This is a genomic window from Methylobacterium goesingense, from assembly GCF_022179225.1.
GTDB lineage: Bacteria > Pseudomonadota > Alphaproteobacteria > Rhizobiales > Beijerinckiaceae > Methylobacterium > Methylobacterium goesingense.
On the sequence record NZ_BPQL01000017.1, the window covers coordinates 57158 to 108376 of the forward strand.

Sequence of the window (51219 nt, forward strand, 5' to 3'; positions counted from 1 at the left end):
AGGCGAAGCGCGGACCGCATAACCTCACTGATGCTGCGGTAGCGGCCGGACGCGAGGAATGCGCAAAGGAGCGCGTCCTGTTCCGGGGTGATCGAGACGGTAACGGTTCGGCGCACGGACATCGATAAGCCATGCCTGCCGGGGCTTGTTCTTACAAGCGCGACACGGCCACGGATGCACCTACAGCACTTTAGGTTTCCAGTCCCGGCGCAATCCTGGAACGTCCGCCAACCGCCGCCAGCTGAAGTTGCTGGTGGGCTGACGAACGGCTGCTTCGAAGAAAGCGCCGGCGACGGTCCTAGCGGCTGGGTCGGGTCGGAGACGGAACTTACACTTCGGAGCGGAAGTCCAGGGGCCGACTGCCACCCGCTCGCCCGCGTCCGCCCCCAGCCGCGATCGTCCCTACCGCCCAACCACCGGCCGCACCGACCACGTCCCCCAATAGACAGGGCGGCCGAACACGCTGGAGGCGCCCGTGCCGGCCTGTCCCGGTGCGAGGCGGTCGAGCCAGGTCACGAGGCCGGCCTTGGCGCGGTAGTTCGTGGGCGTGGCGAGGTTGCCGTAGCGGTCGGTCATCCAGAAGTGCTGGCTGCGCCCGAAGCGCCCGGAGCCGTCGCCCCCCGAGCGCAGGCCGAGATACGCGGTGGAGCGCATGATCGCCTGCGGCTCGGAGAACCAGGTCAGGCCCGCCAGCGAGCCCGGCGCGAGGTCGGCGGTGTACTGCACGCAGATGTCCGAGACCGGGCCGTCCATGGTGTTGGCCGGGCGGTTGCAGCGGTAGGCCACCACCCAGCGGTCCATGTCGCGGGCCTTGGCCACGCGCACGAGGCTCTGGTTCGGCAGGGGCTGCGCGATGGTGCGGGCCGCGGACCAGGGCCGGTCGGCGGTGAGGTCGCGGCTGGTGCGCAGGTAGAGGCCCATGCGCCGGGTCGCCACCGGCTCGTTGCAGTCGGAGGGCAGCACGTCGGTGTAGAAGTAGTGGTAGACCTGATCGACCACGCTGATCGAACCGACGAGGTCGGTCCGGTCGAAGCCCTGGCCCTGGCAATGGCCCACCACCGGCGCGCCGGTCTCGTCCAGGACGACGCCGGGATCGGGCTCGGCCTCCGTCCGCCCGCGGCGACGGCGCCCGCGCGGCTCCGGGTCCGTCTTGCCCAGCGGCGTCCAGGTCGTCCCGGCCTCCGCGCCGCCGCGGATGTCGAAGCGGGTGAAGTCGAGGGTGCGGGCCTGGAGCAGGGCGTGCCGGTTGCCGTTCTCCGTCGGCATCGCCGCGAGGAAGAACACGTAGCTGTAGGCGTCCCCGCCCCAGTCGCGGCCCGCCACCGTGATCGGGTGGCGCGCGGCGATGCCCTCGGCCGTGGTCTCGGGCGGCGGGGCGGCCTCGCGGCGGCGCCCGCGTCGCGCGCGCGCCTCCCGGGGCCGCTCCGCCGCGCGGGTCACCTCCCAGAGGCGCCCCTGGACCGGCGGCATCGTGGTGGCGAGCTGCTCGGGCATCGCGCCCGCCCGCACCGAGCCGCCGTCGAGGGGGTCGCCGGCCCGGCGCGGCGCGCAGGTCTCGGCCCCGCGCCGGGACGGGCCAGCGAGGGGCGTCTCCGCCTGGTAGACCGCCTGGAGCGGCCCGGTGCCGGGCGTCGTGCGCAGGATCTGCACGCCGCTGACGGATTCGCAGGCCCGCGGGGCCACGAACACGCCCTCCGCCTCGTTGCCCCGGCAGATCTCCAGGCTGCCGCCGCCGGTCACGTAGCAGCTGGTGTCGGTGGTCTGCGCGCCGGCCACCGTGCCGCCGGCGAGCAGAGCCGAGGTGGCGAGGAAAGCGGCTGCGCAGGCCGTTGCGAAGGCGCTCGGGCGCGCCGCGAGGGGGGAGGGCTTGGGATCGATCACGGGACACAGGGGTAACGCGCGCGGAGCATTCGGCAAGGCTCGGGCGCCGCGCCATCCACACCGCGCGGGGTCACGATCGCGCGGGGAAGTACCGAGGCCCCGGCCTCACGACGCGGCGCGGGCTTCCGTCCCGCACCATTCGGCGACGAACAGCGCCATCGCGGTGGTGATCCGCTGCACGGAGGCGAGGCTCACGCACTCGTCGAAGCCGTGGATGTTCCGGCTGAACGGTCCGTAGCAGAGTGCCGGCACCCGGTCGTAGAGGGCATAGACCCGGGTATCGAGGTAGCTCGGCGACATGAAGCTCTGGAGGTCCGCGCCGGTGGCAGCCCGGTGCGCGTGGCCGAGCACGGCTTCCGCCTCCGAGCCCTCGGGGAGGGCGTAGCCCTCGGCGAAGAACCCGTTGAAGGCGACGCGGGGCGGCGTGTTCGACAGGAAGGCGTCGTCCCGGGCGAAGTCGGCCACCGCCTGCTCCACCGCGCGGGCGGCCTGCGCCGCCGAGACGCCGGGATAGAGCGCGATGCGGCAGTCGATCCGGCACCAGGCCGGCACCGAGGAGGCCCAGTCCCCGCCCTCGATCCGGCCGACATTGAGGTTGATGGCGTCGGGCTCATCGGCGAAGTGCGGATGGGCCGCTTTCTCGGCGTTCCAGCGCGCTTCCAGCGCCCGCAGGGCGCCGATGACCCGGTAGGTGGCGTCGATGGCGTTGGCGCCCGCCCCCATCTCGCGGACATGGACCGGGCGCCCGCGCACCTCCACGGTGAACCAGAGCACACCGACATTGGCCCGCACCAGCTTCTCGTCCTCGGGCTCGGGGATCAGCACGGCGTCGGCCCGGTAGCCGCGCAGGTGGGTCATCAGGGCGCCGTTGCCGGTGGATTCCTCCTCGACCACGGATTGCAGGGTGACGGTGGCGGCCGGCTGCAGGCCGATACGCGCCAGCGCGTCGAGGGCGAACAGGTTGGCGGCGTGGCCCGCCTTCATGTCGGCGGCCCCGCGACCGTACATCCAGTCGCCGTCGATGACAGGCTCGAAGGGCGGGTGGGTCCAGAGGTCGGCGGGGCCGGGCGGCACCACGTCGACATGGGCCTGGAGGATCAGGGAGCGCCCGGTCTCGGCCCGTGGCCGGTGGATCCCGACCACGAGGGGGGCTTGCGAATGCGTGTCCGACATCGCCGCCCCGCCCGGATGGGCGGCGAGTGCTGCCCCGTCCATGGTGAAGCGGTCCAGCGCGTAGCCCCGCGCGCGAAAGGCGCGGAACACGAAGTCCTGGATCGCATGCTCGGCGCCCCGCGTGGAGCCGAACCGCACCAGAGCCTGGGTGTGGGCGACCTGCTCGGGAAATCCCACCGCGACGGCCTCGGTGATGCGGGCGGCGAGGGCGGGATCGAGGGGCATCGGTGTGTCCTGGCTGAGGCCGGCCCAGGGTAGCGGCGCTGCTCCGGTTAGGCGAGGAGGGCGGCGGCCAGGGCGAGCGGCAGGGCGAGGATCGCGGCGGGCCGGACCCAGCGCGGGCGATACGAGACCAGCCCGACCACGAGGAGCGCCGCCCCGGTGAGCGAGCCGATCCACTGCACGGGCCCGAAGTTCCAGTCCGAGGTCAGGATCGCGGCGGCGAGCGAGACCGCGATGACGGCCCAGCCGCTGAGGCGCAGGGCTCTTGCCCGCGCGCGGCTCTGCGGCAGGCCCGCGATGGCCCGGTGGTGACGGTCCATCGAGAGACAGAGCGCGGCGAGCCCGGCGAAGCTCAAGGTCAGGTTGAGGGCGACGGAGAGCGGCGTCATGCTTGGGCGAACCCCTTCTGTGCGAGGCCCGCGTCGCGTCCGGCCGGGCGCGCGGCGCGGCGCCGCGCCTCGTAGAGCCCGACCTTGCGGCCCCCGAGGGCCAGGACGAGGCCGAGAACCAGCATGGCGGCGTCGAACCACAGGAAATCGAGGCCGCGATCCGTGGTCAGCCAGCCGACCACCGGCACCGCGCCGAACAGGGCGCCCGCCGCCAGCCCCATCTCGGCCCAGGCCCTGCGATGCGGCCGGGCCAGTGGCACCAGGGCGGCGAGCCCCCAGGCGCCGAAGAAGGCCGCGCCCTCCCAGGTGGCCCGGTGCGCCAGTTCCACCGGCAGCAGCCGGTTGGCCAGGAACAGCGCCGCGATGCCCATGGGCAGGCCGAGGATCGTGCCGATGTTCAGGCCCCGCACGAGGCGCAGGCCGAATCCCGGGACCTCGCCGGCCTTCGGCGTCCGGGCGACGGTCCAGAGGACGAGGCCCGTAGCGATGGTGGCCGAGCCCAGTACGCCGCACAGGAAGAACAGCAGCCGCAGGGCCCCGCTGGCGAAGTGCGCCTCGTGCAGACCCATGAAGCTGGTGAAGGCGTGCGCGCCCGGCCGCATGCCGCCGACGCGCTCGACGATCGCGCCCGAGGCCGCGTCGAAGGCGATCTGCGGGTGCTGGTGGGCGAGGCCGTGGGGCTCCTCGAACACCGCGACCACGGTCGCGTTGGCGTCGCCCGGATTGTTGACGATCACCATCTCGAGGGGCTCGGAGACCTCCGCCTGCGCCCGCGCGAGGAGGGGCGCCAGTGGCATGGCCTCACCGGGCCGTCCGGCGGCGGGGCGCCAGGTCGTGCTCTGGGCGGACTCGACGTAGAAGCGCATCTCGTCGCCCTTGTAGGCGGCCGTGACGCCCCAGGGCATGTACATCACGCCGAGGGTGACGATGCCCGTATAGGTGATCATGAGGTGGAAGGGCAGCGCCAGCACGCCGGTGACGTTGTGCGCATCGAGCCAGCCGCGCTGGGTCGATCTGTCCCGCCGGAAGGTGAAGAAGTCCGCGAAGATGCGCCGGTGCGTGACGATGCCGGAGATCAGGGCGACGAGGAGGATCATCGCCGCGAGGCCGACGATCCAGCGGCCGAGCACCGGCATCATCTGAAGCTCGTAGTGGAAGCGGTAGAGGAAGTCGCCGCCCTGGGTCGCCCGCGCCCGGGTCGGCTCCCCCGTCCCGGCATCCAGCATGGCTTGGCCCAGCGGCGCTTCCAGGCTGTCCATCCAGTAGACCCCGAGGAGCGGCCGGTCCGGTTGCGGCAGCGAGACGTACCAGGCCATCGCCTTCGGGGCATGGGTCTTGAGGTAGGCGAGCCCACGCTCGGCGGCCGGTGCGGGTTCGCTCGGGCCTGCGCGCAGTTCCGGCCGCATCCAGAGCGAGATGTCCGTGCGGTAATAGGTGGCGGTGCCGGTGACGAAGACCGCGAACATCACCCAGCCGGCCACAAGCCCCGACCAGGTGTGCAGCCAGCCCATGGATTGGCGGAAAGCCTGCCTCATGCCGGCGGCCCCATCGGCGCGAGGGTCATCGCCGCCCAGACGCCGAGGCCGAGCAGTGCCGCCGGCAGGACCAGGCCCAGGGTGGCCCGGGCCAGGGTGCGCGCGGCGAAGACCCAGATCACGGCGCCGACCAGGATCGCGAAGCTGAGGAGGGTCGCGGTCGCGACGGCCTCCGAGCGGACCATCGGCAGGGTCAGGGACAAGAAGGCGGTGGCGAGCGCGGCCACCGCGTAGCCCCCGAAGGCCGCCAGCAGCACCCGGCCGGCCACCGCCGCGCGGTAGCGCCAGCCGCGCCTGAAGCGTTCCCGGTCGATGGGGCTCTGGTTCGTCACGGGCAGCACCTCCGATGCGGGCGGCGCGGATCCAGGCATGGCCGGACCGGCAGCAACAGGGACGGGATCGACCCGGACAGATCTCCGGAAACCGCAGCATAACGGCCCGAACACCATCGCGCCGGACGATGACGACCTCGCTATAGCGAGCCCGGTCTTGGGGCCGCAAACCCTATGTTGTGGAATGATTCCAAGGCGACGGTTGCGATCCCATCGCCGGCTTCGCCGAACCCGGCCCGGCTTCGCATTTCCGGATAGCCGAACCCAAAACCTGTGCGTGCAGGCCCGGCTTGCGGTCGCGCCTGGGTCGCGGCTAGTACCGGGGAGACCCTCGAGGAACCGGCAGGATGGGCGAGACGGCTGAGGCGCCTCAGGCCGGGATGGCGACGGCGCCGGACGCGGCGTGCCGCATCGCCTGCGACGCCCTGGCGCGGATCGGGGTCCCGCAGCTCCGCGCGGGCCTCGGGCCGATCCGCTCCCTCACTCTGACCTGCGAAGCCGGGGCGGACCTGCCCGCGCTGGTGCTCGCCCTGACGGCCGAGCCGCCGCTCCTGCGAGCCGAGCCCCTGCGGATTCCGGGCTTGGAGGCCGGCGCGTCCCGGGCCTGCTGCGCGCCGCCGGCGATGATCCTGGACGAGGCCGCCCTCGACGCCCTGCAGGCGGTGACCGCCTGCGTGCTGACCCTGGTCGCCACCGTGGAGGGGCGCCCCGTCGGGCGCGCGACGGTGTCGCTGGACCTCCTGCCGGCAACGTATTGGGCGGGCATCGAGACCGCGCCGGATGCCCTCGCCACCTTCGTGCGCCCCGGCGATCCGGCCATCGACGCGCTCCTCGCCCGCGCGGCCGAGCACCTTCCGCCCGGGCGCGATCGGCTCGCGACCTATGCGGACGGACGGGCGCGGGTCTGGGAGACGGCCCAGGCCATCCACGCGGCCCTGCGCGACCAAACTTTCGCGGAAAGCGCCCCGGTCGCCGGTCCCGAGCGGATGCGGAGCCCGGGCGCGGTGCTCGGGGACGGGTGGGCCGGACCCCTCGACCGGGCCCTGATCCTGGCGGCCTGCTTCGAGCGGGCGGGGCTCGACCCGCTCCTCGTCCTCGGCGCGGCCACGGTCGCGGCCGGGCTCCGGCTCGTCGATGCGCGTCCGGCCGAGGCCGTGGATGCGCAGGGCCTGCGCAAGCACCGCGACCTCGACGAACTGATCTTGATCGCCACCGGTCCCGCCGCCTTCCCGGAGGCCCTGGCGGCCGGCACGCGGATGGTGGAGGCCGGCGCGGCCCTCGACCTTGTGCTCGATCTGCGCGCCGCCCGCCTGCGCGGTCTGGCGCCGCTGACCCCGGAGGCCGCCGAGGCACCCCGGCTACCGCCGCGCGGCGCGTATCCCCGTGCGCCGACCCCCGCCTTCGCGGAGGATCGCCCGCCCGCGATCCCGCCGCGCCCCGCCGAGGCACGGCCGCGCGACCGCCTGGAGGCCTGGAAGCTGCGCCTCCTCGACCTGACCCTGCGCAACAAGCTCCTCAACTTCCGGCCGGGCAAGGCCAGCCTCACCCTCTGCGTTCCAGACCCGGACGCCCTGGCGGCGCTGCTCGTCGAGGGCGCGGCGATCCGCCTGCTGCCGAAGCCGGAGGTGCTGAAGCAGGAGGGGCCGGAGCCCGAGGATGCCGCCGCGCGGGACGCGCTCCGGCGGGAGGCCGCCCGCTCCGGCGAGATCGTCACGCTCGCATCCGCCGACGATCTCGACGCGCGCCTCACCGACCTTTTCCGCCTCGCGCGGACGGCGCTGGAGGAGGGCGGCGCCAACGTGCTCCACCTCGCCGTCGGCTTCCTGTCCTGGACGCGGGGCGGGACGATGGCCCCCGTGCGGGCGCCGCTCCTCCTGGTGCCGGTGGCGCTCACCCGCGCCAGCGTGCGCGCCGGCTTCCGGCTGGTGCGCCACGACGCGGAGGCGCGGGTGAACCCGACGCTGATCGAGATGCTGCGCCAGGATTTCGCCCTGACCCTGCCGGACCTCGACGCCGCTTTGTCCGGGGACGGCCTCGACGTGTCGGGCCTCTGGCGGATCGTGCGCGGGCATGTGCGCGACCTCAAGGGGTTCGAGGTCGAGACGGACGTCGTTCTCTCCACCTTCGCCTTCACCAAGGTCCTGATGTGGCGCGATCTGGCTGAGCGCACCGACCTCTTGAAGCGCAACCCGGTGGTGCGCCACCTCCTCGAGACGCCGACGCTCGCCTACGGCGACGCCACGGGCTTTCCGGCCCCCGAACGCCTCGATGCCGCGCATCCGCCCCAGACCGTGTTCACCCCGCTTTCCGCCGATTCCTCGCAACTCTGCGCGATTCTGGCGGCGGGCGCGGGCAAGGATTTTGTCCTGCTCGGCCCGCCCGGCACCGGCAAGAGCCAGACCATCGCCAACATCATCGCGCATGCCCTGGCCCTCGGGCGGACGATCCTGTTCGTCTCGCAGAAGGCGGCGGCCCTCGACGTGGTGCGGCGGCGGCTCGACGCGGCCGGGCTCGGGGCCTGCTGCCTGGAGGTCCATGCGGCCCGGGCGCAGAAGGCCCATGTCCTCGCGCAGCTCCGCGAGGCCTGGGCGGCACGCGGTCCCGAGACGGTCCCCTGGCACGAGGCCGGGGCCGATCTCGAACGCCGCCGGGTCGCGCTCAACGACGTGGTGGCGCGCCTGCACGCTCCCCGCGCCAACGGCCTCAGCGCGCACGCCGCCCTCGGCCGCATCATCGCAGCGCGCGCCGCCGGAGCGCCGCGCCTCGCCCTGTCCTGGCCCGATCACGCCACGCACACCCCCGAGACGCTGGCAGAGCTTCGCGCCCACGCGGCAGCGCTCGCCGCCCTGCTGCCCCTGGTGGGCGATCCGGCAAGCCATCCGCTGCGCGGGATCGGCCCGGCGGATTGGTCGCCGCTCTGGCGCGCCGAGATGGAGCGGGCGCTGGCGGACCTCGCGGCCGCGTTGCCGGCCTTCCGGGCAGCCGCCGATCGGCTCGGCGCCACCCTCGGCTTCCCCGGGGCGAGCGAGACCTGGGCCGGCACCCGCGCCCTCCTCGCCCTGGCGAGCGGGCTCGCCCGCCCGGAGGCGGCCGCCGGCCTGCGCTGCCTCGCCGCCGATGCCGGCTCGCTGCGGCAAGCCGTGGAGGCGCGCCGCCAGCACGAGGCCGCCCTGGCACGGGCCGCCGCGCGCCTGCATGGGCGTTACGCCGAGGCCCTGTTCGCCACCGACCTGTCCGCCACCCGCGACGCCTGGCGCGCGGCGCAGGGCGCCAATCTGCTGGTGCGCGGGGCGCGGCTCCGGCGCCTGCGCCGGATGCTGGAGGCGGACGCCCTGGCGTCCTTGCCGGAGGATCTCGGGCCGGATCTCGCGACCCTGCTGGAGATCCAGCGCCTGCGCGCCGCCGGCCCAGCCCTGGCCGGGACCCTGGAGGCGGCCTTCGCCGGACTCGGCCCGCCCTGGAACCGGCCGGACAGCCCGGCGGAGGCCTTCGCCGCCCCCCTGGCCTGGGCCAGGCGGATCGCCCCAGCGCTCGCCGCCCTCGCCGGGGCCGGGGCCGGGGTGGAGGTCCTGCGCCGGCGCTGCCTCGACCGTCTGGCCCCCGGCGGGGGAGGGGTGGGCGCGACCGTCACCGAGGCCCGCGCCGCCCTCTCACCGCTGCGCCTGCCGGCCCTGCGGGCAATCGAAACCCTGGGGCGCCTGTCCGCCCGCCGACACCCGGACCGGCCCCTCGCCACCGGTCCCGGCTGGGTCGCCGGCACCCTGGACGAGGCCGCGCGCTGGGCGTCCGCCCTGCCCAAGGCGCAGGTCTGGCTGCGCTGGCAGGGCGCGGTACAGGCCGCGCGGGAGGCCGGGCTCGGCCCCCTGGTGGCGGCGGTCGAGGCCGGCGCGCTGGAGCCGGATGCGATCTCCGAGGCCTTCGAGCGCGCCTATGCGGGCTGGTGGATCGACCACGTGGTTACGCACGACCCGGTCCTGCGCGGCTTCCAGGGGCCGGACCACGAGGCGGCGATCGCCGCGTTCCGGGCGGCGGATGCCCGGGTCTGCGCTCTGGCGGGTGCGGCCGCGCGGGCGCGCCTCGGCGGGGTGCCGTCCCCCGTGGCGTTCGGGCAGCAGGCCGAGTGGGGCCTCCTCGCCCGCGAGATCGCCAAGCGCGGGCGCCACCTGGCGCTGCGCCAGCTCTTCGCCCGGCTGCCGGACGCGCTCACCCGCCTCACCCCCTGCGTGATGATGAGCCCGCTCTCGGTCGCCCAGCACTGGCCGCCGGATGCCCCGCCCTTCGATCTCGTGATCTTCGACGAGGCCTCGCAGATCGCGCCCTGGGACGCCATCGGCGCCATCGCGCGGGGGCGCCGGACCGTGATCGTGGGCGACCCCGAGCAACTGCCCCCGACCAGCGTCGGCGAGCGCGAGGGCGACGCGGACGACCTCGACGTGCCCGATCAGGAGAGCATCCTCGACGAGTGCCTGGCCGCCCATCTTCCGCGGCATCGCCTCGCCTGGCACTACCGCAGCCGGCACGAGAGCCTGATCGCGTTCTCGAACCGGCACTATTATCGCGGCGGCCTCATCACCTTCCCGTCCCCGGTGACATCGGATCGGGCGGTCCGCCTCGTGCCGGTGGCGGACGGCCTCTACGAGCGCGGGGCTGCCCGGGTGAACCGCCCCGAGGCGCGGGCGGTGGTGGCCGAGGTGCTGGCGCGCCTGCGGGCGGATGCGGAATCGGGCTCCCTCGGAATCGTCACCTTCAACGGCGAGCAGCAGCGCCTGATCGAGAACCTGCTCGACGCCGAGCGGCGGGCCGACCCGGATCTGGAGCGCCACTTCGACGCCCGCCTCACCCCCGAGCCGGTCTTCGTGAAGAACCTCGAGACCGTGCAGGGCGACGAGCGCGACGCGATCCTGTTCTCGGTGGCGGTGGGGCCGGACGGCGCCGGGCGGATCACCGGGCAGGTCAGCTCGCTCAACCGGAGCGGAGGCCATCGCCGGCTCAACGTAGCGATCACCCGGGCGCGGCGCGAACTCCTCGTCTTCGCGTCCCTGCGGCCGGAGCAGATCGACCTCGGGCGGGGGGCGGCGCGCGGCATCCGCGACTTCAAGCACTTCCTCGAGTTTGCCGCCCACGGCGCTTCCGCCCTGGAGACGGCCGCAGCGCCGACTGGACGCGACGTCGAATCCCCCTTCGAGGCCAGCGTGATGGCGGCCCTGGAGGCGCGCGGCTGGCGGGTGGTGCCGCAGGTCGGCGTCGCCGCCTTCCGCATCGACCTCGGCATCGTCCATCCGGATGCCCCCGGCCGCTACCTCGCGGGGGTGGAATGCGACGGGGCGAGCTACCACAGCGCCGCCACCGCGCGCGACCGCGACCGCCTGCGCCACGGGGTGCTCACCGATCTCGGCTGGCGCCTGCACCGGGTCTGGAGCACCGATTGGTGGATCGACGCGGACGGCGCCCTCGACCGCCTGGACGCGGACCTGCGGGCGGACCTGGAATCCGACCGGGCCAAGCCGAAGCCGGAGCCGGCGCCGCTACCCGAAGCGCCGTCGCCGAGCCCCTCCGTCGCCGCCGACACCGCCGGCTTCGCCCTCGACGCGTCCCGCCTCCACGCGCCGGATTACGACGCGGTCCTCGACGCCCTCGTCGCGCACGTGATCGCACGGGAGGCGCCGCTGTTCGCCGACCGCCTCGTCGCCCGCGTGGCGTGGGCCCATGGCATCAACCGGACCACGGCCCGCCTTCGCGCCCGCATCCTGGCGCGCGTCGGCGCGGAGGTTCCCCGCGCCTGGGAGGATGCGCGCGAACTGCTCTGGCCGGTCGGGGTCGATCCGCAGGCCACGGTGCCGTTCCGGCCCGCCACGGGCGAGCCCCGCGATCCGGCCGACATCCCGCTCGCGGAACTCGCGGCGCTCGCGGCGCATCTCGGGGGCGCGCCCGCCGACCTGCCCGCGCGTATGGCGCGCCACCTCGGGGTCGCGCGACCGCGCACGGCGCTGGCCCGGCGCCTCGCCCGCGCGGCGGCGCAGGCACATCCGGACCCGGAGGCTGCGGCGGATTAGCGTGGGGGCGGCTCCGCGCGAAAGCGCGCGGGACTTTCTTCCGCATCGCGGACCTGCGTCTGTCCCCCGGGGCACAGGTTCGGATAAGGTGACCGAACGCGCCCGCGTTCCGTCCGGCCGCCCGAGAACCGCGAAGACACCCCACCGTGACGCCAAGCTCCTCCCGTCCCCCGATCCGTTTTCGCGGCCGCTCGTTCATGGCCCTGGTGCTCGCCCCGGTGCTGCCCGTCGCCGACTGGCTCGACGAGCTCGACGCCCTGGCCCGGCGCTCACCGGCCTTCTTCGTCGGTCGGCCGGTGATCCTCGATGTGGCCGGGCTCGGCCTCGACCGGGACGGGCTCGTCGGTCTCGTGGCGGATCTGGCCGCCCGCGACGTCGCCGTGATGGGCATCGAGGGCGCGGCTCCCGGCCAGCTCGGCGCCGGCCTGCCGCCGCCCCCGGCCGGCGGTAGGCCCGTGGAGGAGGTCGCAATTCCCGATCCGGCCGTGGACGCGCCGGTGGTACCGCCGGCCCCGGCCCCGTTCCGCTCCCTGATCGTCGACGCGCCGGTGCGCTCCGGCCAGACCATCCTGCATCTCGAGGGCGACATCACCGTGATGGGTTCTGTGGCCTCCGGCGCCGAGGTGATCGCAGGCGGCTCGCTCCACGTCTATGGCGCGTTGCGCGGCCGGGCGATCGCGGGGGCGGCCGGCAACCCGGAGGCGCGCATCACCTGCCGCCGCTTCGAGCCCGAACTCATCGCCATCGACGGCCTCTACCGCACCGCCGACGACCTCGGGCCCGTGCAGCGCGGGTTGCCGGCCCAGGTCCGCCTGGAGGGGGACGCGATCAAGGTAGCGGGGCTGGACTAAGGGCGGACGGCCGGGCCTCGGCACCGCTCCACCTACGGCGCGGCGGGGCCGAACCGATGTGGCCCTTCCGACCGAGGCGGCGCCGTTCGAAAGCTGCGCGCCTCCGTCCGAAAGCGCGACGGCTGCTGTGTCCCTTCGGCCCCGTACCGATTGCCCGGGGGGATGCCGTGCTGGATGTCGGTGCAGGGTGGGGAGCGGTCCCTGACCCTTCGCCCTTAAGCGGACGTTCCGCCTCCGACCCAGCCTCGTTTGCTAAAAACGGTTTGCGCCTAATTCAAAGCAAAAATTCGCGTCTAGGACTGGAGATGACGAGGAGATCTTTTCGCTGACGGACCTGTAAGAAACGAAGTTACTTGGCTGCAACCGCCGTTTCATTTGTGAGAAAATTGCTTTCGGCAGGTAGAAGTTGATCTTGTAATGCGCATTCCGCTTTTTGAAGGAGGATCAGCGCCGCAGCCCGGGTCTGGCGGCAGAGCAAACGGGCCTGCTCCAGCTGCTGCTGAAACACTTCCAGCCCCTCATTGGCCACGCGCTGCTCGTTGACGCCCTCCAGGGCGCGGCAGGCGTCAGAGAGCGCCAGGAATCCGAGCATCCCGGTGGACGTCGTAAGGGTATGAGCCTCGAAGCGAAGCTGTTCGCGGTCCTCGGCCGAGGCGCTCCTCCCCAGGAACGCCTCAGCAAGTTCGTCGCCGAGGGCCTCCAGCAGGCCGAACAGCCGTTCGGGGGTGACGAAGGCTGCAGTCTCGTCGTAGGTCCGCTGGTCGAGGAGGCCGGTCTGGTTGCCGGCATCGGCTGCTGCCGTTCCAGCTCCCCACGCCAGCCACTTGTCGATCAGCCGGTAGAGTTCCGCACGCTTGAATGGCTTGCCGATATGGTCGTCCATGCCGGCCGCGCGGAAGGTCTGGACCTGATCGGCCAGCACGTTGGCAGTCATGGCGATGATGGGTATGGTCGAGGCGGTCGTGCCGAGGGCTCGGATGTGCCGGGTCGCCGTCATGCCGTCCATGCCGGCCATCTGCACATCCATCAGCACGAGGTCATAGCGGTTCAGTTCCACCGCTCGGATAGCGGCCTCGCCGTCGGCAACAACGTCGACGGTATGCCCCCCGACCTCGAGGACTGAGCGCGCCAGCTCCTGGTTGATCACGTTGTCCTCGACGAGGAGCAGGTGGCCGGAACGCCGCGCCGCGGGTGCGTCCGTGACCAGGGCGATCGTCCGCGCCGCCGCGCCGCGCGGCAGCAGCACCGAAAACCAGAAGGTGGCGCCGACGCCCGCTTCGGAGAGGACGCCAATCTCGCCACCCATGAGGTCGACGAGTTGCTTACAGATGGCGAGACCCAGGCCGGTGCCGCCGAAATCCCGCTCGATCGAGCCATCGACTTGGCTGAAGCGCTTGAACAGCCGGTCCTGGCGGTCGCGCGCGATGCCGATGCCGGTGTCGGAGATACTGAAGCGCAGGCGCTCGCCGGCCTCGTCGGTGCCGCCGTGCTGGATGCTCAGGGTGACGGAGCCTCGCTGGGTAAATTTGATCGCATTGTTCAGGAGGTTGAGCAGCACCTGCCGCAGGCGCGCCTCATCGCCGACCAGCACCTTGGGCACGGCGGGGTCGATCACCGCCCTGATCTCCAGGCCCTTCTGGTCGGCCGCGCCACGCACGATCGCGAGGCTGTTGTAGATCAGGGACCGCGGATCGAAGGCCTGCCGGTCGAGTTCGATGGCGCCGGCTTCGGCCTTGGAGAAGTCGAGGATGTCGTTGACCACCGTAAGCAGGGACGTCCCGGAGGTGCGCACGAGTTCGGCTTGTCGCTGCAGGTCCTGGGGCAGGCGGCCGGAGGTGACCATCAGTTCGGTGAAGCCGATGATGGCGTTGAGCGGCGTCCGGATCTCGTGGCTCATGGAGGCCAGGAAGTCGGTTTTGGCCGCGCTCGCCCGCTCCGCCTCCAGCCGCGCCGCCTCGGCGTCGCGCGTGCGGGCCGCGACGCGGTCGCTCAGCGTGGCGTTCAGTTCGCGCAGGGCGGCCTCGCTCGCGCGCAGGGAGCATTCGGCGGCATCGCGCCCCGTGTCATCGCGCATGGTCAGGACGGCGCCGATGGGGTGGCCGTCCCGTCCGACCAGGGGCCGCGCGGAGCCGATCGCCAGGACCTCGACGCCGTCCGGCCGCCGCACCCGCCAGCGGGCGTCCTGCACGCTCTCGCCCCGCACTGCCCGCGCCAGGGGCAGGTCCCGCGGGACGTAGGGATCTCCATCTTCGGTGTAGAGGTGGTAGGACGCGCTGTAGTCGTCCGGCTCGACGTCCAGGCGCGCGACGCCGTGGATCGCGGCGGCGGCCTCGTTCACGAGGGTGATCCGGCCCGCCGCGTCGGTAACGATGACGCCCTCGGCGAGCTGAGCCAGGATGGCGTTGTGCGCCGTCTCGGCGACCTCCCGGTAGCGGACCTCGCTCTCCGCCGCGGCGCGCTCGGCCCGCTTGCGGGCGTCGATGTTCCGCAGGGCCGCCACGTAGCCGGTGGCGCGGCCGTCGACGGGATCCCGCGTCAGGGTGAAGGAGATGTCCGTCCAGATCCAGGTGCCGTCCTTGCGTCGGTAGCGTTGCTGACTGACGGTCCGCTCCACCCGTTCGGACGTCAGGCTATCAAGCACAGACTGGTAGGCCTCGGCATCGTCCGGATGCACGCAATCCATCGGGCGCAGGGCGATCATCTCCTCCGGGGTGTAGCCGAGGAGGTCGCGGCAGGCTGGCGAGACGTAGCGGCGAGTGGTGTCGAGGTCGCTCTGAATGATGACGTCGGAGGTGTTCTCCGCCAGCAGGCGGTAGCGCGCCTCGCTCTCGCGGATATGCTGCTCGGCCTCGACCCGAGTGGTGATGTTCCGGGTCGAGGCGACGCAGCCGACAGCCTGTCCGTTGTGGTCGTGAATGATCCGGTAACCGACCTCGACCCAGACGTAGGTGCCGTCCTTGCGTCGGTAGCGCTGGCGCTTCAGCGCCTCGGTACGCTTGCCGTTCCCGAGTTCCGCGAGCAGGGCGGCTACTTCGGGCCGGTCATCCGGGTGGACCATGTCGATGGGCTTCGTCCCGATCAATTCCTCGGGCTCGTAGCCGAGAAGGACCCGACAGGCTGGCGAGACGTAGCGGCGAGTGGTGTCGAGATCGACCTGGACGACCATGTCGCTGGTGTGGTCGGCCAGAAGCCGGTAGCGCGCCTCGTTCTCGACGACGGCCCGCTCCGTCTGGCGTAGGTCGGTGACGTCCATAACGGTGCCGAACACCGCCGTCGTGGCGCCATCCGCGTCCTGCTCGCATAGGCCCCGGCAGACGACGTCGCGCGGGCGTCCGTCAGCCGTGACGATGCGGGCCGAGAAGGAAAAGCTCCGGCCGGTCTCGATCGCCTCCGCAACGCAGCGCGCGACCTCATCCCGGTCGTCCGGATGATAGGCCGTGATCGCCGCATCGAGGGAGGGCTGCCCCTCCTCGAGTGAGCGGCCGTGGATGCGAAACACCTCGTCCGACCAGTACAGGGTGTGCCCAGGCAGGCCGATGCGCCAGTGCCCGATATGGGCGATCTGCGCGGCGAGGCTGAGCAGGCGGTTGGCCTCCTGCGCCTGCGCCTCGGCCTGGCGGGCAACGAGTTCCTTCTCGGCCAAGGCCGCCCGCTGTCGGCTGCCGCGCTCCAGGCCCCGCATCAGGATGAGGAGGAAGGCCAGCAGCAGGAGCGTCACGATGATCCCGGCTGCTCGGGCGCGCAGGCGCTCGTCGGCCAGGGGGGCCATGACCTCGTCGAGGGACTTGCCGACGTTGATGATGAGCGGCAACGCTCCGATGGAGCGGTAGCCGTAGATGCGGGTGACGTGGTCGTAGGGGCTCGTCATCCGAAACGCGCCCGAGGTCTTCTGCTGGAATTGCTGAAAGAGGTCGCCGGGCAGATCGAGGGTGCGAGTGTTGAGCTCGTACATGCCGGCAACACCGGGCGAGCGGGCTCGCAGGAACCCGTCCTTGCCGATCAGGGCGATGCTCCCCTGCGCCCCGAGGTCGAAAGCCTTGAACTGGCCGGCGAGATGATCGGGATCGATCGCAGTGACGATGACGCCCGCGAAGCGTCCATCGGGATGGTTGAGCCGCCGCGCTGTCTGGAAGGCATCGCCGCTGATCATGCGGCCTTTGACGGTTCGCCCGATGTAGAGGCCTCGATCAGGGCTTGCCGCCAAGGCCTTGAAGTAATCCCGATCCCGAACGTTGACGTGCGTCGTGCCGGGCGGCCTCGGCGTGCGCGAGGCGATGAGATCGCCATTTTCATCGAACATAGCAATCTGGTGTACGACCTCCGTGAGGGATGTCGCTTCCTGTAGCCATACGCTGAAATCGAACCCCTTCGGATCACGGTGGAAATCATCCGCGATGAAGCGCATGACCTGATCGACACCAGCGATCAGCCGCTCGACATGCTGCTCGACGCCGATCGATAGATTGACCACGTCCTTCGTCGCCTGCTCCTGAACGGACTGCTGGCGCAGGTGGAGATGATACTGCAGGCCGACCCATACGAGGGCGACCGTCAGCAGGCCAGCCACGAGCACGAGGATCTGCAGAGCATCGGATGCCGGTCGCCGCCTCGGGAACATGCCCTCAGGACGTGACCGTTGCGAGGAAGGCGGCATAGGGCGGTCCGGTACCAATCCAGCTAGAGCATTTTCAAGCGAGGTGGATGCCGGCTCGCGTGAAGAAAATGTGACCCTTCAATAAGATAGAGCATTTTCGGTGATCCAGGGATCACCGAAAATGCTCTAGCACCCGCCCGTAACCTGATCGTGTCAGGCTCATGGATCGCGCGTTTCCGCTGTCAGAACCAAGGGTTCTCGGCGAAATCCAATCACTTCTGCCAATTCGCACCGATCCCAGGCTGATGTTGCAAGGGCGGAACACATTCGCCTTGCAGGTCTGACCACTCGAAGCGGATCAGCAGCAATCCACCCGCCCCGGACGTGTTCATCCTCTACCGAGCGGCCGCGAAGCGGACCTTCCGAGGGTCGGCAAGGGGCCGGCAGCGGACGGAAAAAAGCGCCAGGTCTCCACCCTTGGACGATCCTACGGATCGACGCCCTCGACGATCACGACGTCGACGGTCGCCGCACCCTCGCGCAGGCGCGCCACCTCGGCATAGTCCGGCGAATGCCAACAGGCCCGGGCCGTTTCGTAATCGTCGAAGACGATCACGACATTCCGCGGCCTCGCTTCGCCCGCGACCGCCTCCAAACGCCCGCCCGCGACGAGGAAGCGTCCCCCGAAGCGCGCGACCACCGCAGGGAGGGCCTGCGCGTAAGCGCCGTACGCCTCCGGCTCCGTCACGGTGATACGCGCGATCAAGTAGCCGTTCGGCATGACCCATTCCTTGCCCGGCCCGGCCCGGCCCGTCCCGTCGCGGCCGATCCGTCGTCGGCGCGAGGGATAGCCCCGGGCGCGGGCCTTGTCACGGTCCCGGAGGCGGGCGGGCCGGACCGTCGGGGCCCGGCCACGGGCCTTATCGGCCGGTCCAGTTCGGCGGGCGCTTCCCGAGGAACGCCTCCATGCCCTCGCGAAAATCCGCGCTGGTGTAGCAGAGGCGGATGAGGTCGTCGCCGGGGCGGTCGTCGCCCTTTGTGTCCTCGCCCGCCGCGTCCTCGCCCTGGAGGCGGCGCAGGCCCTCCTTGGTGGCTCGGAGCGTCAGGGGCGCGTGCCCGGCCATCAGGGTCGCGAGTTCGCTGGCGCGGGCCGCCAGAACCTCGGCATCCGCCACGACCTCGCCGACGAGGCCGATGGCCAGCGCCTCCTCGGCCCCGACGAGGCGGGCGGTGAAGATCATGTCCTTGACCCGCGCCGGGCCGATCAGGGCGGAGAGCCGGCGCAGGTTGCCGAGCGACAGGCAGTTGCCCAGCGTCCGCGCGATGGGGAAGCCCAGGCGGGCGTCGCGGGTGGCGACGCGCAGGTCGCAGGCCGCCGCGATGGCCGCGCCCCCGCCGGTGCAGGCGCCCGCGATCGCCGCGATGGTGGGCACGGACAGGCGTTCCAGGGCACCCATCACCCGGTCCATGAAGCGCTCGTAGTCGATCGCGTCCTGCGCGGTCGCGAAACTCCGGAACTGAGCGATGTCGGTGCCGGCCGCGAACGCCTTGTCGCCCGCCCCCGTGACGATCACGGCCTTGACGCTCCCGTCCGCCGCGATGCGCGCGCAGGCATCGATCAGCCCCTGGTACATGCCGAAGGTGAGGGCGTTGCGGGCCTGCGGCCGGTTGAGGGTGAGGCGGGCGATGCCGCCCGCGACCGTGAAGAGGAGTTCGTCGGTATGGGGCATGCCGGATCCCTGTAGGCGCGGCGTGGGAAGCCCCACCCTCTCGCCCGACGGGGCCGCCCGGCGCAAGCGGCCCGCGCTCGTCCCGCGCTTCAGAACACGGAGGGCACGAACATCTCGGGCGGCACCGGGTGGCGGGTGTAGTCGTCGTGGCGCTCGCGCTCCGGCAGGTGGACGGGCGGATGCTCGACGTCGCCATAGGGGATCTGCGTCAGGAGGTGGCTGATGCAGTTGAGGCGGGCGCGCTTCTTGTCCACGGCCTCGACCACCCACCAGGGCGCTTCCGGGATGTGGGTGCGCGCCAGCATGTCCTCCTTGGCCTTGGTGTAGTCCTCCCAGCGGCGGCGGGACTGCACGTCCATCGGCGAGAGCTTCCACTGCTTCAGGGGATCGTGGATGCGCATGTTGAAGCGGAATTCCTGCTCCTCGTCGGTGATCGAGAACCAGTACTTGAGCACGATGATGCCCGAGCGGGTCAGCATGCGCTCGAACTCGGGCACGGAGCGGAAGAACTCCTCGACGTCGCCCGCCGAGCAGAAGCCCATCACGCGCTCGACGCCGGCGCGGTTGTACCAGGAGCGGTCGAACAGCACGATCTCGCCGCCGGCGGGCAGGTGGGTGACGTAGCGCTGGAAGTACCATTGCGTGCGCTCGCGCTCGCTCGGCGCGGGCAGCGCGGCCACGCGGCAGACGCGCGGGTTGAGCCGCTGGGTGATGCGCTTGATCACGCCGCCCTTGCCGGCCGAATCCCGGCCCTCGAAGATCACCACCACGCGCAGCTTGTGCGCCTGAACCCAATCCTGCAGGCGCACCAACTCGTGCTGCAGGCGGAACAGTTCGCGAAAATACACCTTGCGGTCGAGCCCGGGCGGACGGGCGGGCTGCCCGAGCTCGTCGGCGAGGCGCTCCAGGCGCTCGTCCTCCATCTCGAGTTCGAGCTCCTCGTCGAAGTCGTCGGCGACCTCCCGGCGAATCGCTTCGACCTCCGCTGCCCGCTGCGCGCTGTCCATCTCGAAGCCCCGTCCTGCCGAAATACCGGCCCGGCTTAGATCACGGGTTCATGACAGCCTCGATACGGCACGGCACATGCGGGGGGCGAGGGAACGGGGGCGGCCCCCCGCGGGTTGATGGGCAAGCTGCGCCATTTCGCGGGCCGGGAGCCCGGCCCGCCCGGCGCCCCACACAATCAGAGGGTCCACCCATGAGCCTGATCGGACGCATCGTCACCAAGCTCCTCGGCAACGAGGACCGTCCCGTGGTCCGCGACGACCGCAACTACGATTCGGGCACGCCGCTCGGCCGCCTGGTGACCAAGATCCTGCGCAAGTAAGATTTGCCGGGTCGGGCGGTTCAAGCCGCCCGGCACCCGGTGCGTATTCTGCGGCTCAGGCTGCCCGGCGCTTGGCCTTCTTCTCGCGCCCTTGTCCGGGGGCGCGCTGGCCGGCGCGGGTCCGGTCGAGCACGAATTTCGCGTAGTCGTCCATGTCGCCGGCGAAGGGCTTGACCGTCTTGTCGGCCGCCAGCCACAGGCGATCCGCCACCAGCTCCATCAGTGAGCGGTCGTGGGTGATGAGGATGACCGCCCCGCCGTAATCGTTCAGCGCGTCGAGGAGCGCCCGCCGGCTGTCGATGTCGAGGTGGTTGGTCGGCTCGTCGAGGATGAGCAGGTGTGGCGCCTGCATCGCCACGAGGTTGAGGAGCAGGCGCGCCCGCTCGCCACCCGAGAGCGCATCCACTGTCGTCTCCTGCTTGTCGAACGCCAGACCGAAGCTCGCGAGCTTGGCCCGGCGCGCCGATTCGCTATCGTCCGGGCGCTCGCGCCGGATGATTGCGAGCGGCGTGTCCTTCGGGTCGAGGGCCTCGATCTGGTGCTGGTGGAACCAGCCGACCTGCACCCGGCCCTCGCGCACCATCCGGCCGTCCCGCACCTGGAGCGCGCCCGCCGCCATCTTGGCGAAGGTCGACTTGCCCGCGCCGTTGACGCCGAGGAGGCCGATGCGGTCGTCGACGTCGAGGGTCAGGTTGAGGTCCCGCAGCACCGGCGCGTCGTCGCCGTACCCGATGGTAGCGTCGGTGAGATGCATCAGCGGCGGGGCGAGGGGGCGCTTGGGCGAGGGCAGGTGGAACGGCGCCACATGCTCCTCGATAGTGGTGGCGATCGGCTCCAGCTTGGCCAGCCGCTTGACGCGGGACTGGGCCTGCGCGGCCTTCGAGGCCTTGGCCTTGAACCGGTCGATGAAGCTCTGGAGATGCGCTCGCTCGGCTTCCTGCTTCTGCTTGGTCGAGGCTTGCAGGCGGGCCTTCTCGGCCCGGCGCTTCTCGAAATCGTCGTAGCCGCCCGTGTAGAGTTCGAGCTTGCCCCCGGCCACGTGCAGGATCGCATCGACCGAATTGTTCAGCAATTCGCGGTCGTGGCTGATGATGAGGGCCGAGTGGGGATAGCGCTTCAGCCGCGCCTCCAGCCAGAGGGCGCCCTCGAGGTCGAGGTAGTTGGTCGGCTCGTCGAGGAGCAGCATGTCGGGCTCGGCGAAGAGGGCGGCGGCCAGCGCCACCCGCATGCGCCAGCCACCGGAGAACTCCGCCATCGGCCGGGTCAGGTCCTCCACCGAGAAGCCGAGGCCGGCCAGGATCTCGCCGGCCCGCGCGGGCGCCCGGTCGGCGTCGATCTCGATGAGGCGGCCGTAGATCTCGCCCATGCGCTCCGGCGCGGCGGTCTCGAGTTCGGCGTTCAGCGCCTCGCGCTCCAGGTCCGCCGCCAGGATCGTGTCGATCAGGCTGACGGGGGTGGCGGGGTGCTCCTGGTCGACGGAGGCGACGCGGGCGGTCTTGGGCAGCAGGATGGCGCCGCCATCGGGCTGGAGCTCGCCGAGGATGATCTTGAACAGGGTCGACTTGCCGACGCCGTTGCGGCCGACCAGCCCGACCTTGGCGCCCGGCGGCACGGCCACGCTGGCGTGGTCGAAGAAGCGCCGACCCCAGGCGCTGAAGGTGAGGTCTTCGATCTGGATCATACTGGGGCTCGCCGGAGGCGCGGGCACCGAAACGACCCATACGCGCGACGAACTCTACTGCACCGCACCATCCGGCGCGAGGGGGCGGGACGCAACCGGCCCCCTCGTCAAACGCGACCGCGCGTGGCCCTACTGAGCGACCGTGACGGAGGCCTTCACCAGGGGTGCCACCGGCACGCTCTTACGCCAGAACGTACCGGTGCGGCCGCTGGCGTAGCCCGCCTCGTAGAGGCTGCGCATGTAGCCGGTGTCGAAGCCGCGCGCGTTCGAGGTGCTGGGCGCGGTCTCGTCGATATAGGCGAGGTTGAAGCCGATGCCGTTCGCGCGCGTGAAGGCGTAGGTGGAGGCGAGGGTGGCGCGGCTGCGGGCACGGCTCGCCGTGGTGAACGAGCGCTCGACGATGGAGAGGGTGTTGTTCTGGGCCAGATCGAATTCCGGCTCCAGGCGCCCGTTGATGATGACGTAGATGTCGGACTTCGCCCCCGCCTTGAAGCGGCCGTCGCGCAGCAGGAACGATTGCGGAAGCGTGAAGACCGGCGTCACCACGGAGCCGTCGACATGCATCTCCTGGAAGGTGCGCTGCGCGGCCTGCACGTCGATGAGCTGGGGCGGGAACACCGCCGGGATGCTGGCAGAGGCCGTCAGCACGTCGGTGAACAGGTCGATCGCCGCAGGCCCGCCGCTGGTGGCGATGGCGCCCATGTTCCAGATCACGGCGCGCTGGGTGTCGAGGTTCGTCGTCACCACGAGGAGGCGCCGACCCTTGGCGTGCTGGGCCGCGATCGCAGCCAGCAGGTCCGGCGTCACGTAGCGGCGCACGAGGTTGCGCAGGCGCCCATCCCCGAACAGGCCGGAGCCGAACAGCACGTTGGCGAAGCTCGGCGACTGCACCAGGGTCGAGGCGATGCCGCTGGTGTAGATGTCTTTCAGGTAGGCGTCGTATTCCGGGCCCACGAAGGCGAAGGGCGCGATGAGCGCACCCGTGGACACGCCGGAGACCAGAGAGAATTCCGGGCGCTTGCCGGATTCGGTCCAGCCGTTGAGGAGGCCGGCGCCGTAGGCCCCGTCACCGCCGCCGCCCGAGAGTGCGAGGTAGGCGAAGGGCACCCGGCCGTTCTGCGGGCGCGCCGACATTTCCGTGAAGGTCTGTTCCGAGGCGTCCGCGTAGGCGCGCACCGTCGGGTCCAGCCCCACCGGCACGGCGGCGGCCGCCTCGCCGGCGGTATAGGGGATCCGTGGCGTCGACCCGCAGGCGGCGAGTTGGCCGGCGAGGAGCAGGGCGACGAGGCCCCGCGACCATCCGAGACGACGCATGTTCGACATGTCCACTGCCAGGAATTCCACTGCCAAGAATTCGAATCGAGGAATTCGTACGCCCGCCTGCTTGGAGCGTAGCACGGAAAACGAGCTTGGCCGTTCGTGCGTTCCGGCCACGCTTCACGACGGTGCGGGATGTGGCGCGCGGGCCACAAACGCCGGCGGTCGCGGGTCGCCGCCCGCCGACATGTGCGACGGATCCGCCGCAGCGTCTGGTTTCAAAGGAGAATGAACCAACTGGACGGATCGCCAGTTGACAGGTCCGAACGGCGACGGTTGCGGGTCGCCATCCTCATCCGACATCCCGGTTTGTCACCGCGGGCCTTGTCCCCGTCGCGCGCCCGCACCCTTGCGTGGGCTGCGCCACCTGCTCGGGGACGGCCTGCGGTCGTGAGCGGCGCGGGCGTGAATCAACATCCGTGCGCGGCACGAGGAGGAGACGGAGGCGATGGAACGAGACGACGCGTGGCACATGACGGACGACCTGATGGTCGAGGACGGCAAGGGCGATCCCTTCGCCGCCGCCATCCGCGCGACGCGGATGCCCATGATCGTCACCGACCCGCGCCGAGACGACAACCCCATCGTCTTCGTCAACGACGCCTTCCTGCGCCTCACGGGCTACGAGCGCGACGAGATCATGGGCCGCAACTGCCGCTTCCTGCAGGGCCCGGATACCGATCCCAACGCCATCCGTCAGCTGCGCGAGGGGGTGGATGCCCGGCGCGACGTCGCCCTCGACATCCTGAACTACCGCAAGGACGGCAGCCCGTTCTGGAACGCCCTCTACATGAGCCCGGTCGTCACAAAGGGGGGCGATCTGCACTACTTCTTCGCATCGCAGCTCGACGTGACGGACCGGGTCGACGCGCAGATGCGGACGCAGAACGAGAAGGAGCATTTCGAGCGCGAGGTCGCCAAGCGGACGCGCGAGTTGTCAGAGGCCCTGGCGGCCAAGACCATGCTCGTCCACGAGGTCGACCACCGGGTGAAGAACAACCTGCAGATGGTGGCCTCCCTCCTCACGATGCAGACCCGGAGCATCACCGACCCGGCCGCGCGCGACGCGATGAAGTCGATGCTGACCCGGGTCGAGGCCCTGGGGACGGTGCATAAGCGCCTCTACCAGTCGCACGACGTCGAGCGCTTCGATGTCGCCGAGTTCGCCCGCGAACTCGCCACCGATCTCGTGCGTGGCTCCGGCCGGGCCGGCATCACCCTGCATCTCGACCTGGAACCCGTGGAGGTGCCGGTGGAGAAGGCTCCGCCGGTGGCGCTGATGATGAACGAACTCATCACCAACGCCCTCAAGCACGCCTTTCCCGACAATCGGCCCGGCCGCCTCTCGATCACGGTACGGCCGGACGGGCGCCACTTCGCCATCCGGATCGCCGACGACGGCGTCGGCATGCCCCACGACATCGTGGGCGCGCGCTCCTTCGGCAAGCGCCTGATCGAGAGCCTGGCACGCCAGCTCACGGCCAACATCGCCTGGAAGCCGAACCACCCCGGAACCTCGATCGACCTCCGCCTGCCGCGGGAATCCTCGGGCGCGAAGGCCGGCCCGTGAGCGAGCCTCTCCGGGTCCTGATCGCGGAAGACGAGGCACTTATCCTGATGCAGCTCGAATTCCTCGTCGAGGATGCGGGGCACCGGGTAGTGGGCACCGCCGCGACCTCCGACGAGGCGATCCGCGTCGCCCGGGAGACGCAGCCGGACCTCGTCTTCGTCGACCTGCAGCTGCGGGGCGGCTCCTCGGGGATCGACATCGTGCGAGGGCTGCGTGACGATCCCGGCCTGACCCTGGTCTTCGTCACCGCCAACGCCCAGCACATCGCGCAGGATCTCGAGGGCGCGGCCGGGGTAATCCCCAAGCCCTACACGGAGGCCGTGGTCTTCGACACGCTCTCGTATTTCGAGGAATGCGTGCGGCGGCCGCCACCGCGCCAGCCCGTGCCCCTCGGCCTGCGGCTGGCCCCGGCCTACCGGGCCGCCCTCGCGCGCGGCCGGGACGCCGAATAGGCGAAGCCCCGATGCGCGGGGCGCATCGGGGCTTCGCGTCGGCCCGTCAGGCCCGGGCGGCGCCGACCGCGAGGGCATCGACCCCCGTCGGCGCGGTTCCCGCATCGGTGGGCTCCGCCCCGGTCTCCTCGCCCATCTCGCCCTGCCACTGCGCCACCGCGGCCGTCGCCAGACCGTTGCCCAGCACGTTCGTCACGGTGCGGCCCATGTCGAGGATCTGGTCGACGCCCATGATGAGCAGGATGCCGGCCGCGGGCAGCCCGAACATCGGCACGGTGGCGGCCACCACCACGAGGGAGGCGCGTGGCACGCCGGCGATGCCCTTGCTCGTGATCATCATGACGAGGAGCATGGTGAACTGCTCGGCGACGCCGAGATGGATGCCGAAGGCCTGGGCGATGAAGAGGGCGGCCATCGCCTGATACATCATCGAGCCGTCGAGGTTGAACGAGTAGCCGAGCGGCAGCACGAAGCCGGTGACGCGGGGGCGCACGCCGAACTTCTCCAGCACCTCGACGGTGCGCGGGAAGGCGGCCTCGCTCGATGCGGTGGAGAAGGCGAGGATCATCGGGGCGCGCAGGAGGTCCAGCAGCCGCACCACCCGGTTGCCCAGCGCCAGCCAGCCCGCGCCGATCAGGATCACCCAGAGGATGGCGAGGCCGAGGTAGAACGCGCCGATGAACTTGCCGTAGTCGATGAGAACGCCGAGGCCCTGGACCGTGATCACGGCCGCGATGGCGGCGAAGACGGCGAGCGGCGCGAGCCGCATCACCGCGTCGGTGACGGCGAACATCACCCGGGCCAGCCCGTCGATCATGTGCACCATCGGGTCGGCGTAGCGCCGGTCGATCACGCTGAGGCCCGAGCCGAAGAAGATCGAGAAGACCAGGATCTGCAGCACCTCGTTGGTGGCCATGGCCGAGACGATGCTGGTCGGAAAGACGTGGGTGAGGAAGTCGCGCAAGTTGAGGGAGGCGGCCTTCAGCCCGGTCTGCGCGCCCGCATCCGGCAGGGGCAGGGCGAGGCCGGCGCCGGGCTGGAACAGGTTCGCGACGAGGAAGCCCAGCGACAGCGACACGATGGAGGCCGTGAGGAACCAGCCCATCGCCATGGCGGCGACCCGGCCCACCGAGCGCGTGTCGCCGAAGCTCGCGATGCCCGACACGATGGTGGCGAAGACCAGGGGGGCGATGATCATCTTGATCAGCCGCAGGAAGATGTCCGTGCAGAGGGTGAAGTACCCGGCGATCTCCTTGGCTTCCGCCGGCCCGGCCGCCGTGCCGTGCAGCACGGCGCCGACGGCGATGCCGAGGATGAGGCCGATGCCGGTGTAGAGGGTCAGGCGGCCGGGCTTCTTGCGGTCGTCCTGTGTTGCTGCGATCTGTGCCATGGTGTTCCTCCCAAAATGGCGATGTTGGCGTCCGTGACGGCGCGCGCGGTCAGGGGTTTCGGTATGGGTCATGGCGTGACCCGGATCTCGCGCGAAGGGCCGCGCGGGTTCCCCTCTCCCCGCTTGCGGGGAGAGGATCACAGGCACCCCGTCGTGCCTGCGATGAGCGGAGCGAGGGTGAGGGGGCGATTTCGGAACGGGCTCCTACGGGATAAGCCCGCTCACCGTCGGCTGCCGCCTCGACGCGCCGACGACGAGGTCGTCGCGTCCCTCTCCCCGCAAGCGGGGCGAGGGAATGCGCACGCATTGCTGCGGTCCCACCGGGTCCCTCGTTCCGCGATTGCCCGCCCTCAGGCCGCCGCGAAGGCCTGCGGCCGGGTCAGGCGGTCCGGCTGGAGCACGGCGTCGAGCTGCTCCTTGGCCATCAGGCCCTTCTCGAGCACGAGCTCGTAGACGCCCCGCCCGGTGGCATGCGCCTCCAGGGCGACGGCCGTGGCATTGCGGTAGCCGATATACGGGTTGAGGGCGGTGACGATGCCGATCGACTGCTCGACGCTGGCGCGCAGGCGCTCGCGGTTGGCGGTGATGCCCCGGACGCAGTGGACGTCGAGGGTGATGCAGGCCGCGCGCAGGTGCGTGAGGCTGTTGAACAGGCTGTAGGCGATGATCGGCTCGAAGGCGTTGAGCTGGAGCTGGCCGGCCTCGGCCGCGAACGTGATGGTGACGTCGTTGCCGATCACCTCGAAGGCGACCTGGTTGACCACCTCGGGGATGACCGGATTGACCTTGCCGGGCATGATCGAGGACCCGGCCTGGCGCGCCGGCAGGTTGATCTCGTTGAAGCCGGCGCGGGGGCCGCTGGAGAGGAGCCGCAGGTCGTTGCAGGTCTTCGAGAGCTTGACGGCGACGCGCTTGAGCACGCCGGACAATTGCACGAAGGCGCCGCAATCCTGGGTCGCCTCGACGAGGTCCTCGGCCGTCTCCAGGGGAATGCCGGTGATCTCGGACAGCCGCGCGCAGACGAGGGCCGCGTAGAGCGGATGCGCGGTGATGCCGGTGCCGATGGCGGTGGCGCCCATGTTGATCTCGCGGATCAGCAGCGCCGCCTCCCCGAGCCGGGCCTCGTCCTCGCGCAGCATCAGCGCGTAGGTGCCGAATTCCTGGCCGAGCGTCATCGGCACGGCGTCCTGCAACTGGGTGCGGCCCATCTTCAGGATGTCGGCGAATTCCGTGGATTTGGCCGCGAAGCTGGCGCGAAGGCCCGCCATGGCGTCGATCAGCTGGCGGATGGCGCCGGTGGCGGCGATCTTCAGGGCGGTCGGGTACACGTCGTTGGTGCTCTGGCCCATGTTGACGTGCTCGTTGGGGTGCAGGTGCTCGTAGGCGCCGCGCGGATGCCCCAGGATCTCCAGCGCCCGGTTGGCGATGACCTCGTTGGCGTTCATGTTGGTGGAGGTGCCGGCCCCGCCCTGGATCAGGTCCACCACGAACTGCTCGTGCAGGGCGCCGGCGCGGATCTCCTCGCAGGCCGCCACGATGGCCTCGGTGCGGGTCGGGTCGAGGAGGCCGAGTTCGCGGTTGGCGAGCGCCGCCGCCTGCTTGATCGCCGCGAGTGCGTTGATGAGGTCCGGGCAGTCGGCGAGCGTCCGGCCGGTGATCGCGAAGTTCTCGACCGCCCGCAGGGTGTGGACGCCGTAATAGGCTTGCGCCGGCACCTCCCGGTCGCCCAGGAGGTCGTGCTCGGTGCGGGTGGGGCGGGCGCTGGCGGGAACCTGGGTCACGGGTCGCTCCTCGGGCGTGCGGATGCGATCCGGCACGCGGTGCTGGTTGAAAACGGGCACGTGGACGCCTCGGCGCGCTGCCGCTGGCGGCCGCACCTCGGGTCTTCGTGAAAGGTCGGATGGACGTCGCCCCCGCACCGCGGTGCGGGTCGGCCGCGGCTCAGATCGCCGCTGGGGAGGGGATTACGCTCAAGTCGCGCGCACCGCCAATGCTAGTTGCGACCGAGACTATTCTTGAAGTGCATAGTTTGGTTCGTCGAGGGCCGCCGCTGCCCAAACATGGTCGAGAAAGGGCCGCGCCCGCTCGGCGCTGCGGTAGAGCCGGATCTCCATCAGCATCTCGGAACTGACCACGTCGAGGGCGCCCGAGGCGATCTCGGCGGCGACCAGACTCACGGGCAGCCAGGCCACGCCATGGCCGGCCAGCGCCATCGAGCGCAGGGCTTCCGCCATCGAATTCTCGTTGGTGTGGATCGGGTAGGTGACGGGTGCCCCCTCCTTGGACTGGGCAATGGCCGCGAGCAGACCGAGGAACGAACCGCGCGAATATTGGAGTAGGGGCCGCCGGCCTTCGGAATCCGGGGCGAGGCCGTGGGGAGCGGCCACGGCCACGAGGCTGTCGCGCCCGATGATCCGGTAGGGGTAGCGCGCCGGGTCGAGGGGCATCGGGATGCCCGGATGGTGATAGGTCAGCAGCAGGTCGTAGCCGCCTTCCACCAGGGCCTGGACGCAGATGTTGAAGTTGTCGGGGAGGACCCGGCTCGCCATCGGCCCCACCGCCTCGCGGATGCCGTTGAGCCAGCGGGGCAGCACGGACAGGCAGAGGGAGTGGAGCGCCGCGATCGTCACCACCGGCAGGCTGGAGCGCTCGCTGCGATTGCGGAAATCCGCGCGGCTCAGGGTGAGGAGGCGCAGCACCTCCTCGGCGGTCTCGAGGAACTGGCGGCCATCCGACGTGAGGGTGATCGGGTAGGTGCTGCGGTCGAGGAGCACCGTGCCGAGCCAGACCTCCAGGGAGCGGATGCGCCGGCTGAAGGCCGATTGCGTCACGGCTCGCAGCTCCGCCGAGCGCGAGAAGCTGCGGGTCTCGGCGAGGCTGAGGAAATCCTCGATCCACTTGAGTTCCATCGCCGCTCCCACCGGATCGTAAGATGAGACAGCTTATACGCTTCGCGGGCGCTTGTGCCGGTCTTCGATCCTGCGCGGCGTCCGCGACCCGGTTCAGGCCCTGGATCGCACCAGGAGGTAGACGACGGCCACCGCGAGGACGAGGGACACGAGCTTCCAGAACAGCACCGGATCGCGTTCCAGGAGTGCCGCCCGCCGGACCCCCGGCAACGAGGGGTTGGGGTGCCGCAGATCGTGGACGAAGGCGGAGAGCGCGTCGTAGCGCTGGGCGGGCCTCGGATGCACCGCCTTGCGCAGGGCCGCATCGACATAGGCCGGCAGGCCGGCGCGCGCGGCGGCGACGGAGCGGTAATGCAGGCGGTCGGCCCGCGCCGGGCTGAAGGCCCGCGCTGCCTCCGTGCCGTAGGGCAGATGCCCGGTGAGCATCTGATAGGCGATCACGCCCACAGAAAAGATGTCCGAGCCCGGCGTGGCGGGACGTCCCGCGAGGCATTCCGGCGCGGCGTATTGGATCGTCCCCTGCACCGATTCGTCGATGACGGGATCGTCCTCCGCGAGCCCGCCGATCCGGGTGGAGCCGAAATCGATGATCCGGACGGTGCCCGCCGCGTCGATCAGGATGTTGTGGGGGCGCAGGTCCCGGTGCACCATCTCGCGCCGGTGGAAGGCCCGCACCCCGACCGCGATCTGCTCGACGATGCCCCGCACCGCCTCCAGCTCCGGCCTGGGGTTGTCGCGCATCCACTGCGCCAGGGTCCGGCCCTCGACGTAGTCCATCACCGTGTAGAGGTGGCTGCGCCGCCGCGTCTGCGGCGGGGCCGACAGCACGTGTGGGCTGTCGATGCGCCGCGCGACCCACTCCTCCATCATCAGGCGCCGCAGGCCGGCCGGATCGGCCTGCAGGTCCGTCGACGGCACCTTCAGGGCGACCGGGCGCCCGCTCTCCGGGTCGGTCGCGAGGTAGACGTGGCTGCGGTGGCTGGCGTGCAGCGTGCGCAGCACCCGGTAGCCGTCGAAGGTGGTCGGCGGATCGAGGACGGGGGCGGGGGGCAGGTCGTCGACCCGGCCCGAAAGCTCGGCCGCCTCGCCGTCCGGCAGGGCATCGATGCGCACGATCTGGACGGTGAGGTTGTCGTCGCTGCCGTTCTCGTAGGCATGTCGGGCGATCTCCTGGGCAGCCCGGTCGAGATCGTCGCCGTGGCGGGTGATCTCCGCGACGATCGCCTCGGGCCGTATGTGCTCGTGCACGCCGTCCGTGGTCAGGACGAAGACGTCGCCCGCCTCGAGGGCGACCGTGCGATGATCGATCTCCACATGGGCGGCGGCGCCGAGCGCGCGGGCGAGGTAGGATTCCTGGGCCGAGACGACGACGCGGTGGTCCTCGGTGAGCGCCTCGAGGGAGCGCCGGACCACGCGCGAGACGCGGGCGTCGCCCACGTGGAAGATGTGGGCGGTTCGCGACTTCAGGACGAGGGCCGTGAAAGTGGTCACGTAGCCGCGATCCCGCGATCCGTCGGGATCGTGCAGGTGACGGTTGCGCCGGGTCTCGGCGTGGAGCCACGAATTCGTGGCGGCGATGACCCGGCTCGCCGCCGTCCTGACGGACCAGGAATCGGGCGTGTCGTAGTAATCGGCGAGGAAGCTGCGGACCGCCGTCTCGCTGGCGACGTGGCTGACGGGGCTGCTGCCGATCCCGTCCGCGATGGCGACCACGCCGCCCTTGAGCAGGAGCGCGGCGCGCTCGGGCACGAGGGCGCCGTGGAAATCCTGGTTGGTCTCCTTGCGGCCCCGGGTGCTGTGCTGGCCGAGGGAGAGCGTCAGAGTCGCGGGCATCCGTCGCTCCCGGCGGTCGGGTCCGGCGCCCCGCGGCGCGGGGCCCGGCCGGTCGCGTGTCAGGCGGCGAGGCGGCGCTCGGCCTGCGCGGCGTTCCGCTTCGGGGCCGTGCGGACGTGGGTCGTGTAGAGGGTCAGGCCGGTGAAGGCGAGGCCGCCGATGAGGTTGCCGAGCACGGTCGGGATCTCGTTCCAGAAGAAGTAGTCGGCGATCGAGAACTGGCCGCCCATGAGCAGGCCGAAGGGGAACAGGAACATGTTCACCACGGAGTGCTCGAAGGTCATGTAGAAGAACACCATGATGGGCATCCACATGGCGATCACCTTGCCGCTGACGGTCGTCGAGATCATCGCGCCGACGACGCCGGTGGAGACCATCCAGTTGCACAGCATGCCGCGGATGAAGATCGTGAACCAGCCGCCGACCCCGTGCGCGGCATAGCCGACCGTGCGCCGCTCGCCGACATGGGCGATGAACTCGCCGACCTTGTCGGCCGGTGCCGTGAAGCCGAACGTGAACACGAAGCCCATCATGAAGGCGACGGTGAGCGCGCCGAGGAAGTTGCCGAGGAAGACGAGCCCCCAGTTGCGCAGCACGCCGCCCCAGGTCACGCCGGGCCGTCCGTCGAGGAGCGCGAGGGGCGCCAGGACGAAGACCCCCGTGAGCAGGTCGAAGCCCAGGAGGTAGAGCATGCAGAAGCCGACCGGGAACAGGGCGGCGCCGAGGATCGGGATGCCGGTCTGCTGCGTGATCGTGACCGCGAAGACCGCCGCCAGCGCCAGGATCGCCCCGGCCATGTAGGCGCGGATGATGGTGTCGCGGGTCGACATGAAGATCTTGGCTTCGCCTGCATCCACCATCTTGGTGACGAACTCAGCAGGGGCGAGGTAGGCCATAGTGGTTCCTTTTCGGCTTGGCGTTTTTGCGGCGCTCGCCGGACGGGCAGGGGCAAGCCCACCTTCCGGCCGCGCTCCATTGCGCGGCCCGCAGCAGGGGATCGGTGAGGCGCCGGCACGGCGGCCGGCACGCGTCATCTCGCAAAGTTCGAGTTCGCGTCCTTCAGGCCTGCAAGATCCGGACCGCTCCGCGCCCACCCCTCCGCACCGGATCGATACCCGTTCGGCATCGATCGATCCCTTGATCGCATTGGACGAATTATAAGTCCCATCATAACCCTGGTCGCCAAAGGACGCTGGGCTCGACGCAGCGCCGACACAACAATGCTTCCGGGTGGAAACGATGGCGCTGGCTCTAACGCTGGAGGCGCGCGCGCAGGGTCGCGTGCGCTGGGGCATCCTCCTGATGCTGTTCGTGACCACGGTCGTGAACTACGCCGACCGGGCCATCATCTCGATCGCCGGCACGCCGATGTCCCAGGAACTCGGGCTGACCCCGGTGACCCTGGGCTACATCCTCTCCGCCTTCTCCTGGTCCTACGTCGCCGCGCAGATGCCCGGCGGCTGGATGCTCGACCGCTACGGCTCCAAGTGGGTCTATGCGGGGGGCATCTTCTTCTGGTCGCTGTTCACCCTGGCTCAGGGCTGGGTCGGCTTCCTCGGCGGCGGCGCGGTTGCCGCGCTCTTCATCCTGCGATTCCTCGTCGGCATCGCGGAGGCGCCGTCGTTCCCCGGCAACGCCCGCATCGTCACCGCCTGGTTCCCCAGCGCCGAGCGCGGCAAGGCCAGCGCGATCTTCAATTCCGCGCAATATTTCGCCCCCGTGCTGTTCGCGCCGCTGACTGCCTGGGTCACGCACGAATTCGGCTGGCGCTACGCCTTCATCGTCATGGGTGTCATCGGCATCGTGCTCGCGGTGCTCTGGGTCCGCGTCATCCACGATCCGGCCGACCACCCGACCGTGACGCGGGCCGAGCTGGACCACATCGCCTCCGGCGGCGCGCTTCTCGCCCTCGATGCGGCCAAGCCCGCCGAGAGGAAGGGCTTCGACTGGGGCGTGGTGCGCCAGCTCCTGTCCAACCGTATGCTGGTCGGCATCTACGTGGCGCAGCACTGCATCAACGTGATGACCTACTTCTTCCTGACCTGGTTTCCGATCTACCTCGTCAAGCAGCGCGGCCTCACCGTGCTCCAGGCCGGCTTCGTCGCCTCGCTGCCGGCGCTCTGCGGCTTCCTCGGCGGTATCCTGGGCGGCGTCATCTCGGACGCGATCCTGAAGCGCACCGGCTCGCTCACGAAGGCCCGTAAGATCCCGATCGTGGCCGGCATGCTGCTTTCGATGTCGATCATCGCCTGCAACTACGTCGATTCGCCGGCCTTCGTGATCGGCTTCATGGCGCTGGCCTTCTTCGGCAAGGGCATCGGCGCGCTCGGCTGGGCGGTGATCTCGGACACCTCGCCCAAGGAGGCGGCGGGCCTCAGCGGCGCCATCTTCAACATGTTCGGCAACACCGCCGGCATCACCACGCCGATCGTCATCGGCTACCTCGTCCAGGCGTCCGGCTCGTTCAACGGCGCCCTGGTCTTCGTGGGCTGCAACGCGCTGATCGCGATGATCGCCTACCTCGTCATCGTCGGCGAGATCCGGCGCGTCGAACTCCGCAAGGCCTGAAGGGACACGACCATGCTCGGCGAACCGGCCGCCATGACTGAGAACACCGGGGACACGCCCCGCACCCTGCGCCTGCGCGCAGACGACAACGTCGCCATCGTGGTCAACGCCTTCGGGTTGCCCGCCGGAACGGTCTTCGCCGACGGACTGACCCTGCTGGAGTTCGTGCCGCAGGGGCACAAGGTGGCGCTCGTCGATATCCCGCAGGGCGGCACGGTGGTGCGCTACGGCGAGGTGGTGGGCATCGCGCTGCGCCCCCTGCCGCGCGGGTCCTGGGTCGAGGAATCCAGCGTCGAGACGCCGGTGGCGCCCGACCTCGACGCCTTGGAGAAGGCGACCCGCGTGCCCGCCCCCCTGCCGCCGCTCGACGGCTACACCTTCGAGGGCTACCGCAACCCGGACGGCTCGGTCGGCACCAAGAACATCCTGGCGATCTCGATCAGCGTGCAATGCGTGGCCGGCACCCTCGACGTCGCCATCCGGCGGATCAAACAGGAGCTGTTGCCGCGCTACCCCAACGTCGACGACGTCGTCGGCCTCACCCACGCCTATGGCTGCGGGGTCGCCATCAACGCCCCCGAGGCGGTGATCCCGATCCGCACCCTGCAGAGCCTCGCCCGCAACCCGAATTTCGGCGGCGAGGTCATGGTGGTCGGCCTCGGCTGCGAGAAGCTCGTCTCCGAGCGCCTGCTGCCGGCTGGCGACGTCGCCGCCGATACCGGCGTGGTGCGCCTGCAGGACGAGCGCCACGCGGGCTTCGGGATGATGCTCGACAGCATCATGACCATGGCGGAGGCCCGCCTCGAAGTGCTCAACCGGCGCACCCGCGAGACCTGCCCGGCCGCCGACCTCGTGGTCGGTCTGCAATGCGGCGGCAGCGACGCCTTCTCGGGCGTCACCGCCAACCCGGCCCTCGGCCACGCCGCCGACCTGCTGGTCCGCTGCGGCGCCACCGTGCTGTTCTCCGAGGTGACGGAGGTGCGCGACGCCATCCACCTGCTCACCCCCCGGGCCGCGAGCCCCGAGATCGCCGATGCGCTGATCCGCGAGATGGCCTGGTACGACGATTACCTCGCCAAGGGCGGCGCCGACCGGCGCGCCAACCCCTCGCCGGGCAACAAGAAGGGCGGGCTCAACAACATCGTCGAGAAGGCGCTGGGCTCGGTGGCCAAATCCGGCACCTCCGCCATCACGGGCGTGCTCGCGCCGGGCGAGCGGGTGCGCGACAAGGGCCTGATCTTCGCCGCGACCCCCGCGAGCGACTTCGTCTGCGGCACCCTCCAGTTGGCGTCCGGCATCACACTCCAGGTCTTCTCCACCGGGCGCGGCACGCCCTACGGCCTCGCGCACGCGCCGGTCATCAAGGTCGCGACCCGCACCGAGCTGGCGGAGCGCTGGTCCGACCTCATCGACCTCGATGCCGGCCGCATCGCCACGGGGCACGCCACCATCGAAGAGATGGGCGAGGAACTCTTCCGCCTCATCCTCGACGTGGCGAGCGGGCACAAGCAGCCCTGGTCCGATCGCTGGGGCCTGTTCAATGACCTGACCCTGTTCAACCCGGCGCCGATCACCTGAGGGCGGCCCGTGCCTTGCGGAGCCCTGGCGCGCGGGATGTGGGCGGCTAAGCTGCCCCTTCGCCCGATCCCGCTGCCCCAACGTCCCGGTTGAGCAAGGTCCCCATGAGCCCGACGCCCGACGCCGCCCCACGCCAGCCCGCGCGGGCCGCCATCGCGGCCTTCGTCGGCACCACCATCGAGTGGTACGACTTCTTCATCTATGGCACCGCCGCCGCCCTGGTGTTCGGGCCCCTGTTCTTCGCCGAGGCGACGCCCTTCGTGGCGACGCTCGCGGCCTTCGGCACCTTCGCGGTGGGCTTCCTCGCCCGCCCCCTCGGCGGCCTGGTCTTCGGGCATGTCGGCGACCGGCTCGGACGCAAGAAGGCCCTCGTCGTCACCCTGGTGATGATGGGGCTCGCCACCACCGGCATCGGCCTGTTGCCGACCTATGCCAGCATCGGGATCTGGGCGCCCATCGCGCTGGTGTGCCTGCGCATCCTCCAGGGCATCGCGGTGGGCGGCGAGTGGGGCGGGGCGGTGCTGCTCGCCGCCGAGCACGCGCCGACGGGGCGCGCGACCTTCTTCGCATCCTTCGCCCAGCTGGGGAGCCCGGCCGGGCAGATCCTGTCGCTGCTGGCCTTCCGCCTCGCCGGGCTGATGGACAAGGAGAGCTTCCTCGCCTGGGGCTGGCGCCTGCCGTTCCTCGTCAGCGTCGTCCTGCTCTTCGTCGGTCTGTTCATCCGCCTCGGCGTCGGCGAATCGCCGGACTTCGAGAAGAGCCGCGCGGCGGGGCCGGCACCGGCGCCGATCCGGGAGGTTCTGGCGACCGCCCTGACGCCGCTCGTGCTGGCGGCGGGCGCCAACACCTTCGCGATCGGGTCGGTCTACCTCTTCAACACCTTCATGATCACCTACACGACCCAGTATCTCGGCCTGCCCCGGGCGACGATCCTCGACGCGCTGCTGGTGGCGGCCTGCGTCCAGCTGGTGATGACGCCGGTGGGCGCGCGCATCGCCGAGCTCATCCGCAACGAGCGCCTGTTCCTCCAGGGCACCCTGATCTGGGCGATGCTGGCGCCCTATCCGCTGTTTCTCCTCGTGGATCTCGGCTCGGTGCCGGCCCTGATGCTGGGGCTCGCCCTCAACGTCGTCGGCAGCGCCACCTTCTACGCGGTGATCGCCGGCTACGTCGCCGGCGCCTTCCCGACGCGGGTGCGCTACACCGCGATCTCGGTGGCCTATCAGGTCTGCGGCGCGGTGGCGGGCGGGCTCACCCCGATCATCGGCACCATCCTGGCCGAGCGCTTCCAGGGCCATTGGTGGCCGATCGCCGTCTTCGGCACCACCCTCGCGGCGATCTCGTTCGTCTGCGTCACCGCCCTCGGCCGACACCGCGCCCGCGCGGCCGTCCGCGCCTGACGAGGCCCGAAGGCATGGAGGCCCTGCGCCGGCGCCCCTTGCCCCGGAGGCCCACACCTTATATTGCGACGCGATAGCTCGATCCCGTGACCCGGCGCAGCCGGCCGCATTCCTGCGGCCCGTCGCGTGACGGGCTCTTCTCGCTTCCGGATACCCTATGAAGCTTCGCAACATCGCCATCATCGCCCACGTCGACCACGGCAAGACGACGCTCGTCGACAAGCTGCTGTCGCAGTCCGGATCGTTCCGTGAGAACCAGCGCGTCGAGGAACGCGCCATGGACTCGAACGATCTCGAGAAGGAGCGCGGCATCACCATCCTGGCCAAGGCGACCTCGGTCGTCTGGAAGGACACCCGCGTCAACGTCGTCGACACCCCCGGCCACGCCGATTTCGGCGGTGAGGTGGAGCGCATCCTCTCGATGGTGGACGGCGTGATCGTGCTCGTCGACGCCGCCGAAGGCCCGATGCCCCAGACCAAGTTCGTGGTCGGCAAGGCTCTCAAGATCGGCCTGAAGCCGATCGTGGCGATCAACAAGGTCGACCGTCCGGACGCGCGCATCACCGAGGTGGTGAACGAGGTGTTCGACCTCTTCGCAGCGCTCGACGCCACCGACGAGCAGCTCGACTTTCCGATCCTCTACGGCTCGGGCCGCGCCGGCTGGATGGCGACGGCGCCGGACGGCGACCAGACCCAGGGCCTCGCGCCGCTCTTCGATCTCGTGCTTGAGCATGTGCCCCAGGCGAAGGTGGAGGAGGGTCCGTTCCGGATGCTCGGCACGCTTCTCGAAGCCAACCCCTTCCTCGGCCGCATCATCACGGGCCGCATCGCGTCCGGCACGGTCAAGCCGAACCAGGCCATCAAGGTCATGGACCGCACCGGCAAGCTGGTGGAGACCGGCCGCGTCTCGAAGATCCTGGCCTTCCGCGGCCTGGAGCGCGCGCCCATCGACGTGGGTGAAGCCGGCGACATCGTCTCCATCGCGGGCCTCGTGAAGGGCACGGTGGCCGACACCTTCTGCGATCCCCAGGTCGAGACCCCGATCCAGGCCCAGCCGATCGATCCGCCCACCGTCACCATGTCGTTCATCGTCAACGATTCGCCGCTCGCCGGCACCGAGGGCGACAAGGTCACGAGCCGCATGATCCGCGACCGCCTGTTCAAGGAGGCCGAGGGCAACGTCACGCTCAAGATCGAGGAGGCGGCCGACAAGGATTCGTTCTTCGTCTCGGGCCGCGGTGAGTTGCAGCTCGCCATCCTCATCGAGACCATGCGCCGCGAGGGCTTCGAGATCGCGGTCTCGCGTCCCCGCGTGGTGCTCTCCAAGGACGAGAACGACGGCGTGCTGGAGCCGGTCGAGGAGGTCGTGGTCGACGTCGACGAGGAGTATTCCGGCGTCGTCGTGCAGAAGATGTCCGAGCGCAAGGCCGAGATGATCGAGATGAAGCCGTCGGGTGGCTCCCGCCTGCGCCTCGTCTTCCATGCGCCCACCCGTGGCCTCATCGGCTACCAGGGCGAGCTCATGACCGACACGCGCGGCACCGCGATCATGAACCGCCTGTTCAAGGCCTACGAGCCCTACAAGGGTGAGATGCCCGGCCGCCGCAACGGCGTGCTGATCTCCAACGACAAGGGCGAGGCCGTGGCCTACGCCATGTGGAACCTGGAAGATCGCGGCCCGATGATGATCGAGCCCGGCGCCAAGGTCTATCAGGGCATGATCATCGGCGAGCACAACCGCGAGAACGACCTCGAGGTCAACGTGCTCAAGGGCAAGAAGCTCACCAACATCCGCACCACCTCGAAGGACGAGGCCGTGCGCCTGACGCCCCCGATCCGCATGACCCTGGAGCGCTCGCTGGCCTGGATTCAGGACGACGAGCTGATGGAAGTCACGCCGAAGTCGATCCGCCTGCGCAAGACCTACCTCGACCCGAACGAGCGCAAGCGCTTCGAGCGCTCGGGCGGGGTGGCGTAAGCCACCGCGTTTTCAGGATCGATCGAGGAGGCCGGGCATCGTCCCGGCCTTTTCTTTTTGCGACTTGCGGCTTGGTCAAAGGGAGAGGGGGACGACGCGGCTTCCGGGAGAAGCCACACGTTTTCCGGTTCGCTGAATTCAGGCCAACGGGTGGAGCGGCTCTTCACTCCGTCTTCGCCCGCTCCCGCAGCAGGTACTTCTGCACCTTCCCCGTCGAGGTCTTCGGCAATTCGCCGAACACGATGTGGCGCGGGAGCTTGTAGCCGGCCAGCCGCTCGCGGCACCAGGCGATCAGGGCGTCGGCCTCCACGGTGGCGCCGGGCTTCAGCTCGACAAAGGCCATCGGGGTCTCGCCCCATTTCGCGTCGGGGCGGGCGACGACCGCCGCAGCGGAGACGGCCGGATGGCGGAACAGGGCGTCCTCGACCTCGATCGAGGAGATGTTCTCGCCCCCTGAGATGATGATGTCCTTCGAGCGGTCCTTGAGCTGGATGTAGCCGTCCGGGTGCTTCACCCCGAGGTCGCCGGAGCGGAACCAGCCGCCTTTGAACGCGGCCTGGGTCGCCTCCGGGTTCTTCAGGTAGCCGCGCATCACCACGTTGCCGCGAAACATCGCCTCGCCCATGGTTTCGCCGTCCGCCGGCACGGATTCGCAGGTCTCGGGGTCCCGGATGTCGAAGCCTTCGAGCACGGGGTAGCGCACGCCCTGGCGCGCCATCTTCTCCGCGCGGGCGTCCGCGTCCAGGGCGTCCCAGTCCCGGTGCCAGGCATTCACCACGGCCGGGCCGTAGGTCTCGGTCAGGCCGTAGAGGTGGGTGACGTCGAAGCCGGCCGCCCCCATGGCGCCGAGGACCGCCTGGGGCGGGGGCGCGGCGGCGGTGAGAAAGGCGACCCGGTGGGGCAGGGGACGGCGCTCGGCATTGGACGCGTTGAGCAGGAGCTGCATCACGATCGGCGCGCCACAGAGATGGGTGACGCCGTGCTCGGCGAGCGCTTGGTAGAGCGCGCCGGCGCGGACCTGGCGCAGGCACACATGCGTGCCGGCCACCACCGACAGGGTCCAGCAGAAGCACCAGCCGTTGCAGTGGAACATCGGCAAGGTCCAGAGATAGACCGGGTGCTGCCCGAGCGCGCCCGTGATCACGTTGCCGAGGCAGAGCAGGGCGGCGCCGCGATGGTGGTAGACCACCCCCTTCGGGTCGCCGGTGGTGCCCGAGGTGTAGTTCAGGGAGATTGCGTCCCACTCGTCGCCGGGCATCGCCCAGTCCCAGGCCGGGTCGCCCTCCGCCAGCAGGGCTTCGTAGCCGAGGCTTCCCACGGCCTCGCCGGGTCCGGTAAATTCCGGGTCGTCCACGTCGATTACCAGGGGCTTCACCCGGGCCTGGGCCAGCGCCGGGGCCACGATCTTGGAGAATTCCCGGTCGGTGATCAGGACCCGGGCCTCGCCGTGGTCGAGGCAGAAGGCGAGGGCGGCGGCATCGAGGCGGGTATTCAGGGTGTTGAGGACGGCCCCCGTCATCGGCACCCCGTAATGACACTCGATCATCTCGGGCGTGTTGGCGAGGAGGACCGCGACGGTGTCGCCCCGCCCGATGCCCCGCGCCGCCAGCGCCGCGCCGAGGCGGCGGCAGCGCGCGTCGAGTTCACTGTAGCTGCGCCGCAGAGGGCCGTGGATGATGGCGGTGTGGTCGGGAAACACCCGTGCCGCCCGGTCAAGGTAGCTGAGCGGCGTCAGCGGCTGATAATTGGCCGGGTTCCGGTCGAGGTCCCGGTCATAGATCGAGGGCGCGGCCCTGTCGGCCGTCGTCGAGGTGGTCATCGGCGTGTCTCCCTGACCGACAGAGTACCGCGTCCCGGCGATCCGACAACTCCGGCGTCGCGCCGTGCGCGGATGCCCGCCTCGCCTGCGCGACGTGTCTGTGTCAGGATCGGCCCGCGGCGTGATCGCGGGGCGCGCCGGGCCGGCCTCGCGCAGGCCCAGCGATGGGCAGGCCAGCGAAGGGCAGGCCCCGCGAAGGGTATGTGATGCGGAACGCGACGTCGGCCGCGGAGACGGAAGCGGGCTTCACCCTGGTGGAGGTCCTGGTGGCCTTTGCCATCGTGGCCATCGGCCTCGTCACGGCGCTCCAGGTCGCGGGCAGCACGCAGTTCGGCCTTGGTCGGGTCGCGTCCGCGGACATCGTCAGCGACGAGGCGCCGGGCATCGTGGCGCTGCGCGCCGCGCGCGGCCTGCAGGCCGGGATCGAGCAGGGCACCTTCTCCAACGGCGAGCCCTGGACCTTGAGCGTGACGGATATCGGCCCGCAGGCCGGCTGGCAGCGGGTGCCGCCGCTCTGGCGTGTGCGGCTGACCCGGGGCGGCCCGGAGGGGCGTCCGGTCTACGTCACGATCATGGCCGGAACGGCGGGCGGCTGAGGCACCGGGATCGCCGCACGCAGAACCGCGCTTCCGGGAGCAGGCCAGGGGCCGCCGGTTCGGTATCTTGAAAAATGCGCCTTCACCGGCGCACTGCTCGGCGGATCGAGCCGGTGAGCCGGTGAAGTTTGCGCGACGTTAGATCAGATCGGAGAGAACCCGGTCGGACCAGACCAGGGATGCGGAGGGCCGCGGTGGGGCGTCGTGCGGTTCGGCGCGGGACGGCCTCGCGCCACGTGGGCCGGGCGTAGTCTTCGCGCGCCGCTGCGGCTTCTGGGGGCCGCCGACCGCGTCGTGTTCGAAGAGGAGGCATGCGCCGTCCTCATCCGAAATCCAGCCCCGGTCCGCCCAGCCGATGAAGCGACCGTCATAGGCATAGACTTTGTCGTCGAGGATGAAGGCCGCCGCCTTGCCGTTCCAGAGATACAGGGAGCGGCCGTCCTGGCAAAACGCGGCCTCGGAGCCGGCGCGGTCGAAGAACTCGATCATCGACGCCTCACGCTCCGATTGCACCGTTGTGGAGGGTGCGCAGATCGACGTAGCTCATGGTCTCCTTGCTCCAGGTCGGCCCGTCGCAATCGTGCAGCCGCTTGGGCAGGGGCTTGTGCTTGTCGCCCTGGTAGAAGCCCATGACGACGGTCTGACCGTCGGTGTCGTCGCGCTCGATCCGGTAGGCCGGGCGAACCCCCACGCCGAGGCGGCTGAGGCGGACGCGCAGGGTCGGATTGCTGGCCTGGTCGGGGACCATGTTGAGGTAGACGCCCTTCAGGTATTCGAGGCGATCCGCCCTGCGGCCCGCGAGGTCCGCGATCGTGACGTTCTCGGCGAGCATGTCGGTCTGGCTCATGATGGGTCTCTCCGGGTTGGGATGGGGCGCCGCTCGGCGCCAGGGTGTTGGAGTGGGGCGCCTCTCGGCGCCGGGGCTTAAGGAACGCGCGCGGCGCGCGTCAGGCGATGGGCGGGGCTTCCTCGGTCGTGACCACGAACCGGGTCAGGGTGTTGGCCCCGAAGGTCAGGGTGAGCGGCACGTCGGCGGCATCGCGCCCGTAGGCGATCAGGATGCGGCCGATCCGCGAGGCGTTGTTGCGTGGATCGAAGGTGTGCCAGCGGCCGTCGAGATGGACTTCCATCCAGGCCGCGAAGTCGCCCGGGGCGTGCGGCAGCGGTAAGCCGATGTCGCTGACGTAGCCGTTGCAGTAGCGGGCCGGGATGTTCAGGCAGCGGCAGAACGCGATGGCGAGATGCGCGTAGTCGCGGCAGACGCCGCGCTGCTCCTCGAACACGTCGAAAGCGGTCCGCGTGGCGCGCGCATGCTCGTACCCGAAGGTGATCCGGTCGTGCACGTAGTCGCAGATGGCCTGGACGCGGCTCCAGCCCGGAGGAAGATGGCCGAACAGGTCCCAGGCGATCTGCGAGAGACGGTCCGTCTCGCAGTAGCGGCTCCCCAGCAGGAACAGCAGGCTGTCGGTCGGAAGCTTCGCCACGGGCGTCTCCGGCGCGTCGACGCAGGGCTGGTCCCCGCGTCCCGCGTCGCGCACCACCGTCTCAGTCTTCAGCGTGAAGGTGCCGGCCGGCGCTATCATGCGCTGGCACCAGTTGCCGAAGCTGTCGCGGTAGCCCTCCAGAGGCACGGAGGGGCTCGTGACGAGGTGGTCCGGGCGCTCGAGGTCGGAGACCCGCGACGCATGCACGTTGAGGGTCGCGATGACCGGCGTGGGCTGGGGAAACGCGTAGGTCATCTCGCAACCGACAAGGATGCGCATAGGCTTTCTCCGAAGGTATCATCACCGCGGTGATGTCCGCGCATGGCCGTGGCGGGCGGGCCCCGCGTGTTCGAGCGACTGTCGCCCGCCGCTGCTCAGTGCAGCGTCGGGGGCGGCTCCAGGAAGGCGCGCATGCCACCTCCCTCCTCGACGGCTTCCGTGAAGGCGTCGAGGGTATCCTCGTCGGACACGAAGGTGGTGCTCCAGATCGTCGACCATCCCGCCGGATCGATGATCTCCAGGGTCCAGGGGTCCTGCGTGCCGGCGAAACGGTAGACGTTCACCGTGACCGTGATGCCGTCCTGGGTCGCTCGTCCGGTCAGGTCCGAGAATTCCATGTTCGGCTTCTCGTGGGTCATGAGGGGTCTTTCTCGTCGGGCGAGTTCACCGAAGGGATGCGGACGCGTCCCTCTCTCATGAGCCGAAGGGATAGCCTTAGCAGAGTTCTTGCTGAAACGGGTCGAAAAAGCTCGATTCCCGTGCCGGACATCGTCCTCACTCTCCGGCCATTGATCATCGCTCAGCGGGAATGCCGGAAATAGGCCCGGTCCGCCGACGAAAGCCCTTTTCCGGCGGGACACGGACGGGGGAGCCGCGAAGGACGCCTTCGCCGAGACACGCGAGGGCCTGATTCTAAAGGCCCTGGCCGTGCGGGGACAGCTTGGCGACGAGGAAGAGCCCGGCGCCGACCGCGAGAAGGCCTCTGGACAGCCATGAGAAGGCGACGACACCCGCGCCATCGTCCAGCGAGCGCAGGTGGGCGACCTGCGCGAACATCGCGGCCCAATAGGCGGACCACAGGGCGAGGACGGAGGTGAACCACATCGGCCCGTTCGATCCCCCGCCGCCCTAGCTTCCGGTGCGTCGCTCGTGCCGCCAGAGCGCGACGGCCTGCCGCCGTGCCTCGAAGGCGCGACGGATCGGCGTTCCATCCTCGCCCCGGCCCTCCGCGCGGTATCCGAATTCCAGAACGCCGTCCGGACCGAACCGCCGCGTCATCTCGGAGCGCCAGACGCTATCGGTGCGGGCAAGGCACGCTTCGGTCTCAGCCAGTCGGTTCATGGGCATCGTGGCTATCCTGGCATGGCGGGTCATGGAGTTCAACGCGATCCCGTGCCATTCGCTCCCCGAACGCTGCCGGCCACGCGGCCATCGCGCTTCGGCGTTCGAACCGAGGCTACGGCGCGCCGTCGCGTGCACGGGCCGCTCGCCGCCGCACTCGCGTTCCAGGTGCGCGGTCCCGTAGTGGCGTGGCACGAGATTGGCGGAGGCTGGGAGGCGTCGTATACAGGTTCTTCACTGGCGCATTGGCGACAGAATAAAACTGCGCATCGCACGCCGGCCCGACGAGCCCGCCAAATGCTCACAATTCTGTAGGGAAATGGCGCACCCGACACGATTCGAACGTGTGACCTTTGCCTTCGGAGGGCAACGCTCTATCCAGCTGAGCTACGGGTGCTGACCGTGTCGCTCTGGTAGCCCATGCGGCGGCCTTTCGCAACGGGGCAGTGGGGGCCTTTGGGCTCGAGGGGGCTGCGCGGGCCCCAAAGATTCCGGTTGCGAGGTCGATGCGTGACGGGCCCCGGGTGGAGAGGGGGCTGACGGCATGTCGCTTGGCCTGGGCGCAATCGCACCGGGCGCGGAACATTGGCCGACCTCGTCGGTCCTCATGGGCCGGTCCAGCGACCGGTCGTTCCCCATCCGCGGAGTTCCTCCTTGTCGACCAAAACTCGGATCTACACGTCGCCGTCGGCGTTCCCGAACCCCCAGCGCCTTCGCCTGTTCCTGCATGAGAAGGGCATCGCCGATGCCTTTGAGGAGGTGATCTACGACATGGCCCCGAAAGGGGAACAGCGCGGCTGGCGCCATCTCAAGATGAACCCGTGGGGCGAGACACCGACGCTCGAACTGCCCGACGGCACCTACCTGTCGGAATCGTCCGCGATCGTGCGCTACCTCGATGCGCACCACGCGGGCCGCAGGATCACCGGTGAAACGCCCCTCGCGCAGGGGCTCGACGCGATGTGGGACAATCGTGTCTGGGTGCAGATCCTCTATCGGCTCACGACGCAGTTCCACGTCCTGCATCAGGGTCTCGGGCCGAAGCTCGAACTGACGAGCAATCCGCAATGGGGCGAGCATTGCCGCAAGGAGGCCCTGTCGCACGCCGCCCTCGTCGACCGGCACCTGGCCGAAGGCCGCGACTGGCTGCTGGGCGGCGAGCACCCGACCTTCGCGGACATCACCCTCTGCACGGCCATCGCCTTCTCGAAGTTCGGTCCCGTCGCCACGCCGCTCGACGAGCGGTTCGAGCACCTCGACCACTTCTGGCAGCGCTGGAAGGCCCGCGACAGCTTCCGAAAGGCCTATGTGGATGGCGGCGGCCTCGCGGAATTGGCAGCCCTCTCGCAGTAGCAGCGGGTCGATGCGGGGCGCGTCCTTCCTACGGGCGGGACGCGTCCTCACCGCTCCGTCGCCGAACCCTGCGAGGATCCGCTTCGCCTGTCCGCGCCCGATGAGCGCGCGGGCTATTGGCGGTTTCGATGGAACGGGAGGTCCGGTTCGGCGGCCAAAGCAATTTTTCGGCCCTGCGTCGAAACCCAGAACCAAAATTCTAACACGTGCCAGGAAAAGTGGTGCCGGTTGCGGGACTTGAACTCGCGACCTACCGCTTACAAGGCGGGTATATCCGAAATTTAAATTGTTGCCGCGGTTGAGGATTTTACGGCGTTATCATTGCCGTGTTGCGCTTGTGTTGCAGGTTCAATCGATCCCAGGACGGAAAGCTCACCTGCCGTAGCGGCACGGCGATCCGCACGGCCGGCCGAAAACAAGTGTCCATATACGCGTTGCGTGAACTCAGGGGACTCGTGCCCGGCCCACTCGCTCACCTGTTTGATGTTGGCGCCCTCGTCGATCCAGAGAGACACTGCGAAGTGTCGAAAGCTGTGAGGAGTCCATCGAGGTGAGCCATCCACAGCAACGATCCCAAGCGCGATTTGGAGAGGGCCGATTTGGCGATTGACGATATTTGGATAGCCCAGAGGTGTCGCCGCATCTGAAGGGAAAACCAGGCCTTCAGACCTGCCGTTGATCGCCCTCCAGTTACCCAGGATCGTAGCGAGTTGTGGCCCGATCGGGATGTTGCGCAACGCCGCAACCGTCTTCACCCGATCCAGGCTGTTGAACCGATCGACGCCCTCACGCACCTCGAGGTGTTCCGGCATCACTCGTCCCCACGCCAATCCTCTAGCTTCTCCAATGCGCAGGCCTGCAAGGGCCATCGTTGCCAGCATTGGCCGAAGCCATGGCGTTGGACGAAACGCCTCTACCTCGGCTCCCACATGGTCTGCTCTGAACGCACGCAGAGCTTTGATGGGATGACCGGGCACCACACGGCGGACCTCAATTGTTCGGAGCCCCGAGGTGGAGCGCTCTCGAGCCACGAGAAACAGTCCCTCTACGTCCGCTGCCGCCGCCAGCAGCGCCCGCACGGACTCGCGCTCTGGGACGCGGATCGTATCCTCAGCGTCGCGGATCTCCGCACGGCGTGTCTTCCTCCGGCTGCGAAGCGAGCGAACAGGATTGGTAAAGGCCAGCCGCCGTCGAATTGCCTCGTCAAAGACTGCCCCGAGCACAATGCGTGCCCGCCGGCACGTGTCGTCTGTGCGGCCATCGACTCTCAACCTCTCCAGCCAATCTCCGACATCAGCAGGGTGAAGCTTTGGGAGAAACCGCGTACCCAGAAAGGGACGCACATGGCCACCGTAATAAGTCCGATAATTCTCGATCGTTGATCTTGCGGCCTCGTCTGCCTTAAGCGCTGTGATGAGCAACGCGTAGGCCTGATCAACCGTGCTCGCGGTTCGGTCCGGCACATGGCTCCCGGCTGCGACCTCACTCTTAGCTCTGGTGAGGAAGGCATCCGCCTCTTTTTTGGTTGGGAACTGTTTGAACCGCCTTTTCCCTTCCCCGTCGACGTACCCTGCCAACCAAACCGACTTACCGCTTGGTAGCGTCCGCTTTCGAATTGTCGCCATCCTATTACATCCATTGCATAAATCTGGCGCATGGCTTCGTAAACCACTACGAAACACATCGCCATGTAAGATTTTTACATATGGCGCTTGACGCGTCCACCGAGTCATGTAATTTTTTTCGACATGGGGCTGCGCGATGGCGTTCTTTAATGATCTCGTCAAATCAATCGCGGCGATTGAGGAGATGGACGAAATAACCGTCAGAGGAATTGGAATCAATGTTCGCGAAAAGGGGCTTATTTCAAAAGGAGGTAGGGGGCTTTCCGCTGCAAAAATGTCAGCTCAGGATGCCGCAAATCTTTTAATAGGTGTCAACGCTTCGGCCTCATCGAAGGAAGCTGCGGACTGCGTTGAAAAATACGGGATGTTCAAACTGAAGAATGCGAACGGCCTGTCTGTAAAGGGACGCGATCTTCTCAACGAAATTTGGGAAAACGACATTTCCTTCGGTGAGTTTTTGGCGCGGTTGATTGTTATGTCTGGACCCGAGCAAGAAAAAATAGAACCCTTAGGAGAATTCATCTTCAATAATGTTGATTTTCCGAAGGGTGGAATTAGCAAAGCAGATATGTGCCTGAAGATCGACAGGCATATCAGTCTAGAGATTGTCTTCATCAAAGGTCAATCAAAAGCTGGTTTGAGGTTCCGGGACTTCCAAACGCGTAGTACCTACGCACAGCTTCTGTTTGTAGGTAGTGGCGAAGATTATCAAGGCGATCGCTTCGATACCACTATTTTCACACAGCGGACATTGAGAGCTGTTGGAAATACAATCGCAAAATAGCGGAGATTATCAAAATGGCCAATGTATCAACACGCCTGCTAGGCGTGAACGATCCCGGCTTACAACTCGCCGAGGATCTTATGACGGGCGCCGACGCCATCGCCGCTTTCATGTTTGGTGATGCAACGGAGGCAAATCGGCGTCGAGTTTATCACTCGGCCGACAAGCTGGGGCTTCCTTGCTTCAAGCTCGGTGGCACCCTCTGCGCTCGGCGCTCAACGATCCTCTCTTGGATCGAAAAACAGGAGAGCGCAGCATGAGCGGGGTGATCCTCCCATTTCCGCGGGTACAGGATCGCCGCTTCATCCAGCGCCATGCTGCTCACATGGCGGCTGCTTCCAGCACTGCGAAAGCCGAGGCGCATTTGCAGCGTCAGTTGAGCATCCAAAGGGCAGCCCTCGAGCGTCGCGGGATCGATCCAGCTGCCGTGTCCGCGGAGATCCAGGCCATAGAGTGCAGCATTCGAGCAGCATGCTGGACTTTCCTTCTCGCACCTGGAGGAGCGGCATGAGCGAACACGTCACAGCTAGGAGGGCCGACGCCACAGGACGCTCGACGGGCAAATTCCTCGACTCGAAATTCAGGAAATCGAACAGCGTCCCAAAAGGCCAAGCGTTCGTTTGGTTCACCCGCGAAATGCTGGAGAGCCCAGCATGGAGGGCGATGTCTCAAAATGCTCGCCTTGCTGTCGATCGAGTCTGTGTGGAGCACATGAGCCATGGTGGCGGACAGAACGGTGCTCTGCCCGTCACCTACGATGATTTTGAACACGCTGGCATTCGGCGGGGTAGCATTCGCAGAGCAATTGCTGAGGCCCTTGCCCTCGGCTTCATAGAGATGACGCGGAAAGGCACTCGGGGTTGGGGAGAGTTCACCGGAGAGCCGAGCCATTTCCGATTGGCTTGGCTGCCAACCTCAGAAAATGGCGCTGTCACCATCCGGTGGAAACGCTTCGAAACTTTGGCGGAGGCCGAACGGGTCGCAGCCGCCGCACGCGAGGAAGCATCAAGCCGGCGTAATTTATCGGAAATCAAAGACCAGCGAGACCCGGTAATTCGGCGGGTTCGTAAATTCAAAAGCCAGTGACATTTCTGACTTTTTGCCAGTGTCACTTGTAGCGCTGATCCAGTGCCAGAAGTGTAACCACTGAGGCCAGTGTCACTTCTGTAACTACTATTAATATCTTGGCTGGGTTCACGGTCGCTGACTTCATGACGCCCCGGTCTCCGCCTCATCGAAATCCCGAGATCTGCTGCCGATGCAGCGGAATGACCTGGCATGATCCAGGAGGAGAACCCTCATGTCCAAAATCCATGAAGCTCGTGAGGCGCTTGCTGACGTCCTCAGGGACACCGCCCGCTGGCGTCGAGAAAGAGCAGAGCAACTCCCCGAGAACTTGCATAGGCCGTGGACCACAAACGGGGTCAAGTCCAACATGGCTCGAAGCCATACCTTAAGGAGGACCACTTTTCAGGGGGGAGGCAAATCGACTGCTTCTCCCCTAACCGACTCAGGTCTGTGCCCGTCACAGGGCTGATGTGGCCACGTATCAGGTGTTTGGAGAGCGGGGGGTAGGGGGGTCCGAAGTCTTCCGGGGTAGGGTCGGCCACCGCATGGGGTCTCAGGCGGGGACTTTTTTTCGCGGAAGCCAGGAAATTTCAGGCGGCTGATATTAAGGAGGCCCGGAGGCCAGGGGTATTCGAGGGGCCAGCAGGCCCGGAGGCCAGGGGTATTCGAGGGGCCAGCAGGCCCGGAGGCCAACGATCTTCGAGGGCCAGGAGGCCTAGACTGATCCTCCCCCGATTCCACGGACAGGAGGTTAGCTCGCGTTCCGCTCGGCGTGCTCGGGGGTGATGTAACCGAGTGCCGAGTGGATGCGCTGCCGATTGTAGTATCCTTCGATGTAAGCGAACAGGTCGCGGCGAGCCTCGTCCCGGGTCATCCATCGTCGCTGGTGAACGAGTTCGACCTTGAGCGTGTGGAAGAAGCTCTCCATGGGAGCGTTGTCGTAACAGCAGCCCGTCCGGCTCATGGAGGGCGTCGCCTTCATGTCGGCGAGCTGTTTGCGATAGGCCTCGGCGGCGTATTGGCTGCCACGATCCGAGTGACAGATGAGCCCGGCACCCGGTCTTTGTCGTTGGGTAGCCATCATAAGGGCGGCCGCCGTCAGCTCGGTCCGCATGTGATCGCGCATGGACCAGCCGACGATCTTGCGGGTGGCGAGATCGAGCACGGCAGCCAGGTAGAGCCAGCCCTCGCCAGTGGGCAGGTAGGTGATGTCGGCGAGCCAGACCGTATTGGGCCGCGCGGCCGAGAAGATCTGCTTCAGGAGGTTGGGCGCGATCGGCAGGTCATGATGGCTGTCGGTCGTGCAGGGCCGGAATCCGAGGGATTCGAGGCCTACCATCGGCTCTACGGCCTTGCGGCAGACGTAGATCGGACCGAAGGGCGGTTCGGCGCTGCAGTCCGAGTGCTGCATGTCCCGCGCATGCAGGTGTTCGAGCGCCAAGTGAGCGGCCTTCAGCATGGCCGGACGACGGCGCGGGCGCGGCGGGACGGATTCGACCACTTCGCCCTGCATATGCTGAAGTCCGGCGAACTCGTGGCCGGGCCGGCCGGGGCGGAGCGTCGCTTGAAGCCCGGCGAGGTATCTATCGTCGATACGTCCCATCCGCATCGGTCGCGCATGGAAGGTGCCCATCTCTACACGGTCCAACTTGCGCGGGAGCATGTGCAGGCCGTGCTGGGCACCGTCGACCGGATCCACGGTGCTGTCCTCAACGCGGCGACGGCCGGCCTGCTGGCGGACTTCACCGCCTCCTTGATCCGGCATGACCGGCAACCATGTCCCGGCGAAACGGACCATGCGGCCAGGGCCGTGACCGAACTACTTGCCCTCAGCCTGTCCGGCGAGACGGCATCCCCGCGTAGGCTGTCGGTCGATTCGGAGAAGATCCTGCGCCGCTCGCAGGCCGACGCGTTCATCGCCAAGCACCTGCCGGATCCCCGCCTCAACGTCGACGCCGTCGCCGCTGGGATAGGGGTCTCCCGCTCCGTCCTCTACCGGATCTTCGAGGACGAGGGCGGCGTCCGGCAATTTATCCAGCGTCACCGGCTAGACGCCGCACGTCGTACCCTGCGGCGCCCCGGCGAAGGACTGAGCATTGCCGTCCTGGCCAATACCTGCGGGTTCGCGAGCCAGAGCCATTTCAGTCGCGCCTTTGCGGGCGCGTTCGCCATCTCGCCCGGCCGTTTCAGGGCCGAACTCCGGGATGCCCGCGCTGCCGACAGCGTTGATAGCGCGCTTCTGGACAACCCCCTGATGCGCTGGGCCTACGACCTGTACTGATCCCATCCGGTAGGAGGCTCGATCACCGTTCCCGCCAGGCCTTTGCGATCTGATCGGAGAGCGGTTTGACGAGGTAGCTGAGGACAGATCGGTCGCCGAGCTGCA

41 protein-coding genes, 1 tRNA gene and 1 pseudogene (1 of these 43 running past the window's edge) are annotated in these 51219 nt (G+C 69.1%); 16 read left to right on the forward strand and 27 right to left on the reverse strand.

Annotation, left to right across the window (positions count from 1 at the left end):
- The 6 genes from MFF30_RS03575 to MFF30_RS03600 form a co-directional block, all read right to left on the reverse strand.
- A protein-coding gene (locus MFF30_RS03575; protein ID WP_056380373.1) for a type II toxin-antitoxin system ParD family antitoxin crosses the window boundary here: on the reverse strand, positions 1-122 show its 5' portion. Its footprint begins 76 nt before the window's first position; 122 of the gene's 198 nt are visible here — the first part of the coding sequence; the start codon lies at positions 120-122; its stop codon lies beyond the left edge, outside the window.
- A 280-nt stretch (positions 123-402) separates the two neighbouring features.
- Positions 403-1881 carry a hypothetical protein gene (locus MFF30_RS03580; RefSeq protein WP_238276660.1) on the reverse strand — a complete coding sequence of 493 codons (1479 nt, stop codon included), beginning with the start codon at positions 1879-1881 and terminating at the stop codon, positions 403-405.
- Positions 1882-1986: 105 nt separating this feature from the next.
- Positions 1987-3279 (reverse strand): ArgE/DapE family deacylase, encoded by a 1293-nt coding sequence (locus MFF30_RS03585; RefSeq protein WP_238276662.1) that lies wholly within the window; start codon positions 3277-3279, stop codon positions 1987-1989.
- Positions 3280-3326: 47 nt separating this feature from the next.
- Positions 3327-3665 carry a DUF3325 domain-containing protein gene (locus MFF30_RS03590; protein WP_238276664.1) on the reverse strand — a complete coding sequence of 113 codons (339 nt, stop codon included), beginning with the start codon at positions 3663-3665 and terminating at the stop codon, positions 3327-3329.
- Positions 3662-5200, reverse strand: coding sequence for a PepSY-associated TM helix domain-containing protein (locus MFF30_RS03595; RefSeq protein WP_238276666.1), 1539 nt, complete (start codon positions 5198-5200; stop codon positions 3662-3664). The genes MFF30_RS03590 and MFF30_RS03595 overlap by 4 nt, the downstream gene beginning before the upstream one ends.
- On the reverse strand, positions 5197-5532 hold the full coding sequence (locus MFF30_RS03600) for an iron transporter (protein ID WP_238276668.1): 336 nt from the start codon (positions 5530-5532) through the stop codon (positions 5197-5199). Before MFF30_RS03600 ends, MFF30_RS03595 begins: the two co-directional genes overlap by 4 nt.
- Before the next feature lie 347 nt (positions 5533-5879).
- Here MFF30_RS03600 and proA point away from each other — a divergent pair, with 347 nt between their 5' ends.
- Both proA and minC read left to right on the forward strand, forming a co-directional pair.
- On the forward strand, positions 5880-11585 hold the full coding sequence (gene proA, locus MFF30_RS03605; protein ID WP_238276670.1) for an anti-phage protein ProA: 5706 nt from the start codon (positions 5880-5882) through the stop codon (positions 11583-11585).
- Between the two features lie 197 nt (positions 11586-11782).
- Positions 11783-12436, forward strand: a complete 654-nt coding sequence (minC, locus tag MFF30_RS03610; protein WP_238276754.1) for a septum site-determining protein MinC — start codon at positions 11783-11785, stop codon at positions 12434-12436.
- Between the two features lie 349 nt (positions 12437-12785).
- On the opposite strand, the gene MFF30_RS03615 is transcribed toward minC, so the two are convergent.
- The 4 genes from MFF30_RS03615 to ppk2 form a co-directional block, all read right to left on the reverse strand.
- Positions 12786-17054 (reverse strand): PAS domain S-box protein, encoded by a 4269-nt coding sequence (locus tag MFF30_RS03615; RefSeq protein ID WP_238276672.1) that lies wholly within the window; start codon positions 17052-17054, stop codon positions 12786-12788.
- A gap of 463 nt (positions 17055-17517) precedes the next feature.
- Positions 17518-17811: a DUF1330 domain-containing protein gene (locus MFF30_RS03620; RefSeq protein ID WP_238276674.1), complete on the reverse strand. Its 294-nt coding sequence runs from the start codon at positions 17809-17811 to the stop codon at positions 17518-17520.
- Positions 17812-17950: 139 nt separating this feature from the next.
- A complete protein-coding gene (locus MFF30_RS03625) occupies positions 17951-18760 on the reverse strand; it encodes an enoyl-CoA hydratase/isomerase family protein (protein WP_238276676.1) in 810 nt (269 codons plus the stop codon).
- 89 nt (positions 18761-18849) lie between these two features.
- Positions 18850-19767, reverse strand: coding sequence for a polyphosphate kinase 2 (gene ppk2, locus MFF30_RS03630; RefSeq protein WP_238276678.1), 918 nt, complete (start codon positions 19765-19767; stop codon positions 18850-18852).
- A gap of 191 nt (positions 19768-19958) precedes the next feature.
- On the opposite strand from ppk2, the gene MFF30_RS03635 reads away from it, so the two are divergent.
- Entirely contained in the window at positions 19959-20087 is a 129-nt protein-coding gene (locus tag MFF30_RS03635; protein ID WP_055945825.1) for a hypothetical protein, read from the forward strand.
- Positions 20088-20142: 55 nt separating this feature from the next.
- On the opposite strand, the gene MFF30_RS03640 is transcribed toward MFF30_RS03635, so the two are convergent.
- Positions 20143-21768 carry an ABC-F family ATP-binding cassette domain-containing protein gene (locus MFF30_RS03640; RefSeq protein WP_238276680.1) on the reverse strand — a complete coding sequence of 542 codons (1626 nt, stop codon included), beginning with the start codon at positions 21766-21768 and terminating at the stop codon, positions 20143-20145.
- Between the two features lie 129 nt (positions 21769-21897).
- Entirely contained in the window at positions 21898-23091 is a 1194-nt protein-coding gene (locus MFF30_RS03645) for a patatin-like phospholipase family protein (protein WP_238276682.1), read from the reverse strand.
- A gap of 442 nt (positions 23092-23533) precedes the next feature.
- Between MFF30_RS03645 and MFF30_RS25900 the strand changes: the two genes are divergently transcribed.
- Positions 23534-24655 (forward strand): histidine kinase dimerization/phosphoacceptor domain -containing protein, encoded by a 1122-nt coding sequence (locus MFF30_RS25900; protein WP_283205853.1) that lies wholly within the window; start codon positions 23534-23536, stop codon positions 24653-24655.
- Positions 24652-25107, forward strand: coding sequence for a response regulator (locus tag MFF30_RS03660; protein WP_238276683.1), 456 nt, complete (start codon positions 24652-24654; stop codon positions 25105-25107). The genes MFF30_RS25900 and MFF30_RS03660 overlap by 4 nt, the downstream gene beginning before the upstream one ends.
- A 46-nt stretch (positions 25108-25153) precedes the next feature.
- On the opposite strand, the gene MFF30_RS03665 is transcribed toward MFF30_RS03660, so the two are convergent.
- The 5 genes from MFF30_RS03665 to MFF30_RS03685 all read right to left on the reverse strand — a co-directional run bounded on the left by MFF30_RS03665 (position 25154) and on the right by MFF30_RS03685 (position 32135).
- Complete coding sequence (locus tag MFF30_RS03665; RefSeq protein ID WP_238276685.1) at positions 25154-26497, reverse strand: dicarboxylate/amino acid:cation symporter; 1344 nt, start codon at positions 26495-26497, stop codon at positions 25154-25156.
- A gap of 350 nt (positions 26498-26847) precedes the next feature.
- Positions 26848-28278, reverse strand: coding sequence for an aspartate ammonia-lyase (gene aspA / locus MFF30_RS03670; protein WP_238276758.1), 1431 nt, complete (start codon positions 28276-28278; stop codon positions 26848-26850).
- 228 nt (positions 28279-28506) lie between these two features.
- Entirely contained in the window at positions 28507-29406 is a 900-nt protein-coding gene (locus tag MFF30_RS03675) for a LysR family transcriptional regulator (protein WP_238276688.1), read from the reverse strand.
- 93 nt (positions 29407-29499) lie between these two features.
- Positions 29500-31239, reverse strand: coding sequence for a bifunctional protein-serine/threonine kinase/phosphatase (locus tag MFF30_RS03680; protein WP_238276690.1), 1740 nt, complete (start codon positions 31237-31239; stop codon positions 29500-29502).
- A 59-nt stretch (positions 31240-31298) separates the two neighbouring features.
- Positions 31299-32135: a formate/nitrite transporter family protein gene (locus MFF30_RS03685; RefSeq protein WP_238276692.1), complete on the reverse strand. Its 837-nt coding sequence runs from the start codon at positions 32133-32135 to the stop codon at positions 31299-31301.
- Positions 32136-32478: 343 nt separating this feature from the next.
- On the opposite strand from MFF30_RS03685, the gene MFF30_RS03690 reads away from it, so the two are divergent.
- The 4 genes from MFF30_RS03690 to typA all read left to right on the forward strand — a co-directional run bounded on the left by MFF30_RS03690 (position 32479) and on the right by typA (position 38763).
- The gene (locus MFF30_RS03690; RefSeq protein WP_238276694.1) at positions 32479-33807 is read left to right on the forward strand and encodes an MFS transporter; all 1329 of its coding nucleotides are present in this window, start codon (positions 32479-32481) and stop codon (positions 33805-33807) included.
- 33 nt (positions 33808-33840) lie between these two features.
- Positions 33841-35385, forward strand: coding sequence for a galactarate dehydratase (gene garD, locus MFF30_RS03695; protein WP_238276760.1), 1545 nt, complete (start codon positions 33841-33843; stop codon positions 35383-35385).
- Between the two features lie 104 nt (positions 35386-35489).
- Positions 35490-36785 carry an MFS transporter gene (locus MFF30_RS03700; protein WP_238276696.1) on the forward strand — a complete coding sequence of 432 codons (1296 nt, stop codon included), beginning with the start codon at positions 35490-35492 and terminating at the stop codon, positions 36783-36785.
- 157 nt (positions 36786-36942) lie between these two features.
- Positions 36943-38763, forward strand: a complete 1821-nt coding sequence (gene typA, locus MFF30_RS03705) for a translational GTPase TypA (RefSeq protein WP_238276712.1) — start codon at positions 36943-36945, stop codon at positions 38761-38763.
- A 163-nt stretch (positions 38764-38926) separates the two neighbouring features.
- Here the strand turns inward: typA and MFF30_RS03710 are convergent, their stop codons facing one another.
- Positions 38927-40582, reverse strand: coding sequence for an acyl-CoA synthetase (locus MFF30_RS03710; protein ID WP_238276714.1), 1656 nt, complete (start codon positions 40580-40582; stop codon positions 38927-38929).
- Between the two features lie 206 nt (positions 40583-40788).
- Here MFF30_RS03710 and MFF30_RS03715 point away from each other — a divergent pair, with 206 nt between their 5' ends.
- Positions 40789-41178 carry a type IV pilus modification PilV family protein gene (locus tag MFF30_RS03715; RefSeq protein WP_238276716.1) on the forward strand — a complete coding sequence of 130 codons (390 nt, stop codon included), beginning with the start codon at positions 40789-40791 and terminating at the stop codon, positions 41176-41178.
- A gap of 138 nt (positions 41179-41316) precedes the next feature.
- On the opposite strand, the gene MFF30_RS03720 is transcribed toward MFF30_RS03715, so the two are convergent.
- From MFF30_RS03720 to MFF30_RS03750, 7 genes are all read right to left on the reverse strand, one after another.
- Complete coding sequence (locus MFF30_RS03720) at positions 41317-41667, reverse strand: 4-fold beta flower protein (RefSeq protein ID WP_238276718.1); 351 nt, start codon at positions 41665-41667, stop codon at positions 41317-41319.
- Positions 41668-41674: 7 nt separating this feature from the next.
- A complete protein-coding gene (locus MFF30_RS03725) occupies positions 41675-42025 on the reverse strand; it encodes a hypothetical protein (RefSeq protein ID WP_238276720.1) in 351 nt (116 codons plus the stop codon).
- A 100-nt stretch (positions 42026-42125) separates the two neighbouring features.
- Positions 42126-42941 carry a transglutaminase-like domain-containing protein gene (locus MFF30_RS03730; protein ID WP_238276722.1) on the reverse strand — a complete coding sequence of 272 codons (816 nt, stop codon included), beginning with the start codon at positions 42939-42941 and terminating at the stop codon, positions 42126-42128.
- A gap of 95 nt (positions 42942-43036) precedes the next feature.
- Positions 43037-43300, reverse strand: a complete 264-nt coding sequence (locus MFF30_RS03735) for a hypothetical protein (protein ID WP_238276724.1) — start codon at positions 43298-43300, stop codon at positions 43037-43039.
- A 274-nt stretch (positions 43301-43574) separates the two neighbouring features.
- Positions 43575-43766, reverse strand: coding sequence for a hypothetical protein (locus tag MFF30_RS03740; protein WP_238276726.1), 192 nt, complete (start codon positions 43764-43766; stop codon positions 43575-43577).
- A gap of 24 nt (positions 43767-43790) precedes the next feature.
- Complete coding sequence (locus MFF30_RS03745; protein ID WP_238276728.1) at positions 43791-44003, reverse strand: hypothetical protein; 213 nt, start codon at positions 44001-44003, stop codon at positions 43791-43793.
- A 320-nt stretch (positions 44004-44323) separates the two neighbouring features.
- A tRNA-Arg gene (locus MFF30_RS03750) sits at positions 44324-44400 on the reverse strand.
- Positions 44401-44657: 257 nt separating this feature from the next.
- On the opposite strand from MFF30_RS03750, the gene MFF30_RS03755 reads away from it, so the two are divergent.
- Positions 44658-45356, forward strand: coding sequence for a glutathione S-transferase family protein (locus tag MFF30_RS03755; protein WP_238276730.1), 699 nt, complete (start codon positions 44658-44660; stop codon positions 45354-45356).
- A gap of 281 nt (positions 45357-45637) precedes the next feature.
- Here the strand turns inward: MFF30_RS03755 and MFF30_RS26060 are convergent, their stop codons facing one another.
- Positions 45638-47089: a tyrosine-type recombinase/integrase gene (locus MFF30_RS26060; protein WP_306424557.1), complete on the reverse strand. Its 1452-nt coding sequence runs from the start codon at positions 47087-47089 to the stop codon at positions 45638-45640.
- Between the two features lie 28 nt (positions 47090-47117).
- Between MFF30_RS26060 and MFF30_RS03765 the strand changes: the two genes are divergently transcribed.
- From MFF30_RS03765 to MFF30_RS03775, 4 genes are read left to right on the forward strand one after another with little or no spacing between them, the layout of a single operon-like run.
- Complete coding sequence (locus tag MFF30_RS03765) at positions 47118-47765, forward strand: hypothetical protein (protein ID WP_238276732.1); 648 nt, start codon at positions 47118-47120, stop codon at positions 47763-47765.
- Positions 47766-47779: 14 nt separating this feature from the next.
- Positions 47780-48025, forward strand: a complete 246-nt coding sequence (locus MFF30_RS03770; protein ID WP_238276734.1) for a DNA-binding protein — start codon at positions 47780-47782, stop codon at positions 48023-48025.
- Positions 48022-48276: a DUF6074 family protein gene (locus MFF30_RS26130; RefSeq protein ID WP_354465704.1), complete on the forward strand. Its 255-nt coding sequence runs from the start codon at positions 48022-48024 to the stop codon at positions 48274-48276. The genes MFF30_RS03770 and MFF30_RS26130 overlap by 4 nt, the downstream gene beginning before the upstream one ends.
- Complete coding sequence (locus MFF30_RS03775; RefSeq protein WP_238276736.1) at positions 48273-48851, forward strand: hypothetical protein; 579 nt, start codon at positions 48273-48275, stop codon at positions 48849-48851. Before MFF30_RS26130 ends, MFF30_RS03775 begins: the two co-directional genes overlap by 4 nt.
- A gap of 733 nt (positions 48852-49584) precedes the next feature.
- On the opposite strand, the pseudogene MFF30_RS03780 reads toward MFF30_RS03775, so the two are convergent.
- Positions 49585-50148 (reverse strand): annotated as a pseudogene (locus MFF30_RS03780) (IS3 family transposase); the annotation flags it as partial.
- Between MFF30_RS03780 and MFF30_RS03785 the strand changes: the two are divergent.
- The gene (locus MFF30_RS03785) at positions 50122-51114 is read left to right on the forward strand and encodes a helix-turn-helix domain-containing protein (RefSeq protein ID WP_373320836.1); all 993 of its coding nucleotides are present in this window, start codon (positions 50122-50124) and stop codon (positions 51112-51114) included. The pseudogene MFF30_RS03780 and the gene MFF30_RS03785 sit on opposite strands and share 27 nt — an antisense overlap.
- The last annotated feature ends 105 nt before the right edge of the window (positions 51115-51219 follow it).

Coding starts and splice junctions, on each gene's coding strand:
- MFF30_RS03640 (WP_238276680.1), bottom strand. CDS start 21,768: ATGATCCAGATCGAAGACCTCACCTTCAGCGCCTGGGGTCGGCGCTTC.
- MFF30_RS03675 (WP_238276688.1), bottom strand. CDS start 29,406: ATGGAACTCAAGTGGATCGAGGATTTCCTCAGCCTCGCCGAGACCCGC.
- MFF30_RS03765 (WP_238276732.1), top strand. CDS start 47,118: ATGGCGTTCTTTAATGATCTCGTCAAATCAATCGCGGCGATTGAGGAG.
- MFF30_RS03730 (WP_238276722.1), bottom strand. CDS start 42,941: ATGCGCATCCTTGTCGGTTGCGAGATGACCTACGCGTTTCCCCAGCCC.
- MFF30_RS03590 (WP_238276664.1), bottom strand. CDS start 3,665: ATGACGCCGCTCTCCGTCGCCCTCAACCTGACCTTGAGCTTCGCCGGG.
- MFF30_RS03740 (WP_238276726.1), bottom strand. CDS start 43,766: ATGTGGTTCACCTCCGTCCTCGCCCTGTGGTCCGCCTATTGGGCCGCG.
- MFF30_RS03770 (WP_238276734.1), top strand. CDS start 47,780: ATGGCCAATGTATCAACACGCCTGCTAGGCGTGAACGATCCCGGCTTA.
- MFF30_RS03635 (WP_055945825.1), top strand. CDS start 19,959: ATGAGCCTGATCGGACGCATCGTCACCAAGCTCCTCGGCAACGAGGAC.
- garD (WP_238276760.1), top strand. CDS start 33,841: ATGACTGAGAACACCGGGGACACGCCCCGCACCCTGCGCCTGCGCGCA.
- ppk2 (WP_238276678.1), bottom strand. CDS start 19,767: ATGGACAGCGCGCAGCGGGCAGCGGAGGTCGAAGCGATTCGCCGGGAG.
- MFF30_RS03615 (WP_238276672.1), bottom strand. CDS start 17,054: ATGTTCCCGAGGCGGCGACCGGCATCCGATGCTCTGCAGATCCTCGTG.
- proA (WP_238276670.1), top strand. CDS start 5,880: ATGGGCGAGACGGCTGAGGCGCCTCAGGCCGGGATGGCGACGGCGCCG.
- minC (WP_238276754.1), top strand. CDS start 11,783: ATGGCCCTGGTGCTCGCCCCGGTGCTGCCCGTCGCCGACTGGCTCGAC.
- MFF30_RS03720 (WP_238276718.1), bottom strand. CDS start 41,667: ATGATCGAGTTCTTCGACCGCGCCGGCTCCGAGGCCGCGTTTTGCCAG.
- MFF30_RS03725 (WP_238276720.1), bottom strand. CDS start 42,025: ATGAGCCAGACCGACATGCTCGCCGAGAACGTCACGATCGCGGACCTC.
- MFF30_RS03685 (WP_238276692.1), bottom strand. CDS start 32,135: ATGGCCTACCTCGCCCCTGCTGAGTTCGTCACCAAGATGGTGGATGCA.
- MFF30_RS25900 (WP_283205853.1), top strand. CDS start 23,534: ATGGAACGAGACGACGCGTGGCACATGACGGACGACCTGATGGTCGAG.
- MFF30_RS03745 (WP_238276728.1), bottom strand. CDS start 44,003: ATGAACCGACTGGCTGAGACCGAAGCGTGCCTTGCCCGCACCGATAGC.
- MFF30_RS03645 (WP_238276682.1), bottom strand. CDS start 23,091: ATGTCGAACATGCGTCGTCTCGGATGGTCGCGGGGCCTCGTCGCCCTG.
- MFF30_RS03680 (WP_238276690.1), bottom strand. CDS start 31,239: ATGCCCGCGACTCTGACGCTCTCCCTCGGCCAGCACAGCACCCGGGGC.
- MFF30_RS03585 (WP_238276662.1), bottom strand. CDS start 3,279: ATGCCCCTCGATCCCGCCCTCGCCGCCCGCATCACCGAGGCCGTCGCG.
- MFF30_RS03690 (WP_238276694.1), top strand. CDS start 32,479: ATGGCGCTGGCTCTAACGCTGGAGGCGCGCGCGCAGGGTCGCGTGCGC.
- MFF30_RS03715 (WP_238276716.1), top strand. CDS start 40,789: ATGCGGAACGCGACGTCGGCCGCGGAGACGGAAGCGGGCTTCACCCTG.
- typA (WP_238276712.1), top strand. CDS start 36,943: ATGAAGCTTCGCAACATCGCCATCATCGCCCACGTCGACCACGGCAAG.
- MFF30_RS03735 (WP_238276724.1), bottom strand. CDS start 43,300: ATGACCCACGAGAAGCCGAACATGGAATTCTCGGACCTGACCGGACGA.
- MFF30_RS26130 (WP_354465704.1), top strand. CDS start 48,022: ATGAGCGGGGTGATCCTCCCATTTCCGCGGGTACAGGATCGCCGCTTC.
- MFF30_RS03625 (WP_238276676.1), bottom strand. CDS start 18,760: ATGCCCCATACCGACGAACTCCTCTTCACGGTCGCGGGCGGCATCGCC.
- MFF30_RS26060 (WP_306424557.1), bottom strand. CDS start 47,089: ATGACTCGGTGGACGCGTCAAGCGCCATATGTAAAAATCTTACATGGC.
- MFF30_RS03785 (WP_373320836.1), top strand. CDS start 50,122: ATGGCTGTCGGTCGTGCAGGGCCGGAATCCGAGGGATTCGAGGCCTAC.
- MFF30_RS03710 (WP_238276714.1), bottom strand. CDS start 40,582: ATGACCACCTCGACGACGGCCGACAGGGCCGCGCCCTCGATCTATGAC.
- MFF30_RS03595 (WP_238276666.1), bottom strand. CDS start 5,200: ATGAGGCAGGCTTTCCGCCAATCCATGGGCTGGCTGCACACCTGGTCG.
- MFF30_RS03665 (WP_238276685.1), bottom strand. CDS start 26,497: ATGGCACAGATCGCAGCAACACAGGACGACCGCAAGAAGCCCGGCCGC.
- MFF30_RS03700 (WP_238276696.1), top strand. CDS start 35,490: ATGAGCCCGACGCCCGACGCCGCCCCACGCCAGCCCGCGCGGGCCGCC.
- MFF30_RS03620 (WP_238276674.1), bottom strand. CDS start 17,811: ATGCCGAACGGCTACTTGATCGCGCGTATCACCGTGACGGAGCCGGAG.
- MFF30_RS03775 (WP_238276736.1), top strand. CDS start 48,273: ATGAGCGAACACGTCACAGCTAGGAGGGCCGACGCCACAGGACGCTCG.